The 57,406-nt window shown below is 66.2% G+C and carries 52 protein-coding genes (2 of these 52 only partly in view); 32 read left to right on the top strand and 20 right to left on the bottom strand.

Features of this window, described 5'->3' with window-relative positions:
• Window positions 1-2,558, top strand: the 3' portion of a protein-coding gene (locus BPODLACK_RS07605) for an NAD-dependent epimerase/dehydratase family protein (protein WP_236577625.1). Its footprint begins 127 nt before the window's first position; only the last 2,558 of its 2,685 coding nucleotides appear in the window; the start codon falls outside the window, past its left edge; it ends in the stop codon at window positions 2,556-2,558.
• The gene (locus BPODLACK_RS07600) at window positions 2,555-3,163 is read left to right on the top strand and encodes an HAD family hydrolase (protein WP_159405014.1); all 609 of its coding nucleotides are present in this window, start codon (window positions 2,555-2,557) and stop codon (window positions 3,161-3,163) included. Before BPODLACK_RS07605 ends, BPODLACK_RS07600 begins: the two co-directional genes overlap by 4 nt.
• A gap of 3 nt (window positions 3,164-3,166) precedes the next feature.
• Here BPODLACK_RS07600 and BPODLACK_RS07595 read toward each other — a convergent pair whose 3' ends face one another.
• Window positions 3,167-3,955 (bottom strand): FadR/GntR family transcriptional regulator, encoded by a 789-nt coding sequence (locus tag BPODLACK_RS07595; RefSeq protein ID WP_159405013.1) that lies wholly within the window; start codon window positions 3,953-3,955, stop codon window positions 3,167-3,169.
• A 122-nt stretch (window positions 3,956-4,077) separates the two neighbouring features.
• On the bottom strand, window positions 4,078-5,082 hold the full coding sequence (locus BPODLACK_RS07590) for an LLM class flavin-dependent oxidoreductase (RefSeq protein WP_159405012.1): 1,005 nt from the start codon (window positions 5,080-5,082) through the stop codon (window positions 4,078-4,080).
• 123 nt (window positions 5,083-5,205) lie between these two features.
• On the opposite strand from BPODLACK_RS07590, the gene BPODLACK_RS07585 reads away from it, so the two are divergent.
• Window positions 5,206-6,369 carry an acyl-CoA dehydrogenase family protein gene (locus tag BPODLACK_RS07585; protein WP_159405011.1) on the top strand — a complete coding sequence of 388 codons (1,164 nt, stop codon included), beginning with the start codon at window positions 5,206-5,208 and terminating at the stop codon, window positions 6,367-6,369.
• Window positions 6,370-6,416: 47 nt separating this feature from the next.
• Here BPODLACK_RS07585 and BPODLACK_RS07580 read toward each other — a convergent pair whose 3' ends face one another.
• Window positions 6,417-7,433 (bottom strand): acyl-CoA dehydrogenase family protein, encoded by a 1,017-nt coding sequence (locus BPODLACK_RS07580; RefSeq protein WP_159405010.1) that lies wholly within the window; start codon window positions 7,431-7,433, stop codon window positions 6,417-6,419.
• Between the two features lie 248 nt (window positions 7,434-7,681).
• Here BPODLACK_RS07580 and BPODLACK_RS07575 point away from each other — a divergent pair, with 248 nt between their 5' ends.
• From BPODLACK_RS07575 to BPODLACK_RS07510, 14 genes are all read left to right on the top strand, one after another.
• Window positions 7,682-8,296, top strand: coding sequence for a TetR/AcrR family transcriptional regulator (locus BPODLACK_RS07575; protein ID WP_236577624.1), 615 nt, complete (start codon window positions 7,682-7,684; stop codon window positions 8,294-8,296).
• A 130-nt stretch (window positions 8,297-8,426) separates the two neighbouring features.
• Window positions 8,427-9,323 carry an MlaE family ABC transporter permease gene (locus BPODLACK_RS07570; protein ID WP_159405008.1) on the top strand — a complete coding sequence of 299 codons (897 nt, stop codon included), beginning with the start codon at window positions 8,427-8,429 and terminating at the stop codon, window positions 9,321-9,323.
• Entirely contained in the window at window positions 9,323-10,180 is an 858-nt protein-coding gene (locus tag BPODLACK_RS07565) for an ABC transporter permease (RefSeq protein WP_024499215.1), read from the top strand. The genes BPODLACK_RS07570 and BPODLACK_RS07565 overlap by 1 nt, the downstream gene beginning before the upstream one ends.
• Before the next feature lies 1 nt (window position 10,181).
• Complete coding sequence (locus tag BPODLACK_RS07560) at window positions 10,182-11,558, top strand: MlaD family protein (RefSeq protein ID WP_024499216.1); 1,377 nt, start codon at window positions 10,182-10,184, stop codon at window positions 11,556-11,558.
• Window positions 11,555-12,598: an MlaD family protein gene (locus tag BPODLACK_RS07555; RefSeq protein WP_159405007.1), complete on the top strand. Its 1,044-nt coding sequence runs from the start codon at window positions 11,555-11,557 to the stop codon at window positions 12,596-12,598. The genes BPODLACK_RS07560 and BPODLACK_RS07555 overlap by 4 nt, the downstream gene beginning before the upstream one ends.
• Before the next feature lie 14 nt (window positions 12,599-12,612).
• Window positions 12,613-13,680: an MCE family protein gene (locus tag BPODLACK_RS07550; protein ID WP_232512982.1), complete on the top strand. Its 1,068-nt coding sequence runs from the start codon at window positions 12,613-12,615 to the stop codon at window positions 13,678-13,680.
• A complete protein-coding gene (locus BPODLACK_RS07545) occupies window positions 13,680-14,783 on the top strand; it encodes an MlaD family protein (RefSeq protein ID WP_159405006.1) in 1,104 nt (367 codons plus the stop codon). The genes BPODLACK_RS07550 and BPODLACK_RS07545 overlap by 1 nt, the downstream gene beginning before the upstream one ends.
• Window positions 14,780-15,898, top strand: coding sequence for an MlaD family protein (locus tag BPODLACK_RS07540; protein WP_024499220.1), 1,119 nt, complete (start codon window positions 14,780-14,782; stop codon window positions 15,896-15,898). The genes BPODLACK_RS07545 and BPODLACK_RS07540 overlap by 4 nt, the downstream gene beginning before the upstream one ends.
• Window positions 15,898-17,169 carry an MlaD family protein gene (locus tag BPODLACK_RS07535; RefSeq protein ID WP_159405005.1) on the top strand — a complete coding sequence of 424 codons (1,272 nt, stop codon included), beginning with the start codon at window positions 15,898-15,900 and terminating at the stop codon, window positions 17,167-17,169. Before BPODLACK_RS07540 ends, BPODLACK_RS07535 begins: the two co-directional genes overlap by 1 nt.
• A gap of 54 nt (window positions 17,170-17,223) precedes the next feature.
• On the top strand, window positions 17,224-18,003 hold the full coding sequence (locus BPODLACK_RS07530; RefSeq protein WP_159405004.1) for a hypothetical protein: 780 nt from the start codon (window positions 17,224-17,226) through the stop codon (window positions 18,001-18,003).
• Between the two features lie 100 nt (window positions 18,004-18,103).
• Window positions 18,104-19,252, top strand: coding sequence for a phosphotransferase (locus tag BPODLACK_RS07525; protein ID WP_159405003.1), 1,149 nt, complete (start codon window positions 18,104-18,106; stop codon window positions 19,250-19,252).
• A gap of 260 nt (window positions 19,253-19,512) precedes the next feature.
• On the top strand, window positions 19,513-20,499 hold the full coding sequence (locus BPODLACK_RS07520; protein ID WP_236577623.1) for an oxygenase MpaB family protein: 987 nt from the start codon (window positions 19,513-19,515) through the stop codon (window positions 20,497-20,499).
• A gap of 75 nt (window positions 20,500-20,574) precedes the next feature.
• Window positions 20,575-20,883 carry an ArsR/SmtB family transcription factor gene (locus BPODLACK_RS07515; RefSeq protein WP_201450599.1) on the top strand — a complete coding sequence of 103 codons (309 nt, stop codon included), beginning with the start codon at window positions 20,575-20,577 and terminating at the stop codon, window positions 20,881-20,883.
• A gap of 1 nt (window position 20,884) precedes the next feature.
• A complete protein-coding gene (locus BPODLACK_RS07510) occupies window positions 20,885-21,280 on the top strand; it encodes a VOC family protein (protein ID WP_024499226.1) in 396 nt (131 codons plus the stop codon).
• A 63-nt stretch (window positions 21,281-21,343) separates the two neighbouring features.
• Here the strand turns inward: BPODLACK_RS07510 and BPODLACK_RS07505 are convergent, their stop codons facing one another.
• Entirely contained in the window at window positions 21,344-22,477 is a 1,134-nt protein-coding gene (locus BPODLACK_RS07505; RefSeq protein WP_159405002.1) for a DUF2235 domain-containing protein, read from the bottom strand.
• A 97-nt stretch (window positions 22,478-22,574) separates the two neighbouring features.
• On the opposite strand from BPODLACK_RS07505, the gene BPODLACK_RS07500 reads away from it, so the two are divergent.
• The 5 genes from BPODLACK_RS07500 to fadD5 (BPODLACK_RS07480) all read left to right on the top strand — a co-directional run bounded on the left by BPODLACK_RS07500 (window position 22,575) and on the right by fadD5 (BPODLACK_RS07480) (window position 28,277).
• Window positions 22,575-23,093 (top strand): M15 family metallopeptidase, encoded by a 519-nt coding sequence (locus BPODLACK_RS07500; RefSeq protein ID WP_024499228.1) that lies wholly within the window; start codon window positions 22,575-22,577, stop codon window positions 23,091-23,093.
• A gap of 91 nt (window positions 23,094-23,184) precedes the next feature.
• Window positions 23,185-23,562 (top strand): YciI family protein, encoded by a 378-nt coding sequence (locus tag BPODLACK_RS07495; RefSeq protein WP_024499229.1) that lies wholly within the window; start codon window positions 23,185-23,187, stop codon window positions 23,560-23,562.
• Window positions 23,559-24,806: an RNA polymerase sigma factor gene (locus BPODLACK_RS07490; protein ID WP_024499230.1), complete on the top strand. Its 1,248-nt coding sequence runs from the start codon at window positions 23,559-23,561 to the stop codon at window positions 24,804-24,806. The genes BPODLACK_RS07495 and BPODLACK_RS07490 overlap by 4 nt, the downstream gene beginning before the upstream one ends.
• 165 nt (window positions 24,807-24,971) lie before the next feature.
• Complete coding sequence (gene fadD5, locus BPODLACK_RS07485; protein WP_024499231.1) at window positions 24,972-26,576, top strand: fatty-acid--CoA ligase FadD5; 1,605 nt, start codon at window positions 24,972-24,974, stop codon at window positions 26,574-26,576.
• Window positions 26,577-26,669: 93 nt separating this feature from the next.
• Window positions 26,670-28,277, top strand: coding sequence for a fatty-acid--CoA ligase FadD5 (fadD5, locus tag BPODLACK_RS07480; protein ID WP_024499232.1), 1,608 nt, complete (start codon window positions 26,670-26,672; stop codon window positions 28,275-28,277).
• Between the two features lie 81 nt (window positions 28,278-28,358).
• On the opposite strand, the gene BPODLACK_RS07475 is transcribed toward fadD5 (BPODLACK_RS07480), so the two are convergent.
• From BPODLACK_RS07475 to BPODLACK_RS07450, 6 genes are all read right to left on the bottom strand, one after another.
• Window positions 28,359-29,048 (bottom strand): hypothetical protein, encoded by a 690-nt coding sequence (locus BPODLACK_RS07475; RefSeq protein WP_024499233.1) that lies wholly within the window; start codon window positions 29,046-29,048, stop codon window positions 28,359-28,361.
• Window positions 29,049-29,078: 30 nt separating this feature from the next.
• Entirely contained in the window at window positions 29,079-30,233 is a 1,155-nt protein-coding gene (locus BPODLACK_RS07470) for an FAD-dependent oxidoreductase (protein WP_024499234.1), read from the bottom strand.
• A complete protein-coding gene (locus BPODLACK_RS07465) occupies window positions 30,230-31,138 on the bottom strand; it encodes a DUF1295 domain-containing protein (RefSeq protein WP_024499235.1) in 909 nt (302 codons plus the stop codon). The genes BPODLACK_RS07470 and BPODLACK_RS07465 overlap by 4 nt, the downstream gene beginning before the upstream one ends.
• 25 nt (window positions 31,139-31,163) lie before the next feature.
• Window positions 31,164-31,640, bottom strand: a complete 477-nt coding sequence (locus BPODLACK_RS07460; RefSeq protein WP_024499236.1) for a glutathione peroxidase — start codon at window positions 31,638-31,640, stop codon at window positions 31,164-31,166.
• Between the two features lie 66 nt (window positions 31,641-31,706).
• A complete protein-coding gene (locus BPODLACK_RS07455) occupies window positions 31,707-32,423 on the bottom strand; it encodes a ferredoxin reductase (protein ID WP_024499237.1) in 717 nt (238 codons plus the stop codon).
• Window positions 32,420-33,016: a sulfite oxidase-like oxidoreductase gene (locus BPODLACK_RS07450; protein ID WP_024499238.1), complete on the bottom strand. Its 597-nt coding sequence runs from the start codon at window positions 33,014-33,016 to the stop codon at window positions 32,420-32,422. The genes BPODLACK_RS07455 and BPODLACK_RS07450 overlap by 4 nt, the downstream gene beginning before the upstream one ends.
• Window positions 33,017-33,153: 137 nt before the next feature.
• On the opposite strand from BPODLACK_RS07450, the gene BPODLACK_RS07445 reads away from it, so the two are divergent.
• Both BPODLACK_RS07445 and BPODLACK_RS07440 read left to right on the top strand, forming a co-directional pair.
• Window positions 33,154-34,071 carry an ABC transporter ATP-binding protein gene (locus tag BPODLACK_RS07445; protein WP_024499239.1) on the top strand — a complete coding sequence of 306 codons (918 nt, stop codon included), beginning with the start codon at window positions 33,154-33,156 and terminating at the stop codon, window positions 34,069-34,071.
• 2 nt (window positions 34,072-34,073) lie between these two features.
• Window positions 34,074-35,666, top strand: coding sequence for an ABC transporter permease (locus tag BPODLACK_RS07440; protein WP_024499240.1), 1,593 nt, complete (start codon window positions 34,074-34,076; stop codon window positions 35,664-35,666).
• Window positions 35,667-35,735: 69 nt separating this feature from the next.
• Here BPODLACK_RS07440 and BPODLACK_RS07435 read toward each other — a convergent pair whose 3' ends face one another.
• From BPODLACK_RS07435 to BPODLACK_RS07425, 3 genes are all read right to left on the bottom strand, one after another.
• Window positions 35,736-36,602 carry an LLM class F420-dependent oxidoreductase gene (locus BPODLACK_RS07435; RefSeq protein ID WP_024499241.1) on the bottom strand — a complete coding sequence of 289 codons (867 nt, stop codon included), beginning with the start codon at window positions 36,600-36,602 and terminating at the stop codon, window positions 35,736-35,738.
• Window positions 36,603-36,650: 48 nt separating this feature from the next.
• Window positions 36,651-37,541, bottom strand: coding sequence for a hypothetical protein (locus BPODLACK_RS07430; RefSeq protein WP_159405001.1), 891 nt, complete (start codon window positions 37,539-37,541; stop codon window positions 36,651-36,653).
• A 94-nt stretch (window positions 37,542-37,635) separates the two neighbouring features.
• Window positions 37,636-38,799, bottom strand: coding sequence for a beta-ketoacyl synthase N-terminal-like domain-containing protein (locus tag BPODLACK_RS07425; RefSeq protein WP_159405000.1), 1,164 nt, complete (start codon window positions 38,797-38,799; stop codon window positions 37,636-37,638).
• Window positions 38,800-39,119: 320 nt separating this feature from the next.
• Between BPODLACK_RS07425 and BPODLACK_RS07420 the strand changes: the two genes are divergently transcribed.
• The 4 genes from BPODLACK_RS07420 (at window position 39,120) to BPODLACK_RS07405 (ending at window position 47,818) form a co-directional block, all read left to right on the top strand.
• On the top strand, window positions 39,120-41,516 hold the full coding sequence (locus tag BPODLACK_RS07420) for a sensor domain-containing protein (RefSeq protein WP_407043644.1): 2,397 nt from the start codon (window positions 39,120-39,122) through the stop codon (window positions 41,514-41,516).
• 177 nt (window positions 41,517-41,693) lie between these two features.
• A complete protein-coding gene (locus BPODLACK_RS07415) occupies window positions 41,694-43,160 on the top strand; it encodes a sugar porter family MFS transporter (protein WP_159405094.1) in 1,467 nt (488 codons plus the stop codon).
• Window positions 43,161-43,178: 18 nt separating this feature from the next.
• Window positions 43,179-44,192, top strand: coding sequence for an NAD(P)H-dependent flavin oxidoreductase (locus BPODLACK_RS07410; protein ID WP_159404998.1), 1,014 nt, complete (start codon window positions 43,179-43,181; stop codon window positions 44,190-44,192).
• A gap of 161 nt (window positions 44,193-44,353) precedes the next feature.
• Window positions 44,354-47,818, top strand: coding sequence for a serine/threonine-protein kinase (locus BPODLACK_RS07405; RefSeq protein WP_159404997.1), 3,465 nt, complete (start codon window positions 44,354-44,356; stop codon window positions 47,816-47,818).
• Window positions 47,819-47,877: 59 nt separating this feature from the next.
• Here the strand turns inward: BPODLACK_RS07405 and BPODLACK_RS07400 are convergent, their stop codons facing one another.
• Entirely contained in the window at window positions 47,878-48,351 is a 474-nt protein-coding gene (locus tag BPODLACK_RS07400) for a MarR family winged helix-turn-helix transcriptional regulator (RefSeq protein WP_159404996.1), read from the bottom strand.
• Between the two features lie 115 nt (window positions 48,352-48,466).
• On the opposite strand from BPODLACK_RS07400, the gene BPODLACK_RS07395 reads away from it, so the two are divergent.
• The 4 genes from BPODLACK_RS07395 (at window position 48,467) to BPODLACK_RS07380 (ending at window position 51,363) form a co-directional block, all read left to right on the top strand.
• Complete coding sequence (locus BPODLACK_RS07395) at window positions 48,467-48,931, top strand: DoxX family protein (RefSeq protein WP_024499249.1); 465 nt, start codon at window positions 48,467-48,469, stop codon at window positions 48,929-48,931.
• 102 nt (window positions 48,932-49,033) lie between these two features.
• Window positions 49,034-49,384 carry a DMT family transporter gene (locus tag BPODLACK_RS07390; protein ID WP_024499250.1) on the top strand — a complete coding sequence of 117 codons (351 nt, stop codon included), beginning with the start codon at window positions 49,034-49,036 and terminating at the stop codon, window positions 49,382-49,384.
• Between the two features lie 2 nt (window positions 49,385-49,386).
• Window positions 49,387-49,707, top strand: a complete 321-nt coding sequence (locus tag BPODLACK_RS07385) for a DMT family transporter (protein ID WP_024499251.1) — start codon at window positions 49,387-49,389, stop codon at window positions 49,705-49,707.
• Between the two features lie 141 nt (window positions 49,708-49,848).
• Window positions 49,849-51,363 (top strand): acetyl-CoA hydrolase/transferase family protein, encoded by a 1,515-nt coding sequence (locus BPODLACK_RS07380; protein ID WP_024499252.1) that lies wholly within the window; start codon window positions 49,849-49,851, stop codon window positions 51,361-51,363.
• A gap of 4 nt (window positions 51,364-51,367) precedes the next feature.
• Here BPODLACK_RS07380 and BPODLACK_RS07375 read toward each other — a convergent pair whose 3' ends face one another.
• The 6 genes from BPODLACK_RS07375 to BPODLACK_RS07350 form a co-directional block, all read right to left on the bottom strand.
• Window positions 51,368-52,384, bottom strand: a complete 1,017-nt coding sequence (locus BPODLACK_RS07375; RefSeq protein ID WP_024499253.1) for a YihY/virulence factor BrkB family protein — start codon at window positions 52,382-52,384, stop codon at window positions 51,368-51,370.
• A gap of 131 nt (window positions 52,385-52,515) precedes the next feature.
• Window positions 52,516-53,838, bottom strand: coding sequence for an NAD(P)H-binding protein (locus tag BPODLACK_RS07370; RefSeq protein ID WP_024499254.1), 1,323 nt, complete (start codon window positions 53,836-53,838; stop codon window positions 52,516-52,518).
• Between the two features lie 141 nt (window positions 53,839-53,979).
• On the bottom strand, window positions 53,980-54,414 hold the full coding sequence (locus BPODLACK_RS07365) for a nuclear transport factor 2 family protein (protein WP_024499255.1): 435 nt from the start codon (window positions 54,412-54,414) through the stop codon (window positions 53,980-53,982).
• Between the two features lie 351 nt (window positions 54,415-54,765).
• Window positions 54,766-55,419: a UdgX family uracil-DNA binding protein gene (locus tag BPODLACK_RS07360; RefSeq protein ID WP_024499256.1), complete on the bottom strand. Its 654-nt coding sequence runs from the start codon at window positions 55,417-55,419 to the stop codon at window positions 54,766-54,768.
• 82 nt (window positions 55,420-55,501) lie between these two features.
• On the bottom strand, window positions 55,502-56,707 hold the full coding sequence (locus BPODLACK_RS07355) for a lipase (RefSeq protein WP_024499257.1): 1,206 nt from the start codon (window positions 56,705-56,707) through the stop codon (window positions 55,502-55,504).
• 180 nt (window positions 56,708-56,887) lie between these two features.
• Window positions 56,888-57,406, bottom strand: partial view of a hypothetical protein gene (locus BPODLACK_RS07350; RefSeq protein ID WP_024499258.1) — the 3' portion only. 63 nt of this gene lie beyond the right edge of the window; only the last 519 of its 582 coding nucleotides appear in the window; its start codon lies beyond the right edge, outside the window — the gene reads right to left on this strand; the stop codon is at window positions 56,888-56,890.

The following is a 57,406-nucleotide window of genomic DNA, read 5'->3' as shown; positions in this document are numbered from 1 at the left end:
TGCCTGCGGCGGTGACGCATGTCCGCGGCGACATCAGTGACGACTTCGTCCTCGCAGAGGCCTGTGAAGGGGTTGACGCGGTCATTCACTGCGCGTTCATGCTTGACGCCCGCGAGGGTCTGGAGGCGATGGAACGCACCAACGTCGGCGGTACCCGGAAACTGATTCGCGCAGCCGAGCGAGCGGGAGTCCGGCGCGCCATCTTCCTGTCCTCGGTGACGGTATACGGACCCCGCAACAGTCCGGAGGAGCCGCCGCGCGCGGAATCCAGTGGCGCGACACCGCACCCGGACCAGCCTTACGCGGTACACAAGGCCGAGTGCGAACGGCTCTTCGAACAGTCCTCGTTGTCATCGGTACTCGTCCGAGCCGCCATCATTCTGGGCCGCGGAACCGACAATCGACTGCAGGAGAATCTGGCGGGGTCTCACCACATCGGGGCCAGCGGACCCGAGTTTCCCTGGCAGGTCATCCATCACGACGACGTCGCGAGTTTTCTGGCCTCGGCTCTGACGTCCGATCTCGAAGGTGTGGTCAATCTCGGCGCCGACCAACCGGTCAGCCAGAAGCGCATCGCCGAGATCCTCGACCGCAAACTGCTCGCCCTGCCTCACGGTGCAATGGTCAATGCCGCCAAGGTCGCCGGCGGCGCACTCCACGTCACTGCCGGTGAAGTTGCCGCCGCGCTGCGCATGCCCATGGGCGACTTGACCGAACTGAAGGAGAAATGGGGGTTCGTCCCGGTCTGGAACGGGCCCGAGACGGTACTCGACACCCGTCTCGCGGTCGTCGGTCGAACCACCCGCAAGGGACGCGTCGTCGCAGCCCACGGCCGTATCCCTTATCTCCATCAGATCGTGCCGGCCGACGCGCCCGCGACTGACGGGGCACCGCTGGCGTTTTCGGGACCCGAGGACCTACGCGGCGAGTTCGACACACCGATCGACCGGCGTTTCCCGGTGTACTCCCAGACGAACCTCGCCGAAGCCCTGCCGGGCCCGTCGAGTGTGCTCACCCTCGACGTCCAGGGACGGGCACTACGCGGCACCACGTCGGCAGTGGCCGAGTTGCTCGGACTGTCCGGCGCACTTCGCAACGAGGCGTCGGCACGATTGCAGGCGGTCCATGCCCACCGGATGTACATCAACGCATCAGCCACGTACCACGTGTCTCTGGCGATGCCCGGCACCAGCCCGGAGGAACTCGCCGCACAGTTCACGGGCAATCACGCCGATGAACTACCTGGCGGACAGTCCGCGGTGGAAGGCACCTATGTCCCAGCCGAGACGTCCGCCGCGGCAAAGGCGAAGACCGCCGGCGCCGTCGGCCTGAGAGTGGCGGCACTCGTCCGATCCTCCGACAAGGACGTCGCGGAGGTTCGGGCTCAAACCGCACGGTTGGAAGGTTTCCTGCCCGAGCTCGACGCGATGTCCGACGAGAAGCTCTGCCAGGTGCTGCTTCTCGCCGGCGATCTGCTCGCCTACGCGTGGACCGTCCAGGGCGTGGTCAACCTGGTCAGTGGAGCAGCACTCACGGTCGCGTCCAAGAAGTCCGAGGGCAACCTCGACCTCGGAGACGATCTCGAGAGCGGCGCAACTCTGCGAGGCGTGCGCGAGCTCGCCCGCGCGGCCGCGGGGGACCCTGCGGTCACCGAACTTCTGACAGACCGCTCACCGGGGCTACCGGATCGAGTGCGGGAACAGGCACCGTCTTTCTGGACGAAGGTCGAGTCGGCACTGGAGCGTTTCGGTCACCGAGGACCCGCAGAATCCGAGTTCGACGCAAAGTCGTTCTCGGACGATGTGCAGAGTTTCCTCGTCACGGTCGGCCGCGCGGCAGCGTCCGCAACTCCCGGCAAGACGCACACCGCGGCTCCTCGTCAGTTGTCCCTGCCGGAGAAGCTCGCCGCCCGACTGTTGCGGCAACGGGAACAGAACCGTGATCGATGCGTCCGCCTCGCGTGGATCATGCGCCGCCTGGTCCGGGAGCACGGGCAGCGCCTCGTTCGTCAGGGGCGGATCGATCAGCCTGACGATCTGGTCCACCTGACGCTGCGTGTCCTCATCGATCCACCGGAAGATGCCAGAAAGACCATCGAGGCACGAAAAGCCGAGCGCCACAGGTTGGCTCAGCTCCACATGCCACCGATCTTCGCCGAGAAATGGCAGGCTGCCGAAGTCCTGGCCGCGCTGCGGCCCGGGGAGAGGCTCGACGGGATCGGCATCTGCGGCGGTAAGGTCGTCGGTCGTGCGAGACTGGTGGAACCAGACACCATCGACGACGTCGAACCCGGCGAGATCATGATCGCCCACGTGACGGACATCGGATACACGGCGCTCTTCGGTCACGTCGCGGCCGTCGTCACGGATATCGGAGGCGTGATGTCGCACGCCGCGGTGGTCGCGCGGGAGTTCGGAGTTCCCTGCGTGGTCGACACCCAGGTGGCAGCCTCCCGAATCCAGACCGGTTCCCTCGTCGAGGTCGACGGCACGGCCGGTACTGTCACTGTGCTTGAGCCCGGGTCCGCTGACCACGCTCTCGTGTCGAACCCCAGATGAGTATTCGCGCGATAGTCTTCGACTGGTCTGGCGTGCTCACGGAGTCTCCGCTGTCCGGGTTACGCCGATACAGCGCTGAGCTCGGACTCCCGGAGGAATCGCTCGACGGGTTCGTCCGCGGGGATGCCGAGTTCGCTCGAGTCGAACGCGGCGAGCTGTCCGTACGCGCCTTTCTCAAAGGAGTTTGCGTCCGGGTCAAGGAGAGACACCACATCGACATCGACATCCGGAGACTGGCGGCAGCCATGGCGGAAACCCGCACGCTACGACCCTCGATGCTCGCCCTCGTGGAGGAACTGACACCGAACTATGCGCTCGCGATTCTGACCAACAATGTTGGGGAGAATCGCGAACATCTGGCCGCCACCCTGCCTGTCGACAGTTTCGATCACATCGTCAACTCGGCGGACGTGGGTGTTCGAAAACCGGATCCGGCAATCTACCGGGAGCTGCTGCGCCGCTTGGGCTGCGACGCCGCCGAAGTCGTCTACATCGATGATTTCGACGAGAACCTGCCGGCGGCGGCCGATCTCGGGATCACGACCATTGCCTTCCGCGGCGCCGACGATCTGCGTGCGCGACTCAGTGCCCTCGAGATCCTCTGAACCTCAGTCCATGACATCACGGACACGGGTGTTCTCGTGTCCGGCGAGCAGTGCGCGGTTGGAGTTCTCCATATGTCGCTGCCAGTGGGCGGCAGCGCCTGCTCCATCACCGGCGCGGAGCAGATCCACGAGCTTCTGATACGAGCGGACCAGCTTGTTGTACTGCGACTTGGTCATGGGACCGTCCCCATGAATGGTGCTTGCGATGTGTCGTTCGGCAATTTCGTTGAGCATGCCCGCGATCATCGCCAGCGCCGAGTTGCCCGAGAGCTCGATCATCCGCCGGTGGAAGAACACCGACGCCCTCGCAAGGGTCCCGTCCTCGTAGGCTTCCTTGACGTTCACGTCGATGATGGACTGCAACTCGTCAAAGGCGGCGGTGTTGCCGGTGCCGGCCAGGATCTCGGCCGCCGCCGGCTCGATGACCATGCGCGCCTGCATGACCTCGGAAAGCGAGGTTCCCGACAGCTCCAGTAGTAACCCGGCCGGGCGGGCGACGATCTCCGGACCAGGGATGCGGATCCGCGCACCGGTCCTGGAACCGCGCCGTACCTCCACCAGCCGTTCGGATTCGAGGACACGCACCGCTTCTCTGAGTGTGGGCCTACTGACCTGGAAGTGCGCCATCAGTTCGGCCTCGTGCGGCAGGAAGTCCCCCTCCACGAGCTGGCCGTCGACGATCATGCGGCGGAGAGTGCGGGCCACCAATTCGGCAGTTTTGGGGGAGCGGATGGCACCCGAGGTGGAGGTCTGCGGCGCCATCATCGGGGCCAGATTGACGGGCTTGCTCATGCGCGAGTTCCTCCTGCGGTCGCCAGGGCGCCGGCGACGGATGAATGATCCGTGAGGCTCGGCGATCTGGACGACTCGGCGATGTGGTGAGCTGGTGTTCAACTCAGTGATACTTCTCGATCTTAGCGAACCGACGAGAACTCTTGGGCCGCGAGTGCGATCGCGGCGCCGGCATAGCGGGCTCGGGCCCGTCGGTTGATCAGGAAACCCGGGCACGAAAGAAAGCCCACGTCCGGCAGATTCGTCCGTTTGGCCAACATTTCGACGGCTTGCGCGGAATCGCCGCAGACCGCGATCGACCACAGCATGTCGTCGGTCACATGGTGCCCGATCGCAGACGGATCCTGTCGGAATGTGCGCCGGATGGCCTCGACCTCGTCCTGCCAGCCGTGCAGTTCGACGAGCGGATCATAGGTTTTCACGGTCAGGTAGAACGCGATCTGTCGTCGGGCTGCGGCGATCGCCGACTCGGGGTCGTCGTCGTCGACGGCGGTGATCACCCATCCCCATCGACGGATCTCCCCGATCTCGCGTCCGGCGTCTGCCGCCCCGACCGACAGTTCTGGAAGTACTGCCTCTGACCACCAGCGATCAGTGAAGATGCCGTGTCCCAGGATTCCGTCGGCATCACGACCGACGGTACGGACCATGTACTTGTTGAACGCACCGATCAGGATCGGAACGTCGATCGGCCCGAGAACGGGTGCACGCACGTCGGCGTCGATCGAGTAGAAGCGGCCGTCCATTCGGACACGTTCACCGTTCTGCGCCAGCAGAAACGCCCGGATCGCACGAATGAGCTCGGACATGCGCGGCGCCGCGTGTGAGGAGTCGATGCCGAACCAGTCACGATTCATCCGGAAGCTACCGGCTCCGAGGCCGAGGAAGACCCTGCCGGGGGCCAGCCTGTGCAGGTGGCGCAGCGCGGAGGCATGCACGAACGGGGAGCGGGCAAAGGCGTAGGCGATACCCGGACCCACGGAGGCCGTGGAGGTCCCGAGTGCCATCTCGGTGGAGGTGACGTACGCGTCGATGTCGGCGAATTCGCCGCTGCAGAAGGCCACCGCGCCCGCGTCCTCGGCGGACCGGGCCTGTTCGGCCCCTGGCCATGGAAGCCCCCACTGCATACGATCCTCCGCTCGTCGACGTCCGACGGTAATGTCGGTTCGCAGCAATCTTACTGAGTAAGCTAGGTAAAGTCTCAGGTGTGACCGACTTCGGTCTATCGACTTCACGACACGAGGACGACAATGCCGGCTACGACGCCCGACGACGACTTCCGCGCGGAAGTCCGCGACTTCATCGCTGCGAACGCGCCTGACATTCCTCCTCGAGCCGGGGTGCGGAGTGCCGAGAACGAGGCCGAGCTCGAACTGCTGAAGGCGTGGACCGCAGCTCTCTACGGAGCCGGCCTTGCGGGCGCGGACTGGCCACTGGAGTTCGGCGGCAGGGAGCAATACTCGCCTCGCCATGACATCGTCGTCGGGGAGGAACTCGCACGAGCGGGCGTCCCAGGGGTTCCGAGCGCAGGCACGCTGGTCGCCCATGCCCTCATCGAGCAAGGCTCCGATAGTCAACGCCGGCAACACCTTCCGGCGATCCGTTCCGGACGCGAGCTGTGGTGCCAGCTGTTCAGCGAGCCGGGCGCAGGAAGCGATCTCGCGTCGTTGCGCACGAAGGCAACGAAAGTCGAGGGTGGTTATCGGATCAGCGGCCAGAAGGTGTGGACCACCGACGGCCACTGGGCAGACTACGGATACCTACTCGCGCGCTCGAATCCTGATGCCGCGAAACACAAGGGGATCAGCGCGTTCGTCATGGACATGTCCGCGCCCGGCGTGACCGTGCGTCCCCTGCGTGAACTCACCGGCACCTCGGACTTCAACGAGGTCTTCATCGACGAAGCCTTCGTTCCCGACGAGGCGCTGATCGGCGCGGAGGGTCAGGGATGGCGTATCGCCTCGGAAACGCTGAGTCGCGAGCGAACCAATGTCGGGGCCATCGTGGTCCGGCTGGAGCTGGCACTCGAGGCGATCACCGAACTGGCGCGAACCGTCGACGTCGACGGCGAGCCGGCCATCGCCGACGGCGCCGTGCGCGAGCGTCTGGGATCCTTTGCCGCCTCGGTGACCGCACTGGCCGCGCTGACCACAGACACCATCGACAGGTGGCTGTCCGGCAGTGAACGCGTCCACGATGCAGCGATGGGCAAGCTTATGTTCTCCGAACTCAATCTGGATATGGCCGAGTTCGCCCTCGACCTCTGTGGCGCAGCCGGCGTCGAGCTGACCCCGGACATGCATCGGTGGCAAGACGAGTGGCTCTACGCTCGCGCCTACACCATCGCCGGGGGATCCTCGGAGATCATGCGAACCATGATCGCCGAACGGGGATTGGGTCTACCGCGCAGCTGACCACGCCGCAGACGCGGACGGCCACTCGCACAAGTAGGCGGTGGGCCTCAACGGACGAGCGCGCGGCGCCGGTCTCGGACGGTGCCGTCGATGTTCCCGTTGACCTTGATCCGCCGGAGGTACAGATGGAGGTCGTGTTCCCAGGTGAACCCGATTCCCCCGTGGACCTGCTGTGCAAGGCCCGCAACAGAATTCGACGCCATCGCCGCATAGGCGATCGCCGCGTCCGCGGGCCGACGCCGTTCGGCGTCACCGGCGGCGAGTGCGTCCACCGCCGCAGCGAGGGTCGCTTCAGCAGCTGCGACGAAGACCGCCATCGAGGCGCAGTGGTGCTTGACGGCCTGGAACGACCCGATCACCGCGCCGAACTGTTCTCTCTGGCGGGCGTACTCGACGGTGCGGTCCAGCAATTGCGCTGCGCCCCCAACTGAATCGAAGGCCCGGTGCACAGCGGCAGCATCTCTGTACCGCGCCGCGGTTCCCGGTGGCAGTGGGGCGGATTCCACCGCCGATACCGCCACGTCGAACTGCGCGCGTGCCCAGGGCCGTGTCAGATCGATGGTGCCGATCGGCGATACCGTCACGCCGCCGTCATCTGGGACGACATACAAGACGTCGTCGTCGGTGATGACGCCGACAATCCGATCGGCGGACGGCACTGACACGAAAGGCGCGCTCGCACCGACAATCCTGGGACCGGTGACGCGTTCCCGGTACGCCGCCGTGGTCAACGTCATGTAGTTGCCGGCGACGTGCTCCGCGAGTCGGTCGGCGAGGCCGGCCAACTCGAGGACCCAACCCGCCAATGCCACCTCAGCGACCGGTACCGCGCTTGCTGCACGACCGTGCTCGGAGCTCAGCACCGCCAGATCGGCCTGGGACCCGCCGGCATCGGTGGTGAGGATTTCCGCGATACCTGCTGTCCCGATATGCGCCAGCGCCCGCGGGTCGGCTTCGCTGACCCCGTCGGATGCGCTATGGCGCAAGAACTCGACGGGATCGTGCTTCGCAAGCCATGCGCGTTCTGACTTCGCCAGCTCGCATTGCTCTTCGGTGAACAGCACAGATGCTCCGATCCGGAGGTAACCTAGTGAACTATGTCCGATGCCCGCGCTCAGCTTACGCGGTCGGCTCTCGGTTGCCGCGAAAACGACGCGACAAGCATGCCGAGTCCTCGGGACCAGCGGGGAAATCGCAGGTACTGTATCGATCTCGAGTGCCTCGCCCCAGAGACGGCGTGATCACGACGGCATGGGGTCATCGCGTTCATCTCCGGGGGCATCAATCGGCTGCTCGCGAAGCGGGAGGGAACATGGTTTCACGGCAGATGCCCCGGAAGGTGCCGCGGCAAGAGCGATCGCAGCGCATGGTGGCCAGGATTCTCGACTCGTGTTCGGCTCTGCTCATCGAGCGTGGCTATGACGGGGTGTCGACCCACCGAATCGCAGAGGACGCGGACATAAGCCCGGGCAGCCTCTATCAGTACTTCCCCAACAAGGACGCCATCGTGGCAATGACGGTCGAGAGGATGATAGAGAAGATCTCGACCGAGCTGCTCGCCGCTCTCGAGATCGAGGCCGAGGTGCCCCCGCGGGAACAAATTCGTCCGGTGGTCAACGCGGCCCTCACGGCTGCCGAACTGAATCGCGAACTGGTACGCGTACTCGTCGAGCAGATGCCGCGCCTCGGCGGTTCGACCGCGATCATGCGGGTCGAGGAACGAGCGCGCGAGATGATCGCGCAATACCTCATCGCCGCGCCACCGGCGGATCCTCCGGAGAACTCCGCGACGCTGGTGTGGATGGCATTCCAGGCGGTGCAGCAGCTGAGCGTTCGCTACGTCCTGGACCGACCGGACATCCCGCGCGACGAGTTCGTGGCCGAATTATCCCGCCTCCTCGAGGCACTCATAGATCGGGTGTCCTGACCCGTCCCAGCCCACTCCAGTGGGGCGCTCGTCCAGTTTCGCCAAACTGACAACAGGGGTTATCTAACTAGGTACGCTCCGTTCGTTCGGTGCGATGTGACGCGCAACACCGTGGGGGTAGGGAGTTCGAATGGCCATAGCGTCCGGTCCGCAGCGCGGCTCAGAGCCCGCTGCCGGCGAGATCGGGCCCGCCAAGGACAGCGACGCCGTCGGCGAGATCGGGGACTGGGGAAGCGGCTACGTCCAGCGGCATCCCAAGGCGTCACTCGAGACAGTCGGTGAGCAGTTCGTCCTCGGGGTGCGCTCGATTCAGTGGTTGTTCGCCGACATCGCGACCCGGAGGTTCCCGTACCGGGAGTTCGTCGAGCAGGCCGCGTTCATGGCACGGACCGCGGTGCTCCCGACACTCCTCGTGGCCATCCCGATCGGCGTGACCCTCTCGATCCAGTTCGCGTTGCTCGCCGGCCAGGTCGGCGCGACCTCGCTCGCCGGCGCCGCGAGTGGACTGACCGTGATTCGCCAGGGCGCACCGCTCGTCGCCGCGATCCTCATGGCCGCTGCCGTCGGCTCGGCCATCTGCGCCGACCTCGGTTCACGCCAGATCCGCGAGGAGATCGACGCCATGGAGGTGATGGGCGTCCAGGTGGTGCGCCGTCTGGTCTCGCCTCGCCTCGCCGCCGGGATCGTTGTGTCCCTTGCACTCACCGGTCTCACGTGCTTCGTCGGCTTCTTCGCCGGATACCTCTACAACACCTTCGTCCAGGACGGCACACCCGGGAGTTTCGTCTCGACCTTCGCCTCCTTCGCCACTGTGGGTGACTTCATCCTCACGATGATCAAGGCGGTGGTCTTCGGCGCGATCGTGACCATCGTCGGATGCCAGAAAGGCCTGTCCGCCAAGGGCGGTCCAGCCGGTGTCGCCAACGCGGTCAACGCGTCGGTGGTCGCCTCGATCCTGCTGCTCATGATCGTCAACGTCGTCTTCACCCAGGTCTACGAGCTGGCCTATCCGCGGCAGGGGTTCTGATGACCGTCGCACGGTATTACCCGCCGGGAGTCGGGCCGCTGCTGGCACGCCTGCGCGGCCTCGGTGGTCCGATCACCCAGGTCGGCCACATGATCACCTTCTTCCTGAGGACCGTCGTCTCGATCCCGACGATGCTGCTGCACTACAAGCGCGAGTTCGCGCGCGTGCTCTCGGATGTCACCTGGGGCAACGGATCGATCGTGGTGGGCGGCGGCACCGCCGGCGTGATCATCGTGCTCGGCGCCACCGCAGGTGCGATCGTCGGTATCGAGGGGTACAGCGCCCTGGAGTTGCTCGGCATGGGGCCAGCCACCGGATTCATCTCGTCCTTCGCCTCGACCCGCGAGCTGGCCCCGATCATGGCCGCGCTCGCGTTCGCCGCCCAGGCCGGGTGCCGCTTCACCGCACAGCTCGGCGCCATGCGGATCTCCGAGGAGATCGACGCCATGGAGTCCATCGCGATACGACCCATCCCGTACCTGGTGACGACACGGCTGATGGCGTCCGTGGTCGCCGTCATCCCGCTCTACATCGTGTGCCTCGGGGTGAACTACCTCGTGTGCCAGCTGGTCGTGAGTCTTTCGGGCGCCGGTTCGTCGGGCACCTATCTGCACTACTTCACCCTCGTCCTCAGCGGCACCGACATCGCCTATTCGATCCTCAAAGCGGTTGTCTTCGTGTCGATCACGACGACCATCCAGTGCTACTACGGCTTCTACGCCTCGGGCGGTCCGCAGGGCGTCGGGGTCGCGGCGGGCCGGGCGATGCGCACCGCGATCACCGTGATGATCATCGTCAACATGCTGCTGACCATGGCGTTGTGGGGCGTCAACGCCGGCGCGAGGTTCGGAGGCTGACATGCAGTTCCCCTTCGAAGCCGAACGCCGCCTCGGCAATCAGCACCTCTTCTGGCGCGGGCTGGCCACGATCATCGTGGCCGCGATCGTCGTCGGCGTCCTGATCGCCAAGTCCAACGGCGACCTCGACGAACACGTCGAGGTGAAGGCCATGCTCGAAGAGGTCGGTGACGGCCTGCCCACCCGCTCGGACGTGAAGTACCGCGGCGTTCTCGTGGGAGCGGTCAACGAGGTCACCCCGGCCATCGACGGCGGCACCAACGTCGTCGACATCGACCTGAAGCCCCAGTACGCCACCGGGATCCCGGCAACGGTCACGGCACGAGTCGTGCCGGGCAACGTCTTCGCGGTGTCGTCGATCCAGCTGATCGACAACGGCCCGGCACCGCATATCACCGACGGTGCGGAGATCTTCCAGGACGACAGCGAGGCGACCATCCAGTTCCAGACCGCACTGACCAAACTGCGCGACATCGTCGGCGCCATGAGCCGGTCCCGGTCGGATTCGACGATTGGCGTGATCACCGCTCTCGCCGAGGCCACCGATCGGCGCGGCGACGACCTCGTCACGGCCGGGCGCCAACTCGAACAGATCGCGACCGAGACCAACGCCCTCATGGAACCCGGTGACGGTCCGTCGACGATCCGCGCGTTCAACGAGGCGGTCCGAGGACTCGACCAGTCCGCGCCCGACCTGCTCGACGCCGTGCACAGCTCGGTGGTACCGATGCGCACCGTCGCCGAGAAGGAGATGGCGCTGACCGGCTTCCTGGCCGCCGGCTCGACGACACTCGGCACCGCGACGACGGCGATGGACAACAACACCGCCCGGATGATCACCATCTCGACCAACCTCACCCCGGTCATCGGTGTACTCGCCGACAACGCACCGTCGTTCGTGCCGATCACGACCCGGCTCGCGGTGGTCGCCGACAAGTTCAACGAACACGTCTACAACCCCGAGACCGGTCTGGCCACGTCGAAGATGATCCTGTCGCTGTCGCCGAACCGGACCTACGTCCGTGCGGACTGTCCGCGGTACGGCAACCTCGAGGGTGCGAGCTGCAAGACGGCACCGGTGACCGCCCGTCCCTACGGCTTTCCCAAGAAGCTCGATCCGAAGAACTACCAGCTCCCCGCCGGATACGAGCTCCCGCGCGGTTACCGCCTGCCGCCGGGGCTCATGGGCGGCAACGTCGGACCCGTCGGCAGCAAGGCCGAACTCGAGCAGCTGCGCAAGATCCTGGGCAAGGACGCGACCCCCGCGGCGATGATGCTGCTCGCTCCGCTGCTGCGCGGCAACAAGGTCGAGATCCGTCCCGACACCGGTGACCAGAAGCCCGGTGCACCGCGAGCAGGGGAGGGAGGCCCGCGATGAGCACGTTCCGGAAATCTCTCATCACGCTGTCGTTGTTCCTCGTCGTCTCGCTCGTGCTGTCCTGGTTCGTCTATGTCACGTTGCAGCGCAACGTCAACGGCGCCACGCGCGAGTACAGCGCGGTCTTCACCGACGTCAGTGGTCTGCGTCCCGGCGACGACGTCCGGGTCGCCGGTGTCCGGGTCGGCCGGGTCGACAAGATCCAACTCGAGAAGACCGTCGCCCGGGTCACTTTCGAGGTCCAGGACGACCAGACCCTCTACACCAACACGAGAGCCTCGGTGACGTACCAGAACATCATCGGGCAGCGGTACCTCGGCCTGCTCGCCGGTGACGGCAGTTCGTCGGCGAAGCCGCTCCAGGAGGGTGGGGAGATCCCCGTGCAGCAGACCGAGCCGTCGTTCGACATCGCCGGCCTGCTCAACGGCTTCGAACCGCTCTTCAGTGTCCTCGACCCCGATCGGGTGCAGAACATCACCCAGACGATCATTACCGCACTGCAGGGCGACAAGGGATCGCTGACCTCTCTGATCGCCCAGACGTCCACACTCGCCGAGTCCTTCGCAGGACCGGACAACGTCCTCGGCGACCTGATCGTCGGTCTCGACAAGGTGACCGCGTCGCTGGCCGGCCAGTCGGGGAGTGTCGAGTCGCTGATCTCGAACATGCGCGACGTGTTCACCACGCTCAACTCCCGGCAGGGTGAGCTGGTCAGTTCGATCGACCAGATCACGCAGACGATCGGTCGAACGGCGGTGGTGTTCAACAACATCGAGCCGAGCCTGTCCGCATTGGTGGCGAGGGAGCCCGGATTCACGGGTCACATCGTCAGCAACGCCGAGAAGTTCGCGTACCTGTTCTACAACGTCCCGCTGGCGATGCAGGGCCTCGCCCGCTTCTCGCAGGAGAGCACCGCAGCGAACGCGTACATCTGCAACGTCAACCTCACGATCGTCCCCGGCCTGTCGCACTTGATTCCCGGCATCGTCGCCGGGGTCACACCGGGCGGGAAGATCCAACAATCCCCGATCTGCAGGTGAACATGCTGAACAAGATGAGATCCATCAAGCGCCGGTCACTGCCGAAACCCTCCGCACTGAATCCTTTCCGGGGGCGCCTTGAAGACCAGAGCAGAGTCAAACTCGGTATCAGCGCGATCCTGATCCTGAGTCTGGTTGTGCTCGGCATCGTCGGTATCGGCCGGCTCGGTGTCGGTGACAACACCTATGACGCCGAGTTCCTCCAGGCGGCACAGATTTCCGGCGGTGATCAGGTCACCGCCGCCGGGGTGCCGATCGGCACCGTGACCGGGGTGCGGCTCGCCGGCGACCGTGTGGTCGTGTCGATGAAGATTCATGGTGACGTCGAACTCGGTGCCGACACCAGGGCGGCCATCAAGCTCACCACCCTGCTCGGGTCGCGCTACGTCGAGATCCAGCCCGCGGGCACGGGCGGGATTCCCGACGACGTGATCCCGCTGAAGAACACCTCGGTGCCCTACGACCTGCAAACCGCTCTGGCCAACGCCACGACCACCTTGGAACAGGTCGACGCCAAGCGGATCGCGGATTCGATGACGGTGCTGTCCGACCAGCTCGACGGCGCGCCGTACGTGATGCCGCAGGCGCTGAAGAACATCGAGAACCTCTCGACCATCATCGCCGACCGTCGAACCCAGATCGGCCAGCTCCTCGCGAGCACCAATGAACTGACGACCGCGATCCGCAATCAGCAGGTCGCGTTGGGGCAGATGGTCGTTCGTGGTGAACGACTCGTCACCGAGTTGGTGACCCGCATCAACTCGTTGCAGCAGCTGATCAAATCCACCACCCGACTGATCGGCAGCCTCCACCAGATCGTGGGGGTCCAGGGTCCTCAGGTGACACAGTTGCTCCAGAACATGGAGACCCTCCTCGGTGCGGTGGCACGACGGGAAGACGTGCTGCGCAACACGCTGCAGATCATGCCCGTACCGATCCGCAACTTCGCCAACGCTACCGGCTACGGCAACAATCTCGAGTTCGGCGCCCCCGCAGGAGCTCTCGTTGACGCGTGGATGTGTGCGGTCAGCGGGCAGGCGAAGATGATGTCTCTCGCCGAGTACTTCAAGGAGTGCAAGTGATGTTCAGGTTCATCGCACATCCGCTCCTCATCCTCGCCGCGGCGGCACTTCTGCTGACGGGATGCTCGATCGGCTCCAATCCCTTCGAGGAGAAGATCACCGTCACCGCCGAGTTCGACAACGCCAACGGCCTCTACGTCGGCAACTCGGTGGACGTGCTGGGAATGTCGGTCGGGAAGGTCACCGCCATCGAGGCGAAGGGCGGCTACGCACTCGTCACCATGGAGATCGACAAGGCCATCAAGATCCCCGCGACCGCACAGGCGGTGACGGTCTCGACATCGATTCTCACCGACCGCCACGTCGAACTCACCCCGGTGTACCGGGAGGGACCGACGATGCAGAACGGCGACAAGATCGGACTGGATCGCACCCGCACCCCGGTCGAGTTCGACCGAGTTCTCACCATGGTCGAGCGACTGTCGGCCGAACTCGGCGGCAACGGCAAGGGGGAGGGGCCGGTCGCGAATCTGATGGCGGTCAGCGTTGCGATGACAGAGGGAAACGGTCAGTCGATGCGCAACGCCCTCGGCGACCTCGAGCGCGCACTGCGGCTCAGCGAGGACGGCGGCGCACACTCACGGCGGGACATCACCGCGATCGCATCCAACCTCGCCCGACTCAGTGAGGCCGCAGCGAACAACGATGCCGTGATCCGCGACCTCGGTTCTGGTTTCGCACAGATGTCGTCGTTCCTGGCCTCGGAGGATCTGGGCACCGGGACGACGGGCAAACAGCTCAACGACCTCATGCGAGAGACCCAGGCGCTCCTCATCACCAACCGCGAGACGATCAAGAACACGCTGTCGAGCACCACCACCGTGACCACGGCGATGGTCGACTACCGACGCAATCTGTCCGAGTTCTTCGACATCGCACCGATGCTCATGGACAACGTCTACAACGCGATCGACCAGGAGACCGGTGCACTGCGCGTGCACGGACTGGTCGACAAACTCCTTCTCGACGGTCAGGGGGTCAAGGAGGTGTGCAACCTTCTCGGCCTACGCCAACTCGGTTGCGCCACCGGCACACTGCAGGACTTCGGACCCGACTTCGGGGCCACCTCGATCCTCGCCGCACTCGTGGAGAACGCCAAATGAGCGCCCGGGCACGGCAGGTCGGCAAACCAGCGGCAGCGCTCGCCGTCGGGCTCGCCGCCGTACTGGGCGTGAGCGGTTGCGGAGTGGGACTCGAACAGCTCCCACTGCCGGCACCCGGGGCCTCCGGCGCCACGTACACGCTGACCGCTCGTTTCACGAACGCACTCAATCTCCCGCAGGGCGCGAAGGTGCGCGTTCTGGGGGCGGATGTGGGTTCGGTCGCCTCGATGGACGCCGAGAACTTCACCGCCGTCGTCGACCTCCGGATCCAGTCGTCGACGTCCTTGCCCGTGGGCACGACGGCCGAACTGCGTTCGGCCACCCCACTCGGTGACGTCTTCGTCGCGCTCGAACCGCCGCCCGAAGGTCAGGACAAGAAGGGCGAACTGCAGAACGGCGACGAACTGACGGTCGACGACACGTCGTCGGCGGCGACCGTGGAAGAAGTCCTGGCCACCAGTGCCCTACTGGTCAACGGCGGTGCCGTCCGCAACCTGGTCAAGGTCGTCAACGGACTCGGCGAGGCGGTCGGCCCGGACGGCCGGTCGGTTGCGCATCTGGTCGACCAGTCGACCGATCTCATCTCGACACTGTCGAACCGCACGGGCGAGATCGACCGCGCGATGCGCAACACCAGCAACCTGGCGGCCACTCTCGGTGCACGGCAGAAGGACCTGTCCGATGCGATCAGTGCCGCCGCCCCGGCTGTCGGAGCGCTGTCGGCCAACACCGGCCAGGTACTCGACATGGTCGCCAACGTCGACCGGCTCACCGAACTGATCGGACAGTTCCCCTCGATCAAGGGCACCGACAATCGCAGCACCATCGCCGACATGAACAAGCTGTCGTACTGGTTCAACGCGGCCTCGCTGAATCCGAACGCGAACATGAATGCGGTGAATTCGATTCTCGCGCCGCTGATCAAGGCGGCGAGCTCGACCTCCGCACATGCGAACATCGACATCCAGGGGATCGCACTGGGCGTCGTCGGCGATCCGAATCACAAGGCCGATCCCGGTATGCGAGTCCCGGACGCGACCGACGTGATCAATGTGATCGGTAGCATCTCCTACCTGCTCGACAAGCTGTACAAGCAGTCGACGGGAGGCCGGTGATGGGAATCCGAAGTGCTGCAGAGCCGGTCGCGTCCGGGCTCGTCGGTGTCGTCCGATGGGGTCGCGCACGGCGCCTGACCCTGTCCGCGATCGCGCTCGCGCTGACTCTCGTCCTCGGTGTCGCCTATCTGCTGTTCGGCGCGTTGCGCATCAACCCGGGAGCCTCGCAGATGACGATTCGCGTCAACCTCCTCAACTCGGGGGGTCTGCTTGCGGGACAGGATGTCACGATGCGAGGTGTCTCGGTCGGTCGCGTCTCCGCAGTCGACCTGAGCGAGTCCGGCGTCGTCGCAGTGGTGCGGGTGTCGACCGACGCGAAGATCCCCGCGGATACGACGGTCCGGGTGTCGGGACTCTCGCCGGCGGGCGAGCAGTACCTGGACTTCCGGCCCGCGAACGGCGACGGTCCCTACCTGACCGACAACGCCGTGATCGACGCCAAACGCACCACCACACCCACTCCCATCGCCGAGGTACTCGAAAGCCTCCAGGGGACGCTCGATCAGATCAACCCAGAAGAGTTGGAGATCATCGTCAAGGAACTCGGCGTCTCGCCCCAGGGTGTGAAGAAGCTCGACAACATCGTCAACGGTGGGATCTTCCTGCTGTCGACGCTGCACACCGCGCTGCCGAACACCACGTCCCTGCTCAAGTCGAGCAAGGTCATGCTCGGCACGCTGGGGGAGACCGCACCCAGGATCCGGGCGATGTCGGCCGATCTGCGGCGCGTGTTCACCGGTGTGGAGAAGATGGACGGCGGATTCCGGCGACTCGTCGACCAGGGACCGGCGACCATGGGTGCGGTCGACGCCCTGTTCGCCGACAATTCGCCGACGATGGTCCAGCTGTTGGGCAATCTGGTGACCATCTCCAAGCTCTCATATCTGAGGGTGCCCGCCCTCGAGGCGATCTGGCCCGATCATCGCGGTTCGGTCCTCGAAGCCATCGGATCGACGTTCCGCGACGGCGGGACCTGGGGCATCGTCGACGTCTACGAACGCTATGTCTGCGACTACGACCTGCCCCGCAAACCGCCGTCGATCCCGGACTACCCCGAGCCCTACCTGTACACCTACTGCAACGACCCCGACCCGGCGATTCTCGTCCGAGGCGCGCGCAACGCTCCGCATCCGGCAGGGGAGGAGCACCTCTCTGGTCCGCCTGCGAATGTGGACCCGCGTGCGACCGCCGCCCCGCCCCCGCGTGGGCCGCTGTCCATCCCCACGCCCTATGGAGGACCGAAGGTTCCGCTGCCACCGCCACCGCAGTGACTCGCGGCGTGACCGCACGCCCGGCGAAAACCTTCACCTCGAGAAAGGATTCACATGAAGACCGACACGTCAGCCGAGAACGACGCCGACACAACCGAAACCGGTGTCTCCGCGCAGGACGACACGGCGTCGTCGACGACCGTCGAGAAGGCCACCGACGAGAAGACCACCGACGCGACGGCGTCCGGCTCGGAGTCCGCCGCCGAGGAGTCACCGAAGAAGTCGAAGACGGTGTCGGTCAGCAAGAAGTCGAGGAAGGACGCCGAATCCTCCGCGGACGAGACCGCCCAGGAGGACGCGACCGGGTCATCCGCCGGCGACGGCGGACGTCCGGTGGGCCGCAAGTCCACCAGACTCGGCTGGGGCGCAGCAGGTGTGGGTTTGCTGGCGGTCATCACGATCGCCGCATCCGCGCTGGCGATCGTCTTCGGCGTGCAACTGAAGAACCGCATCGACATCGAGAACGCCGGGCAAGAGGCACTACGGACCGCGGAGAGCTATGCGGTCGCACTCACCAGCATCGACACCCGCAACCTCGACCGGGACTTCGCGCGCGTACTCGAGGGTGCCACCGGCGAATTCAAGGACATGTACTCGAGTTCGAGTTCGCAGCTGCGCCAGCTGCTCGTCGACAACCAGGCGACCGGCAAGGGAACCGTGATCGATGCGGGTATCAGGTCGCAGTCCGAGAACAAGGTCGAGGTGATGCTGTTCGTCGACCAGACGGTGACGAACACGGCGAGCCCGGATCCTCGTCTCGACCGCAGCCGCATCCTGATGACGATGGAGAAGGTCGACGGACGCTGGCTGGCCTCCAAGGTCGAATTGCCGTGATCGTTCCGACGAAACCGGTCCCCGCACATAGGTGACGAAGTAAACTATGTTGCACCGGGGCGTCGGATGTTGACGCCTGCACACAGCGGGAGATCACACCATGCAACAGACCCTGAAGGCCCTGGCCGAGACGTCGCTCGCGATCTCGCCGTGGGCGCCGGCACCCAAACCCTCCAGCGTCGGCGAGGTGGACGCTGCCTTCCTCACCAAGGTCTTCGCCGCGAAGGCACCCGGGGCGGTCGCCGAAGGCGTCACCCGACTCGACGGCACGTCGGGAACCACCGACCGCAACCGGCTCGGCATCCAGTGGAACCGCGTCGGCCTCGACGCCGGACTGCCGGCCAGCGTCTTCATCAAGTCGACGCCTCTGAACGCCAAGAACCGGACGATGGTGGCGGCACTCGACATGGCCGTCAACGAGGTGAAGTTCTACGACCAGATCCGTCCGCAACTCGCCGATTCGATCGCCCCGAAGTCGTACTTCGCACATGCCGGCCACGGTGCCCGGCATCTGCTCGTCCTCGAGGACCTCGAAGCCGCGGGTGCCACCTTCCCGTTCAGCGTCGAGGAGATCACCCTGCCCGGTGTCGAGGCCATCATGCGAACGCTGGCGCGGGTGCACGCGCAGTTCTGGAACAGCCCGCGGCTCGCGTCGGAGCTGCCGTGGATCGCACCCGAATCCGCACGCCCGGGATTCCCGTTGTTGCTCTGGCAATTCCGCAAGGTGCGCAAGACGATCCTGAACGACGAGAACGTCGAGATCCCGGCCGCCGCCCGGCGGATGGCGGAGTTCGCGAACCAGAACGACAAGGCGCTGCACGCGAAGTGGGAAGAGGGCCCGCAGACGATGCTGCACGGCGACTCCCACATCGGTAACACCTACCTGAAGCCAGACGGTACGGCCGGCCTCCTGGACTGGCAGGTCATCCACCGGGGTCCGGGCCTGCGCGAGGTCAGCTACATGCTCACCCACTCGACGCCTGCGGCCATCCGCCGCGGAAACGAGGAAGAACTCCTCCGCGCGTATCTCGACACCCTCGAGGATGAAGGCGTCGAGGACGCGCCGACCTTCGATCAGGCTTGGGAAGCGCTGCGGTTCTTCGCCTTCGACGCCTGGGACTCGATCGCCATCTGCACGGTGTGGCCGGGGCTGCAACCGGCCGACCGCGTCGAACTCGCCTTCGCGGCCGCGAACTCGATGGTCGAGGATCTCGAGGTCGACAAGGCCATCAAGAAGGCGCTCGCCTGACGCCGAACACCGAATGTCGAACGCACCGTCCCGATCGGGACGGTGCGTTCGTCGTTCGGTCCGGCCGCCGGGTCGGCGGCGCGTCCCGTGTTCGGCGTTGACGACCCGAATGCGAACACTTGGATCAGACGCCCTGCCACCGCCCGCTGGCGAAGTCGAATTCCCCTGCAGTGGAGCGATGTTCACGTTTCGGGGGTCGGCCAGACAGCTCGCCGAAAGCGAATAGAATACGAATAGTCTGTCGCGTTATTCTCGGTGGCATGGTGATCCAAGACACAGCACGGCCCGCTGTTGAGCCGACCCCGTCGGTCGCGTCTGTTCCACACAAGCGCAGCGTCTTCGACTGGGCGGTGGACAAGTCCTTCCAGTCGATCCGGGACGAGTTCTTCCGGAACGTCCAGTTCACCGAACCGAAGGGTGATCCCGGGTGGTTCGGACCCGGGAGCGCCGTCTGGTACGTCCACGAGCACCTGCCGACGGTCCAGATCGCCATGGGTGCCGCCGCGATGATGGAGACCCTGCACCCCGACATGGCCTGGATGGCGTACGAGCACACGCGCGCCCTCGAACGGATCGACGGCGTACCGACCGGCCAGTTCGACGAGAAGGCATTTTCCTCACGTTCCGGACACACCCTGTCCTTCTTCTTCGGTGTCGCCTTGGCGTCGACGCCGGTGGCCGAACGGGTGTCGAAGACGGTCCGGGGAATGCACAACCGCATCGATGGTGTGCGTCCCGACGGCCACGCCTACAAGGCCAGCGACCCCGATCTGCTGACCTGGAACTACTGCACCCAGGCGTGGGCTCTCGCAGCGTCGCACAAGGCCTTCCATCCCGACCCGCTGAGCGACGAACGTCTCGAGGAGTTCTTCCACGATTACGCACGGATGGGTCGTGAGCTGGGCGGAGCGAATGTGCCGACCACGAAGGAGGGCGTCGGCAAGTATCTCGCCGACTCGCTGCCGTACCTGGCCGTGACCATGCCGACCGTCGAACTCCTCAATCCGACCGCACCGTGGCGCTACCCGTCGTGGCAGCGTCCAGTGGTGAGCCTCGTCGACTGGGCCATCCAGGATCTCCATCCGGAGTGGGCGCAGAAGCTGATGAACACCAGGCAGTACCCCAAGCCGATCGCCGCGGCTCGCCGCCGCGCGGTGAAGGCACTTCTGGGCTCGTTCCGGGACGGCAAGATGAAAGAGGTCTACGAGTCCTACGAGCGCATGGGCGTACCGTTCCCCAGGGACTGAACTGAACTACTCGACGCGGGTTCGCGGACACTGTCCACGGGCCCGCTTCGTCATCTCTGCAAGTCGGCCGTTGACATGCAAGTGTCTACTTGCCTATCGTCGGGTGTGGCCGACGTGTTCCATGCACTCGATGACGCGACGCGACGTGCGATCCTCGACGAACTCACCGACCGCGACGGTCAGACGCTGTTCGAGATCTGTGGGCGTCTCACCACCCGACAGGGACTGAGCCTGACCCGTCAGGCCATCTCACAGCACCTCGCCGTACTCGAGGCCGCCGGACTGGTTCACACCGAGAGACGCGGACGTGCCAAGTTCCACTACTTCGATCCGGCACCGCTGGCAGAGATCGCCAGGCGGTGGCCCGCGCCACGAAAGGCATGACATGAGAATCGCGTTGACCTCGATCTTCGTCGACGACCAGCGAAAGGCATTGGATTTCTACACCGACGTCCTCGGCTTCACCAAACACCTCGACATACCGCTGGGTGAGGACGCCTGGTGGCTCACCGTCGTGTCGCCGGAGGCGCCCGAAGGAACCGAACTCCTGTTGGAGCCGGCCGGGCATCCCGCGGTGAAGCCCTATCGGGATGCACTCGTCGAGGACGGTATCCCGTTGGCGCAGTTCGCCGTCGACGATGTGGACGCCGAGTACAACCGCCTGCGTGAACACGGTGTCGTCTTCACCCAGGAGCCCACCGACGTCGGAACGGCAATCGTGGCCATCTTCGACGACACCTGCGGCAACCTCATCCAGATCGCCGCGGTCAAGGAGGCCTGACCCGGCCTCCCGGAGGCGTTCGCCCGCGGGTGCTGGTGTTCGGTCTCGATCCGAAGGCTGCTGTCACGCTGTGGCGAGTGGCGCCGAGAGTGGTGGGATCTCGACGACGCGGGCGCGTAACGCAGCGGGGTCGCCGTCGAACATGTCGATCCACCATCCGATGTTGGGCGCCTTCCGCCTGCGCCCGTCCTGGTCGGTCTCCCATCGAGTGAGCGCGGGTTCGGCGATCAACAGCGGCGACGCCGGATCCTTCTCGACCTCGAGCCTGCGTCTCTGGCGCCGATGGCGAATTGTGGTGCCGTGCAGTCGAAATGGTCCGATTGCGAGTTTGATGAGGTTGATGACCTGGTATGCGGCGTTCATCGACTTGTTGGCGGCATACTCGGGGCACGCGGGATCGACCGGCTGTCGGATCGCCGTGAACCGGTCGTAGGAGAACTCGAGACCGCGCAGGCTCGCTTCCCGCACCATCCAGGCCAGGGTGAGTTCGGACGGTTCGACCACTTTCAGACCTCCGCCGATGTCGGAGTGCACGCCCTCGAACCAGACCTGCTTCACATCGGTCTCGGTGTTACCGGCGGTCTCCCAGACACACGGGTCGAACGTCAGCCGACACTCGTCGATCGCCAGCGCCTGACGCGCGACCTCGACCTTGTCGCCGAGCTTCACATTGTGGAAGTTGTGCTTGTACCGGGTGATACCGGGAACGCCGAGGGCTCCCACGGTGTCGAACACGCCGATGAACGCGACCGGCACCTCGCGACCGAGGGCGGATCGTTTGTTCTCGTCCCGATACGACTGCAGGGCCTTCTCGAACAGGTTGCTCGCGGGGTTCTCGGCCAGTTGGCGTGGCGTGACCAGCCCGACCTTGCTGATCATCCCGACCAGACTGCGGGCGGTGTACGCGCCTCGACTGAAACCGAAGACGAAGATCTCGTCATCGGGCTCGTAGTTCAGGACGAGAAAACGGTAGGCGTCAACGAGATTCGCGTTCAACCCGCGTCCGAAGGCGCCTCCGAGGACACGGTCGGACCACGCGGAGCCCGTCCCGACACCGTTCACGTAGTGAACCAGTTGAACGGCACCGTCGGCTGCATCGGTCTTGACGGCCCGAGCGATCTTCTCCACGTTGGAGACCCGCGGATCCTTCGATGATTTCCACGTGCCATCGCAGCAGATGATCAGACGTTTCCTCATGCAGCCCCTCCATTGCGTCGACGGGCCCGACACATTCGACGGTAATGCCGCACACCGGTCCATGCAGTACACGTCAGTCGTACGGTTTACTGGTCTGATGAGCATCTTCGCGTCTGGACTCACGCGGGTCGTCCTCGCGACGGCCGGCGCTGCGTGTGCCGTGACCGGTGCGGTGGTCGGCGTCGGCCCGGCGGTGGCAGCGCCCACCGCCCTGGCCCCCGGGACGGCCGGACTCGTACCGGGACTGGCGGTGTCGTACACGCTCGCCGCGAACGACGGCCGCGCCCAAGGGATTCAGATGTACATCACCTCCGGCAAACGGTCCGACGCCGAACAACGACAGTTGTGGCGGAACGCCATCGCCACCTACGGCAGTCCCGCGGCGGCCCGGCGCTGGGTTCTTCCCGCGGAGGAGTCGCCGCACGTTCGCGGTGAGGCCGTCGACGTCGGCCCGTGGGAGGGCGCTGCCTGGCTGGAACGCAACGGCTATCGCTGGGGGTTGTGCCGGACATTCGTCAACGAGTGGTGGCATTTCGAACTGGCCACGACACCCGGGACAGCGTGCCCGCCGATGTGGCCCGATGCCGCGGTCCGGGCGGATCGCCGCGGAATCTGATCCATCGGCCGTAGGCTGTCGATCGACGGGTCGCACGCTCGTCATCTCCTCACACGGACCGAGAGGCGGTCCGGTGACCAGGAGGTAGACCATGCATTACTCACTTCTGCTGCACTACCCGGAGCAGGACGCCACGACGCTCGGCGAGGACGCCATCCGGTCGGGTCAGGCAGCGTTCTCCGCCTACGCACGGGCATTGCAGGACGCCGGCGTCCTGGTGAGTGCCGAGGTGCTCCAGCATTCGACCGCCACCACCACGCTGCGGAAGGTGGACGGCGAACTCGTCATCCAGGACGGTCCGTTCGCGGACACCAAGGAGCAACTCGGCGGGTCCATCGTCGTCGATGTCGAGGACCTCGACGACGCCATCGAGTGGGCACGTCAGGCGCCCCCCATCGACTGGGGTGTCGTCGAGATCCGACCCGGGGCCACGTACACCGTGAACGGGGCGTGGACACCGAACGGATGAACCTGCCGGGAGCGCACGCCGTCGCGGAACACGCCGCTCGCGAGGCGTATTCGCGGCTGGTGGCGCTCCTTGCCGCATCATCGGGCGACCTCGCGCTCGCCGAGGACGCGTTGTCGACCGCCTTCGAACGTGCGCTCGTCACGTGGCCGGCACGCGGCATACCCGAGAATCCGACCGCGTGGCTGCTCACCGTCGCCCGCAACCACCAGCGCGACGTCTGGAAGTCCGCGTCACACCGGATGTCGGTCGATCTCTACGACCGCGCCGATACCGCCGGGGAGGCCAGCGTGACACCCATCGACGATCTCGACCCCGACGCGATCGGCGACAAGCGACTCGAATTGCTGTTCACCTGCGCTCACCCCGCGATCGACCCGGCCATCCGGACACCCCTGATGTTGCAGGCGGTGCTGGGATTCGAGGCCACTCACATCGCCGCGGCCTTCGCGGTGGCGCCCGCGACGATGGCGCAACGACTCGTCCGCGCCAAGCGACGCATCCGCGACGCCCGCATCCCGTTCGCCGTTCCCGACCGCACGGCGATGCCGGGACGACTGTCCGCGGTGCTCGAGGCCGTCTACGGGTGCTTCGCGATCGCCTGGGACGACGCGACCGGTTGCGGGCCCGACGCCGTCGAATCGATGACGGGGGAGGCGCTGTATCTCGCCGTGACACTCGCATCTCTCCTCGACGTCGAGCCCGAGGCATGGGGACTCGCCGCTCTCATCGCCCTGTCGTTGTCACGTGCGCCGGCCCGGGACGGACCGTTCGTCCCACTCGAGGAGCAGGACCCCGCGCTGTGGGACGGCGAACTGATCCGCGACGGCGAGGCGATGCTCCGACGTGCCGCCGCACTCGGCGCACCGATGGGGCGATTCCAGCTCGAGGCCGCCATGCAGTCGGTCCACGCCGATCGCGCACGCACCGGCGTCGTCGAGTGGGCCGTACTCGAGACCTTGTCGACCGCCCTCCTCACCGTCACCCCGACACTGGGTGCACGGGTCGCGCACGCCGCCATCGTGGGGCGCGCGACGTCGCCCGCCGATGGTCTGGCGCTGCTCGGGCAACTCGAGGAGCAGCACGACCTCGACGACTTCCAACCTTTCCACGCCACACGCGCAGACCTCCTGGCCCGCACCGGCGCACTCGACGAGGCACGTCGGCACTTCGAGCGCGCCGCGACGTTCGCCCGCGACCCTCGCGTCCGAGAGTACTTGCGGTGCCGGGCGGACCGCATGGGGTGACTCCGTCCCGGGGGACACGTGCGCAGACGCCGCCCCGGCGTCGTCCATAGGAGCCGGCTAACCCTTCCATAGGCGCAAATCATCGGCTGCACAGCGTATTCCGTGACAGTCACGACCTAGGGTGGTGAGTCGGACAACGAGTGTCCGACGACACGGGAGACCGCAATGACTGCATCCGCCGAGGCCGTCACCGACGTGACCTCCGAGCCCTACCGCTCGCGCCGCAACCACTGGAACAACCATGTCCGCCGCCACGCTCTGACGACTCCCGACGAACCCGCGATCACCTTCCTCGGCCAGACGCGCACGTGGACGCAGATCGACGACCGCTCCCGGGCTTTCGCCGCGGCGCTGAGCAGACGCGGTGTGGAGTTCGGCGACCGGGTCATGATGGCGCTGCTCAACCGCACCGAGTACGTCGAAGCGATTCTGGGGGCGACCCTCATCGGTGCGATCGCGGTGCCGGTGAACGTTCGCATGAGTCCCGGCGAGATCGCCTATCTCATGACGGACAGCGGCGCCGAGGTCGTGGTCACCGAATCGGCGCTGACCGGCGTCGTGGATGCCGCGCGGGCCCTGGGAGGCACCTCCGATACCGTCGTCGTCGTCGGCGAGAGCGACAACCCCGACCATCTTTCGTTCGAGGACCTCCTCGCCGAGGACCCCTCGGATCTCCCGCCGGTGGACGTCCCCGAGGACGCTGTCGCGATCATCATGTACACCTCGGGCACCACTGGCCGTCCCAAAGGTGCGATGCTGACCCACCAGAACTTTCAGTCGCAGGCCGTCACGTCGATCTCCACGACGAACCCACAGCCCGGTGACGTCGCATCGATCGTCCCGCCGATGTTCCACATCGCGGGCCTCGCGACCTTCGCGATGGTCTTCTACCGAGGAATCCGGGCGGTCATCCATCCGCTGGGATCCTTTGACCCCGACGTCATGCTCGACACGCTGGAGCGAGAGGGCTCGACATCGGTGTTCATGGTGCCCGCACAATGGCAGGCAGTGTGCGCCGCACAGCAGGCACGTCCGCGCGGCCTGCGTCTGCGTCACCTCAGCTGGGGTGGCGCCCCCGCCTCGGACACCGTGCTCAACGCCATCAACGAGACATTCCCGGGCGTTCTCAACATGACGTCGTTCGGGCAGACCGAGATGTCGCCGGTGACCTGCATCCTCGAGGGTAAAGACGCCCTGCGGAAGATCGGGTCGATCGGCAAGGTGATGCCTGCGGTGACGGCGCGCATCGTCGACCCGCTGATGAACGACGTGAAGCCCGGCGAGGTGGGGGAGATCGTCTACCGCGGGCCGACCCTGATGAAGGGCTACTGGAACAAGCCCGAGGAAACCGCGGACGCCTTCCGCGGTGGCTGGTTCCATTCCGGTGACCTCGTCCGGAAGGATGACGAGGGATTCCTCTTCGTGGTCGACCGAGCCAAGGACATGATCATCTCCGGCGGTGAGAACATCTACTGCGCCGAGGTCGAGAACGTCCTCTACGGCCATCCCGCTGTCGCCGAGGCGGCGGTCATCGGCCGGGCGGACCAGAAGTGGGGCGAGGTGCCCGTCGCGGTCGTCGTGCTCGCCGACGGTGTCGAGGACCTGACCCTGGCGGAGCTGGGACCCCACCTGAACGAGAATCTGGCGCGCTTCAAGCACCCGAAGGATCTCGTGATCATCGACGCCCTCCCGCGAAACGCCGGTGGCAAGGTCACGAAACCCATGCTGCGCCAGCGCTTTGGCAGCAAGGACGCCGGTTTGTCCGATTGACCCGGCGAAATCTGACGAGCAACCCGCCCGGTCTGCGTAGGGTGTGACGCAGACAACAACGTCGACCATCGCACGATCGACACGGGAGCAGGGATGACCGCAACCACCGACGCCACCGCCGACCTGACCACCGAGCCCTACCGCTCGCGCCGCAACCACTGGAACAACCAGGTCCACCGGCATGCGCTGATGACGCCGGACAACATGGCAATCACATACCTGGACAAGTCCACGACGTGGAAGCAACTCGATGACAGGTCACGGGCTTTCGGCGCAGCATTGAGCCGGCTCGGAGTCGAGTTCGGCGACCGAATCCTCATGGTGCTGCTCAACCGCACCGAGTACGTCGAAGCCGTGCTGGGCGCAACGCTGATCGGAGCGATCCCGGTTCCGGTGAACATCCGGATGAGCCCCGCCGAGGTCGCTTATCTCGTCGCCGACAGTGGGGCCAAGGTCATACTGACCGAGAAACTCCTCGCGCCGTTGGCCGATGCCGTGAGTGCGTCCACCGGTGGGATCGACACCCTCATCGTCGTCGACGGCAGTGAGAACCCTCAGCATCTCGACTACGAAAGCCTTGTCGCGCAGGGGGACTCGGATCTGCCGGCGGTCGATGTCCCGGAGGACACCGTCGCCGCGATCATGTACACCTCGGGTACCACCGGAAAGCCCAAGGGCGCCATGCTGACCCACCAGAATTTCCACGCGCAGGCCGTCACCACGATGGCGACCACCGCGTCCGCCGATGCCGAGGACGTGGCGTCGGTCGTACCGCCGATGTTCCACATCGCCGGGCTCGCCGCATTCGCCCCGGTCTTCTACCGCGGCATCCGTGCGGTCATCCATCCACTCGGTGCTTTCGACCCGGACGCCATGCTCGACACCCTGGAGAGAGAAGGCACCACCTCGGTGTTCATGGTGCCCGCACAGTGGCAGGCGGTGTGCGCGGCGCAGAAAGCGCGGCCGCGAAAGCTCCGTCTGCGCAACATCAGCTGGGGTGCGGCCCCCGCGTCGGACACCGTGCTCAACGCCATGGGCGAGGCCTTCCCCGAGGCGCTGAACATGACCGCCTTCGGGCAGACCGAGATGTCTCCGGTGACGACGATCCTCGAGGGCAAGGACGCACTGCGCAAGCAGGGTTCGATCGGCAAGGTGGTCCCGGCGGTGACCGCCCGCATCGTCGACCCGCTGATGAACGACGTGAAGCCCGGCGAGGTGGGAGAGATCGTCTATCGCGGACCCAACCTGATGAAGGGCTACTGGAACAAGCCCGCGGAGACCGCGGAAGCGTTCCGCGGCGGGTGGTTCCACTCCGGCGACCTGGTGCGAGAAGACGAGGACGGCTTCCTCTACGTCGTCGACCGAGCCAAGGACATGATCATCTCCGGCGGTGAGAACATCTACTGCGCCGAGGTCGAGAACGTCCTGTATGGCCATCCCGCGATCCTGGAGGCGGCCGTCATCGGTCGCGCGCACGAGAAGTGGGGCGAGGTGCCGGTCGCCGTCGTGGTCCTGGCCGAGGGCGTCATCGATCTGACGCTGGCCGAGCTGGAACCTCATCTGAACGAGAATCTCGCGCGGTTCAAGCACCCCAAGGACCTCGTGATCATCGACGAGCTGCCCCGGAATGCCGGCGGCAAGGTCGTGAAGCCGAAGCTGCGGGAGAGCTACGGCAGCAAGGATGCCGGGCTGGCCGACTGACCGCCCCCGCCCCCTGAACGGGTCAACCCGCCACCTTCGTGAGGTGGCGGGTTGACCCGTTCGGAGTGGTCTATCCGACCATCACTTCTTCTTGTCCTTCTTCTTGTCCTTCTTCTTGTCCTTCTTCGGGCGCGTCGCCTCGAGTTGTCGTCCACGCCGCCGATATCGCCAGATGAACCAGCCGACGAGGATCGCGAGAAGGACACCGATGATCACGCCCCACGCGGTGGCGGCGCGGAAGCCCGGGGCTTCGACGTCGAAGATGCGTTCACCCGCGTGGGCACCGTTGCCGCCGCCGGCGACGACGGAGAGCGTCAACAGGTTGGGGATCGCCACGACGATGCCGGCGACGGCGAACGCGATCGCCGGGACGTTCCGCAACCGGCTGCGGCTCAGGAACGCCAGCGTGAACAACAGGAGCGGAACGAAGGTGCAGAGAACACCCAGGACGAGTCCGGTCCAGACACCGCTGGCCATCGATCCGTCGACCCGGCCGCCGATCTGGCCCGCCCACCAGCGCGGCAGGAATGCCTCGAGGATGAAGTAGGTGATCACCAGGAGGGCGGCGATGATCAGGCCGATGACGACCTTCCTGACGATCGTGTTCGCACGTTCGGCGGCTGTCGGCTTCAGTGATGCATCGGTCGTCGCGGGGGCGCCCGGGGGTGTCGATCCCGCCGGTGCCGACGCGGGCGGGACCGGCGCGGTGTTCGAACCGGGCGGCGGGTCCACCGGGTCTGTCGGATCGGCCGAGAACTGCTCGTTGCTCATGGGCCGAGTGTAAGCGCGGAAGATGACCTTTCAGGTGCGACGCCGCCGACGATCGGTGGCGGCCGGCGAACCCGCGTCGCGAATCCCGCCGTAGATCCCCCGGCGGACGATCCACGGTTGCAGCACCGTGTCGACCGACCAAGCGGGGAAACGGAACGCGCGACCGTTCGGCGCGAACACCTGCAGACCGTCGCGTTGCACACCGAGAACCGATCCCCACCGTCGGCGGGGCGGCACGTAGCGCCGCGCCCGGTCCGGTCGGCCCGCCAGATCGACGCGGATGTTGTGGGCGAGAAGCCGGTCGGCACGGTTACGGGCCGAACCACGGAGGGCGTCGGTGGCGGCGATGTCGCCGACGGCATAGACGAGTTCATGTCCCGGAACCCGGAGCTGCGGTGTCACGTAGACGAATCCGCCCGGATCGAGGATCTGCGGAGGCAACCACTCCGAATTCGGGGTCACCCGACCGATCGCCCACAGCACCGCGTCGGCGTGCACGGCGTCCTGCCCGGTGGTCCAGCGCACGGATCCGCTGGTGATCTCGTCGCAGCCGAAGCCGTCGGGCACCTGGGCGCGGTGTCCGCCGTGCACACCCACACCGAGTGTGCGCAGCCGCGCCGACACGTTCCGCCAGGTCCGCCGATGGTGGCGGGGCAGTGCGCGCTCACCGGGATGGTAGAGATCGATCCGTTTACCCGGCCAGGTCGCTGCCAGGTTCGCCGCCGCGCTCACCGCGGCGGCACCCCCGCCGATCACCGCGATCGAATCCGCGACCGCCAGACGGCGGTGTGCAGCGGCCAGGTCCCGGTCGACATCGGTCGGGGACTGGAGACCGGGACGTCGCCAGAAGCCGTTGCGGACACCGGTGGCGATGACCAGCGCGTCGAACGGTTCGATGACATCGGTTTCGTCGGCGGTGCGTACGGTGACGGTTCGTTCGACTAGGTCGGCTCCGGTCAGCGACCCGTGGACGGTGCGGACGCGGTCGAGCTTCCGGAATCGTTCGAACGGAATCCGGTAGTCGCGGGCCCAGGTGTCGGGCCGACTCACGCGAAGCCCGAGTTCCTGACCGCTGACCAGCCCGGGCTTCGACGAGATCCCGACGACGTCCGCGTGGCGGGACAGATGGATGGCGGTGAGGATGCCGGTGTCACCGAGCCCGGCGACCACGACGCGGCGAGTCATCCGGTGATGCGTTCGGCGGAATGCGGCGGACGGGTTCGGCGAGGTGGGCGGGGTACGAACCGGGACACCCGGTCGACGACCTCGGGATAGCCGGGACGTCGGGACAGGCTGCGCTGCTCCATCATCGGAATGCTGGCGCCGAGGAACATCGCCAGCATCACCACCACACCCACGAGCAGCCACCACCAGTCGGCGGGCGAGGCGGCGATCCCGAACAACGCCATCGCGACCCAGAAACCGAACTCGCCGAAGTAGTTCGGGTGCCGGGACCACGACCACACGCCGGAGTCCAGCACCGACCCAGGCGTGCGGTGTGCGGTGAAGCGACGCAGCTGGGCGTCGGCGACGTACTCGAGGGCGATGGCGGCCGATCCGACGACCGCGGCGAGTGCGGTGAGCCAGCCGATCGTCGAATCATGTCGGGTGACTGCGACATACACCGGGACCATGCCGAGGAACACCTGAATGGTGGGGATGACGTGGATGGCGACCAGGTCCACGACGAAGGCCGCACGGCCGGCACGCTGCTTGAGCAGTCGGTAGCGCCAGTCCTCGTGATCCAGACCCGGCCACCCGATGGCCCAGTTGGCGGTGAGCCGGACGGCCCACACTCCGAGGACGAGAGCGATGACCCAGCAGTGCACCGCTTCGATGCCGACATCACCGGCGGCCCACCAGTACACCAGGAGTGCGGGCGGTATGACGCTCCAGTAGGCGTCATACATGCTCGAGTTCGAGTACAGGCGGCTGGAACCGAAGATCACCAGCGTCGCCCAGAGGTCGGCGATGAGGGTGTCGAGCCACAGGTGGCCGGTGTCGGGACCCAGCCACAACCATGCGGCGGCGACACCGAACGCCACCAGGTAGGCGAGCACCACGCGCACGAACGACGCTGTCCGGCTCACGAGATCTCGTCCTATCGTCGGCGGGTCACAGCTGCTTCTCGATGGCCCCGACCAACTTCTCGGGTTTGGTGGCCGGTGCGAAGCGTTCGACGACGACTCCGTCGCGGTTCACCAGGAACTTGGTGAAGTTCCACTTGATCCGTCCGCCGAACACTCCCGACTTCTGGGTGCGTAACCACTCGAAGAGGGGATGGGCGTCGGGCCCGTTCACCTCGACCTTGGCGAACATCGGGAAGGTGACGTCGTAGGTGAGCGAACAGAAGTTCTTGATCTCTTCTTCGTCGCCGGGTTCCTGATGTGCGAACTGGTCGCACGGGAAACCCAGAACATGCAGTCCCTGCTCCTGGTAGTCGCGATGAAGCGTCTCGAGGCCTTGGTACTGGGGTGTGAAGCCGCACTTCGACGCGGTGTTCACGATCAGCAGCGGGTCGCCCCGGAACTGCGAGAGGTCGACCGGGTTTCCGTCGATCCCGGTCGCGGTGAAGTCGTACGCGGAAGTCATGCCGCCACGCTACTTCCGGTCCGCGCGCGACGAAACGCATTGGCCGGAACCCGCAGGTGCCGCGGATCAGTCGCCGAATCGTTCGGTGCGGATACGGCTCGGGTCGTGGCCGGCGTCGACCATCCACTTCGCACAGTCCTCGACGAACCGATTGGGCCCGCAGATGTACACGGTCGGTGATCGGGACGGATCCATGGTGAGTGCGGCCAGTTCCGCCGAGTCGAGGCGTCCGGCCGGTCGCGCCGATCCGGCTGGTGCGTCACGGGTGTGGACGAGATGGAGATCCAGGCGATGGTGCTCCATGAGTTGCCGGATCTCGTCGCGGTAGTAGACGCGTTCCGGACTGCGCACCGAGTACACCAGGGAGAAGGGCGTGAGCGGTGCGTCGACCTCGCGGCTCCGGACCATCGACATGAGCGGCGCGACCCCGGATCCACCGCCGATCAGTTGCACCGGTCGGTCGTCGCCGGAGGCCCAGGTGAAATACCAGCCATGCGGTCCGCTGATCTCCAGAGGATCACCGACCTCGACGACATCGACCAGGTAAGGGGACACCTCACCGTCCTCGAGGCGTTCGACGGTGACCTCGAGCGATCGGCTCTCCCGGGCGTCCGATACCGAGTAGGTGCGGGCGGTGGAGTAGCCGTCCTCGGCGGTGAGCCGGATGTCGACGTGCTGACCGGGCAGCACGTGGATCGGCTCGGGGAGCGCGAGACGCAGTGTGCGTGCGGTCGGGGTGATGTCGACGACGGACGTCACCGTCGTCAGCAGCCAGTCGGTCACGAGTACCGCTGCTCGCGCCAGGGGTCGCCGTACATGTGGTAACCGCGTTCCTCCCAGAATCCCGGCATGTCCTCGGGCATGAACCGAAGGCGCCGAATCCATTTCGCGCTCTTCCAGAAGTACAGGTGAGGGACGAGGAGCCGGGCGGGACCGCCGTGTTCGGGTGCCAGCGGTTCCCCGTCGAAGGTGTCGGCAATCCAGCCTCGTCCACCGGTCAGGTCGGCGAGCGGGACGTTGGTCGTGTACCCGCCGTAGCAGTGCGCCATGACGTACGGGGCGGGTTCGAAGGGCATCGCATCGATCAGCGTGTCGAAGGAGACACCACGCCAGCGCGTCGCGAACTTCGACCACCTTGTGACGCAGTGGATGTCGGTGGTGACCTCGTCGTGGCGCAGCGCCTGGAACCGCTCCCAGGTGAATGTCGTGACCCGGTGCTCAGCAGACTGGATGGCGAGGGACCATTTGTCCAGGGGGATCGACGGTGTCGGTTCGGCCGACAACACCGGGAAGTCAAGGGTCGTGTACTGCCCGGGCGGCAGCCGGCGAGCATCGCGGTCCCGACGGCCCACGAACCCTCGGTTGACAATCGCCATGGTCGCGGAGTCTACGCCCAGGCGGTCGGGTCGGCCGCGTGGCCGTAGACGGTAGTGTGACCTCTCGGCGCGTTGCACCGGCAGCGCTTCGGGCGTCATGGAACGATCGTGGCGACTCACCGAGCCGGAGGTACGCCATGCCCGTAGACACGTCCGATCTCGTCATCGACGCACGAGGACTACGCAAGTCGTTCGGCCGTTTCGAAGCACTGCGCGGTCTCGACCTGGGGGTCCGGCGGGGGGAGGTCCACGGATTCCTCGGTCCGAACGGAGCAGGCAAGTCGACGACGATCCGCGTGCTGCTGGGATTGTTGCGGGCCAACGCGGGTGAGGTTCGGATACTGGGTGGCGATCCGTGGCGCGACGTCGTGGAACTCCATCGACGGCTGGCCTATGTCCCCGGTGACGTCGCCCTGTGGCCGTCGATGACCGGCGGCGAGATGATTGATCTCCTCGGTTCGATGCGCGGTGGACTCGACGAGGATCGTCGTGCCGATCTGGTCCGGCGTTTCGAACTCGACACCACCAAGCGCGGACGCCAGTACTCGAAGGGCAACCGCCAGAAGGTGGCGATCGTCGCCGCGCTCGCATCGGAGGTGGAGCTGCTCATCCTGGACGAGCCGACGTCGGGTCTGGATCCGTTGATGGAGAACGTCTTCCAGGAGGTGGTCGGAGAGGCCAAGTCCCGGGGTACCACGGTGTTGTTGTCCAGCCACATCCTCGCCGAGGTCGAGACCCTCGCCGATCGTCTCAGCATCATTCGCGACGGCGTGATCGTCGCGGCGGGGACCCTGTCGGACCTACGTGGTCACACCCGCACATCGGTACGTGCCGAGCTCGAGACCATCCCGTCCGAGGATCGGCTCGGTGAACTGCACGAGGTCGACATAGACGGCCAATGGATCAGTGCCACAGTCGATTCCGACCGCATCGGTGCGGCGATGGAGGTGTTGACGTCGTGTGGACTGCGGTCGCTGACCGTCGAACCTCCGTCGCTGGAAAGCCTGTTCCTCCGGCTCTACGGGTCCGAGGATTCGACGTCGGGGAAGAAGTGACCATGGCCGTCGCCTCGATCGCCGGTACGCGACCGCTGTTGACCGCGACGCTGCACCACGAGGCGAGAGCGTTCGCTCCGTGGATCGTGCTGCCCACGGCGTTGTCGGTGTCGTCGGTCCTCGTGTACCCCTGGCTGTTTCCCGACCTCGTGGAAAGGCGGGCCTTCGCGGCCACGGTCGGGGCCAACCCGGCGCTGGGTTTGATCTTCGGCCCGGCCTACGACCTGTCGACTGTCGACGGCTTCAACGCCTGGCGCAGTCTCGCACTCGGTGGGTTCATCGCTGCGCTCGGCGCGATCCTCATCGTCGTCAAGGCCAGTCGCGGGCAGGAGGACTCCGGCCAGGCCGAATTGCTGGCTTCAGGTGTTCTCGGTCGGTCGGCACGCCTGCTGACGGCGCTGGTGATGGCCGTCCTGTGCTCGCTGGCGATCGGTGTCGTGGCCGCAGTGGCCACCGGACTGTGCGGCGGCGCCTGGGGGTCGTCGATGTTGCTCGGTGCCGGATTCGCCGTCACGGGTTGGATGTTCGCCGCCGTCGCGGTTGTCAGCGCCCAGGTGGGCGCCGACGCCCGTGCGGCGACGACGATCTCGGTGTCGCTGCTCGGCGTGCTGTTCGTCCTGAGAGGCTTTCTCTATTCGGTGAGCGCACCGACCTGGACGACGTGGGCCAACCCGCTCGGATGGGTCCAGGAGACGCGGCCGGCAACGGGAGATCACTGGTGGCCGCTGGCACTCGGAGTCGCACTCGCGGTTGTTCTCGCCGGAGTCGGCTTCGTACTTCAGGTCTCACGTGATTTCGGCCAGGGACTCGTCCCGTCCAGGCCCGGACCGCCGCGGGGGCGGAGCAGAACGCCGATGGACCTCGCGGTCCGCCTCAACCGAGCCCCGATCGCCTCGTGGTCGGTGGGGTTCATCGGTCTGGGCGTTGTCTTCGGTTACTTCACCAGGTCGGTGAAAGGCCTGCTGGAGGCGAATCCGGCGATGGCCGGGGTCTTCGCCTCCGGCGCCGCGTCCCCGGCCGATTTGATCTCCGCATTCGTCACGACGATCCTCAGTCTGGTCGGGATCATCGCATCGGTCGCGGGCGTGCAGATCGTCAACCGCGTGCGTACCGAGGAACTCGAGGACCGGGCCGAAGCGGTGCTCGCGACATCGGTTGCCCGAGTGCGCTACATCGCCACCAATGTCGCTGTCGCACTGCTGGCCACGGCGGCGTTCCTGCTGATCGCCGGGATGGTGGTCGGGATCTTCGCGTCCACCGCCGACATCGGGATCACCTTCGGCGACGCGCTGCTCCAAGCCCTTGCGACGATCCCCGCGACCTGGACGGTCATCGCCTTCGCAGTCGCCGTGATCGGCGCCCGACCGGTGGCCCGTCCGGCGATCTGGCTCGGTGTGCTGGTGTCCTTCGTGATGACCATTCTCGGCCCGAGCTTCAAATTGCCTGGGTGGGCACTCGGTTTCAGTCCGTTCCACCACGTACCCGACGTCGTTGCCGCCGGCGCGAACTGGTGGGGCCTTCTGTGGATCGGCATGGTGACCATCGGATTCCTGGCCATCGGTTTCGCCGGATTCCGACGGCGCGACATTCCGTGAGCTCAGCCGAATCCGTATGACATCGAGCCCGGTTTCCGGACTCGATGTCATACGGATCGCGGTTCGCGATCAGTTCTGTCGGAGAGCCGCCGCAAGCCGGCGCCACTGCTCGCGCGGGAAGCCGCGGTGGTCCTTCTGGAGCACCTGGACGCACACGTGATCGGCGCCGGCGGAGCGGTGTTCGTCGATGCGCGACAGGATCGCCGACTCGTCGCCCCAGACGATCAGTGCGTCGAACAACCGGTCGCTGACCGTGGTGAGGTCCTCGTCGGTGAAACCGAGGCGACGAAGGTTGTTGGCGTAGTTGGGCATCGCGAGATAACCCGTGAGCCACTTGGTGCCGACCGCACGCGCCTCGTCGCGGTCCGCGGCGAAGATCGCAGTCTGCTCGGGGGCGAGCAGCGGTCCGTCGCCGAGGGTCTCGCGAGCGGTGGCGGTGTGCTCGGGCGTGACCAGGTACGGGTGGGCCCCGAGTGTCCGGTCCGCCGCGAGACCGAGCATCTTCGGTCCGAGTGCCGCGAGGACCCGGCTGTCCGCTGGGACCGGCTGCGGCGCGGCGTCGAGCCCGTCGAGGAATGCGCGGGTGGTGGCGAGCGGCTTCTGGTAGCGGCCGGCCTCCTGCGCGTCGATGAGCGGAGCGTGGCTGATACCCAGGCCGAGCAGGAAGCGCGGACCGAACTCATCGGCAAAACTCGCGTGCGCGGCCGCGACATCCGCGGGTTCGTGCATCCACATGTTGAGGATTCCGGTGGCGACCACCGCCTTCTCGGTGGCACCGAGCAGGTTGCGCACCGAATCGAGAACCGGACCGCCGACGTCGGGAACCCAGAGGGCGGTGAAGCCCAACTCGTCGAGTTCGGCAGCGGCTTCCGCGGCCTCCCCGGCGTCTCCGTATCGTAGTGGCGAACTCCAGATTCCTACCCCGTCGAGATTCATGGTCACGACACTACCGACGGTCCTCGGCGGGGGGCGCGAGTACCGGGTTCATGGCCCTTCCGACGTTCCCGGCACCGTCCTGGCCAGGCGGGTGTCGAACGCAGCGGTCAGCTGACGGAAGACCTTGATTCCGACCGCCCCGACGACGATGACGCCGATCCCGACAGCTGTGCTCAGTTCTTCGGTCATCAGACCGGCGATCCCGATCGCCAGGACATAGCCGGGCACCCACTCGAACAGGTGGAACATGCTCTGCGGTTCCTCGTCCGTCGGCCACCCCTCACGGACGGCGGCGTGATACGTGGCGTAATCGGGATAGAACTCGGTGAACGCGATGGCGAACACCGTGCCGCCGATCTGGATGATCCAGCCGGTCCAGAAGTTGTTCGGGTCGTCCAACACGATGTCCCCGACGGCGCCCGAGATCGCTGCGACGGCGAAACCGCCGACCCACGCCCAGGTGATGACGTAGTTGATCCGCAGGAACAGCGGACTGGTCCAGTATTCCGGCTCGGTGGTCTCGCGGGCGTACTGGAGGGTGAAGGGTTGCCGCACGAGGATCGAGCCCAGGGCGAAGGCCACCAACGCGACGTTGGTCATCTCGCCGCCCCATTTTTCCAGCCAGTCGATGACATCGTCCGAGGCGAACAGAGCCAGTGCGGCCATCGTCCCGAAGTAGGCCACATCGAACAATTCGAGCAGTTTGAAGCTGCTCCCGCGGCGATGGGTCCCCACGACCAGCAACAACGAAAGTGCGAAGGCCGACGCCGCTGCCTCCTCGAAGCGGCCCGGTCCCGTCACCAGTGCCATCAGGATCCACGGCGACATACCGGCGAAGGGGGAGTCCAACAGCGCGGTCAGAACTCCACGCGCACCCGACCTCGGTCCGTGCTCCGTGGTGGGTCGGTCGGTCGCCGAGTTCTCCGGCACGTTGGACATCTCTGAATTGTGAGTCTTCGCTGGGGTTTTCGCTTGGATCTCGCCGAATAGGTATGGAAAAGGGTCAATTCACGCCGCGTCGGCGTGATTCCGCTCAGCGCTGGGGCGCGATCACCAGCGCCGCGTTGTGGCCACCCATCCCCAGCGAGGTCTTGACGGTGGGTCCCGCATCGAGAGGGGACGGGCCGTCGAGCAGTTGCGGAATACCCTCGGACACCCTCGGCGTCGCCGGGATCTCGCCGCGCTCGTAGCCGAGCAACGACGCGGCGAGCTCTACCGCACCCGCTGCTCCCTGGCAATGCCCGGCAAGTGGTTTGACGGAGAAGACCTCGCTGTTGGGCAGCATCGTCTCCGCGATCGTCGCCTCGGCGCGATCACACTGCGCGGTACCCGGACCGTGCGCGTTGAGATATCGGATCTCCTCGCCCGCGACGCCGGCGGCCGAGAGCGCCTGTTCCACGCAGCCCACGACGTTGGTCAGTTCCGGATCGATCGAGGTGACGTGATAGGCGTCGTGGGACATGGCCCCGCCCAACACATCTGCATAACCGTCGATCGCGCGGTTGGTCATCGTGAAGGCGATGGCGGCCTCGCCGAAGGTGAAACCGCGGCTGCCGGTCTGGAACGGACGGCAGGCGTCGAGTGCGTCGGTGTCGGTGACGGCGACGCCCAGCTGCACGAACATGCCGACCACCTCGGGTTTCGCCGACAGGTCGGTCGCGACGACGAGCACGTCGTCGACGAGATCGGAGTCGAGCCACGACTTCGCGGTCACGATCGCCGCGGACCCCGAGGTGCACATGGCCGACACGTTCATGGCCGGACCGTGAAAGCCATACTCCTGCATGAGGAGCGAGACCGGCGTGGACGGTGTCACGGACAGGTACTGACGTCCCGTGTACTGCCCGACACCGGAGGTGACCATCGGGTACATGTCGAGATCGCCGAGCACACAGGCGTGTACCAGCCCGACGCGAGAGCCCGGACGCCAACCGCGTTCCGACGCATCCTCGATCGCCTCCCGCGCAGCACTTCGCATCGCGCGCGCGAACCGGGTGTTCCCGTCCGCCTGGTCGCCGCCCTCCGGTACTCGCACGATCCAGCCCGGACCCCCGTGGTCGTCGGAACCGAATCCGAAACCTTCGTGCAACGCGGCTGCGGACTTGCCCGAGACGAGGCCGTTCCACAGGGCCTCCCGACCCCATCCGTAGCCGGTCACAGCTCCCACACCGGAAATGGTCGATCTGTTGTTTGTCATTGGTGCACTCCCTTTTCGTGATTTGGAATTGACAGCGATTGTCGAGGTCATCGGACCGAACCCCACCCACAAGAATCCCCCAGAAAGCGGCATTCGACCCATCTCACGGCGCCGGTCGCGACGAGATTTCACGGTGCCGGTCGCGACGAATCTGACTTTGGCACGACTCTGCCGTCGTTTTCGCGCTCCATTTGTCCCCTGTGTGGGGGAATATGAACAGCGGGGGCTCGGAGCAGGGTGGGGGGAGGACTGACGCAGTGCCGGAATCGATGCCGACGGACGGTGGCCACGGTGATCTCGTCGCGCCGCACGCCGAGCCGATGACCCGATCCAGCGACGCGGCGGTGGCGGAACGCTACCGACTCCTCCTCGAACTCAGTCCGGACGCGATCGCCGTACACCAGGACGGTGTCATCGTCTATGTGAACTCCGCGGCGCTCGACTTCGCTCGTGTGACCGACCGGGGTCAGATGCTCGGCCGTCCGATCACCGACTTCGTCCATCCTGACGAACTCGCGCACATGATCGAGCGAATCGTCAGCATGGGCGAGGAGGCCGGAGCGGCGACGTATCCGGAGGAAGTCGTGATGGTCGACGCCCACGGGGTGTCACGTCCGATGGAGGTCACCTCGGTACGCACGGTGTGGCACGACAAGCCCGCCTATCAGGTGATCTTGCGCGACATCACCGCCCAGAAGGCGATCGAGGTGGCTCTACGGCGGCAGGCGGCGTTGCTCGATCACGTCAGCAACGCCGTGATCGCCGTCGACCGGGACATGACCGTGCGGTCGTGGAATCCCGCCGCCGAGCAGATGTACGGAATCAGCGCCGACAAAGCCCTGGGTCGTGAACTGGGTTCGGTCATCGGCGGCACCCTCGACATCAAGGCGGCGATGGCACTGGGTGGCACGGTGGACCAACTCCACCGCCGTGCCGACAACGATCGGACCTTCCTGGCCCACATCTCGGTGACGTCGATGGACGATGGCTTCCTGATCGTCGCCGAAGCCACTCGCAGACCGCTGATCGAACGCCTGGGCACCATCCTGGCCGCCCTGCATCAGGCAGTGATCGTGGTGCGAGAGGACGGCAGAATCGAACTGGCGAATCCGGCCGCCGCGACCATGCTCGGTCCACAAAGCGTGCCCGGTTCGCTCGTCCACGATCTGCCGCTCGACTTCGTCGACGGTGAATCGCCGGTCGTCCGTTGTCTGAGGACCGGGGTCGCGATCACCGATGCGACCGCGACGATCAACACGCCGGGCGGCGAGCGATGGCTGTCGTGCAGCTGCCGGCCGATCGACGACGACACCTCCGACGCGGTCGCACTGGTGTCCTTCGCCGATATCACCGAGCGCTATCGCGAGCGGACCCGGCTGGCGTGGGACGCGGTCCACGATCCACTCACCCAGCTGTACAACCGGGCGGGGATCCTCAAGGAGCTCGAGGCGCATATGGATGCCCTGGCCGAACACGACTCCGGTTGCGTGGCGATCTATTACATCGACCTCGACAATTTCAAACTCGTCAACGATTCGCTCGGTCATGCCGTCGGCGACGAGGTGCTCCACGCCGTCGCCCAGCGGCTCGCGGCGGCGACGCCCCCGGCGGGTGCGGTCGGGCGGATCGGGGGCGACGAGTTCGTCCTGGTCACCACCCACACGAAAGAGAGCACGACCGCCGAGATCGATCGACAGATCGAGTCGGTGCGCGCCGCGATCAGACCTCCCGTGAGGGTGAGCATCCGCAGCGAACCGCTGACGGTGCGGGTGAGCATCGGCGTGGCCACCGTTGCGGCGGGCGAACGGTACACCCCCACGGATCTCCTTCGCGATGCTGATATCGCTCTTTACCAGGCACGCAAGGCATCTCGAGAACCGTACGTCCAGTTTCGGACGCAGCACCGGGAAGAACTCCAGCGCCGCCAGCGGATCGAAGAGGAACTGCGCCGCGCCCTGGACACCGACCGCTCGCAGTTGGAGATCCACTACCAGCCGATCGTCTCCACCGACACTGGAACGCTTGTCGCGCTCGAAGCACTCCTGCGGTGGAATCACCCCGACCTCGGTTCGATCCCGCCGGCCGAGTTCATCCCTCTCGCAGAGCAATCCACGCTCATCGACAAGGTCGGCGCGCACGTCTTGGCAACGGCCTGCGCCGAGGTGGCAGCGACGCCCGAGCTGGCGCAGATCATGTTGTGCGTCAACGCCTCCCGGCGTGAACTCACCAACGGCGAATTCCTCCACCGACTCACGGCGACCTGCGAGCAGACCGGCATGAACCCGCGATCACTCTGCCTGGAGATCACCGAGAGCGCGCTCGCACCGCTCGACGGCGGCCTGCTCAACCTGCTGCGTGAGATCCGGGCACTCGGCATCCACATCGCCCTCGACGACTTCGGCACGGGCGCTTCCTCACTGAGTGAGCTGTATCGACTGCCGGTCAGCATCCTCAAAACGGCCAAGGCGTTTGTCGACGCCCTCGAGGAACGCCCGAGCGCCCGCACGATCCTCACGGGCATCGTCGACGTCGCGCACGCGATGGGCGTCCGGGTGATCGCCGAGGGCGTCGAGACCGCCGAGCAGGCCGCCACCATCGCCGCCGTCCGGTGCGACCTCGCACAGGGCTACCACTACGGACGGCCGAAACCGCTCGCCGAGATCGTGACCGAGGGCGCGGCGAGCTCGGCCCCCCAAGACGTACGGGACGACTTCTGACCCGCCGGTCCAGACCAGATCGAGACCGACGCGTGTTCGGATGTGCGCCGCGTGGTCTCGCTCCGCGAGTAGATTGGGCGCGAAACCGTCGAAAACGACGGCCATGCAACCGGACAGCGAGGTCACGGACATGTCCCAGGATTCGTGCTGCGACACACCGGCGAGCGGGGTCATGTGATGGCCGACGCGCAACAACGCGAGATCGCCGAACAACACACGGCGAAGGTCATCGGCGTCACCGTTGCCGCGGCCGTCGGCGGATTCCTCTTCGGCTTCGACAGTTCCGTGGTCAACGGCGCCGTCGACTCGATCGAATCGAATTTCGGTCTCGGCAAGCTCATGACGGGGTTCGCCGTCGCGATCGCACTGCTCGGTTGCGCCCTCGGCGCATGGTTCGCCGGGCGACTGGCCGACGTGTGGGGCCGCAAGCGGGTGATGCTGCTCGGTTCGGCATTGTTCACCATTTCGGCGATCGGCACCGCGTACACGCAGACGATTCCGGACCTGCTGCTCTGGCGCGTGCTCGGTGGCATCGGCATCGGTATCGCCTCGGTCATCGCCCCGGCCTACATCTCCGAGATCGCGCCCGCTCGTTATCGCGGCGCACTCGCATCGATGCAGCAACTGGCCATCACCATGGGTATCTTCGCCGCCCTGCTGTCGGATGCCGTTCTCGCCGACACTGCCGGCAGTGCGTCAAACGACCTCTGGTGGGGTCTGGAGGCCTGGCGATGGATGTTCCTCGTGGGTGTCGTACCCGCCGTCGTCTACGGCGTGCTCGCTCTGATGATCCCCGAGTCACCGCGATATCTGGTGGGCCGCAACCGCGATGAGGAAGCAGCCCGCATTCTCCAGGAGGTGACCGGAGAGAACAACCCGCTCGATCGGGTGAAGGAGATCAAGCTCACCGTCAAGCGTGAGTCCAAGTCGTCCATCAAGGACATCACCGGCCCGTCGTTCGGACTTCACCCGCTGGTGTGGGTCGGCATCTGGCTCGCGGTGTTCCAGCAGTTCGTCGGCATCAACGCGATCTTCTACTATTCGACGACGCTGTGGCAGTCGGTGGGATTCTCCGAGAGCGACTCGTTCAAGACATCGGTGATCACGGCGGTCATCAACGTGGCCATGACGTTCGTGGCGATCCTGTTCGTCGACCGCATCGGACGCCGGAAACTCCTCCTGGGCGGATCCGTGGGGATGTGCATCGGACTGCTCATGGCGTGTGTCGCGTTCACCCAGCAGATCGGTGAGGGCGAGAACGTCACACTTCCCGACCCGTGGGGTGTGATCGCGCTGATCGGCGCAAACCTGTTCGTCGTCGCCTTCGCCGCCACCTGGGGACCGGTCATGTGGGTGATGCTGGGGGAGATGTTCCCCAATCGGATCCGAGGTGTCGCTCTCGGCGTGTGCACCGCGGTGAACTGGATCGCCAACTTCACGATTTCGATGCTGTTCCCGCCGATGACCGAGGCCGTGGGACTCGGAATCATCTACGGCTTCTTCGCCTTCTGTGCCGCGGCATCGTTCGTCTACGTGTTCAAGAAGGTCGAGGAGACGAAGGGTCTGGAACTCGAGGACATGGACTCGGTCGCGGAATCCAGGCTGTCCCGGATCACCGCCGCCCGAGCCCCCGAACAGGCATGAGCGGAGGAGTACCGGTCCATGGCTGATCTGCGCGACCTCGACGTGCCGGTCGTCGCGGCACCGATGGCCGGCGGTCCGACGACCCCCGAACTGGTCATCGCCGCGAGCATGGCCGGGGGACTGGGCCAGCTGGCCGCGGGATACCTGACTCCCGAGCGCCTCGCGTCGGACATCGCCGCCGTCCGCGACGGGGGCACCGACACCTTCGGGGTGAACATCTTCGTCCCCGAGGCCGAACCGGTGAATCGGGACGCCGTGGCACGCTACCGCGATCGCCTCCTCGACTACGCCGCCTCTCTCGGCGTGGAACTGCCCGCCATCGAGGAACTCGGCGACGACGACGATCGGTTCGACGCCAAGATCGCGCTGATGTGCGACGAACGAATTCCCTTCGTCTCGTTCGCTTTCGGTTGCCCATCGGCCGACACCGTCGGCGAACTGCGACGCCATGGCTGCAACGTGGGCGTCACCGTCACCACCGAGGACGACGCGAGCAGGGCCGCCGAGGCCGGCGCCGACTGGCTGTGTGTGCAGGGACCCGACGCCGGCGGTCATCGGTCGGTGTTCGACCGTCGGACCGAACCGCCCACCCAACCGCTGGACGACCTCGTCCGGGCGGTGATTGCACGCGTCGATCTTCCTCTCGTGGCGGCGGGCGGTGTGTCGACCCGTGATCGAGCCGGCGAGCTGCGATCCCTCGGTCCGGTCGCGGTGCAGGTCGGCACCGTGCTGCTGCGCACCCACGAAGCCGGAACCAAGCCGGCGCACGCGGACGCGCTGGCCGATCCGGCGCGCACCGAAACGGTGGTGACCCGCGCATTCAGCGGACGCCCCGCACGGGCGCTGCGCAACCGCTTCACCGACGAGTTCTCCGACGCCGCGGTGGCCGAGTATCCGGCGGTCAACAAGCTCACCGGTGGCATCCGACGCGCCGCCGCCACCGACCCCGACGGCATCAACCTCTGGGCCGGGAGCGGATTCCGCGACGCCGCCGTCGAGTCCGCGGCCGACACGATCCGCCGTCTCGGCTGACCCATGCCGCGGCAATCGCCGCGCCCCGGCGCCTAGACTCTGAGACGACGAGGGGACGCCATGAATGAGCCTGCGGTGCGTCTGTCGGCCGAACCAGACATTCGGAGTTCGCCCGACCAGCCGCGATCGATGACGACACGAGCCGATCTCTAGGACCTGCGATGGCCCGTCGGACAGTCACGCGACCAACCGATCCCCCGTCCCGGGAGATCGCGGATGATCTGAGCGCGGCGGGCTTCACCAACGCTCGGATCGCGGGGCGTGGCGGGTTCGGGGTCGTCTACCGCTGTCTCCAACCTGCGCTCGACCGTGAGGTGGCGGTCAAGGTGCTGCGGGCCGGCCGCGACGAGACCGATCGCCTCCGGTTCCTTCGCGAACAGCAGGCGATGGGCCGTCTGTCGGGTCACCCCAACATCGTCCACATTCTCGAGGCCGGCGTGACGCGATCGGGATTCCCGTACATCGTCATGCCCTTCCACGCCCGCGGCTCGCTGGACACGCGGCTCCGTCGCCGAGGGCCTTGCGAGGTCGACGAGGTCCTCGACCTCGGGATCAAGATCGCCGGCGCCCTGGAGACCTCCCATCGGGCCAGCGTTCTGCATCGAGATCTGAAACCCTCGAACATCCTTCTCACCGAGTACGGCCAACCACAGCTGACCGACTTCGGCATCGCCCGGCTCGCCGATCGCGACGACACCACCCGCGGACTGGTCCTCGGCACACCGGCCTACACCGCGCCGGAAGTGCTGCGCGGTGAGTCACCATCGGTGCTCTCCGACGTGTACGGGCTCGGCGCCGTACTGTTCGCGGCGCTGGCCGGCCGACCGGCGTACGGGCGTCGCAAGAACGAGGACCTGGTCGCCCAGCTGTTGCGGATCACCACCGAACCGATTCCGGACCTCCGAGCGCAAGGCATACCGGAGCCCCTGTGGACGGTCATCGCGCGGGCGATGGCCCCCACACCCGCAGACCGCTATGCGACGGCACGCGAGTTCGGTGAAGCCCTGCGGCAGGCGGGCCTCGAACTCGGATATCCCGTACCCGAGGTGCCGGTACCGCTGTTCGCCGACATCGACGGTCCCGCGCTGACCGAGTCCGACTCGTCCACGGACACCTCGGAGTACCCACACCTCGACACCCGCGCCGACGGATCGGATTCGGGGCGTCCGCCCGTCATCACCGCCAAGTACCGGCCGCCGGTCCTGGCCCACGCCACGGTTCCACGCACCCGGTTGCTCGCGCGGCTGACCACCGGCAATCGGGCACGGCTGATCCTGATCCACGGACCCGCGGGATACGGGAAGACCGTGCTGGCCGCCCAGTACGTCCAGGCAGCCGAGACCACCGGCGGAAAGACGGCGTGGTTGGCGATCGACGAGGACGACAACACACCCGCATGGTTTCTGTCGCACCTCGTCGACGCGATCAGCGTGACGTTTCCCGGCCTGGGGAATGAGCTCACCCGCACCTTGGAGGAGTACGGCGAAGGCGCCGAGCGCTACGTGCTGACCACGCTGATCAATCGCGCCCACACGACCGACGAGCACATCCGCATCGTCCTCGACGACTGGCATCGGATCACCAACCCGGCGAGCCGGGCGATCGCGCAGTTCCTGATCGACAACGGCTGCCACCACATCCAGCTCGTCGTCACCAGCCGCACACGCCGATATCTGCCGCTCAGCAGTCTTCGAGTGAAGAACGAACTCATCGAAATCGACGCCGCCGCACTGCGTTTCGACATCGACGAGTCTCGCGAGCTACTCACCGGGGGAACCGGGCTGCCGATCGACGACACCGATGTCGCCGAGCTCGAGGAGACCACCGACGGCTGGGTGGCCGCCCTGCAGCTGGCGTCCCTGGCGCTGCGCGAGCACGACGATCCCCGCGCGGCGATCCGTCAGTTCTCGGCGAACCACCGCGAACTGGGGGAGTACCTCGCCGAGAACGTCCTCGACAGCCTCGACCCGGACCTCCTCGACTTCCTCCTGGCGACCTCGGTCAGCGAACGGATCTGTGCGTCGCTGGCGGCCGCGTTGACGGGCCGACGCCACACCCAGAGCATGCTCGAGGACATCGAGGAACGTGACCTGTTCCTCACCCGACTCGACCCCGAAGGACAGTGGTTCCGCTACCACAACCTGTTCGCCCACTTCCTGCGTCGTCGACTCGAACGGCAGGAGTCCGACAGGTGCGACGATCTCCACCGGCGAGCAGCCGCGTGGTTCGCCGAGCGGCGCATGTTCAGCCCGGCCGTCGACCATTTCCTCGCCGCCGGCGATGAGTCCGAGGCGATCGACCTGGTCGAACGCGAAGGCTACGACCTGCTCGAACAGTCCAAGATGAGCACCCTGCTCGGCCTCGCCGCCAAGCTCCCGGTGACAACGCGCAGGCAGCGACCGGATCTCCAGCTGGCGCTCGCCTGGGCGCACGCGCTTCTTCACCACCGGGCACCGGCGAACACGGCGCTCGCCTCCATCGATGCCGCACTCCCGGCCGGCGCCGGCCCCGATGGCGATGTCGCCGACATCCGCGCGGAGACCGGACTCATCCGTGCCTCGATGAATGTTCTCGACGATCAACTCGAGGGCGTCGACGAGGCCGTCGGGGCCTGCATGGTGCGCGCCGAGCGCCTGCGTCCGTGGGTTCTGTCCGGCGTCGCCGCCGTCGCATCGTTCCGCGAGATCCAACGGTTCGCCTACGACGAGGCCCGGGAATGGCAGCGCTGGGCACGTCCGCACCACCGCAGGACGAAAGGACCGTTCAGCGTCATCTACGGATACATCCTCGACGGCGTGGCGGCGCGGGAACAACTGGACTTCGACGCCGCCGAGGCATCGTTCCGGCACGCGATGGGACTCGCTCGTGCCTCCGACGAGGACCGCTCCTACGGCTCCCGGCTCAGTGGCGCGCTCCTCGGGGAGTTGCTGTACGAACGCGGGAATGTGGACGAGGCCCAGCGGCTCCTCGACGACACCTACAACCTCGGCGCCGAGGGGGGCATCGTCGAGATCATGCTCGCCACCTATGTCGTCGGCGCACGCGCGAAACACGCTCTCGGGCAAGATGACCAGGCCGCCGAGCGGCTGGACGAGGGCGAACGGCTGGCACAGGCGCTGAATCTCCCGCGGTTGGCCGCCCACATCACGGCCGAACGCATCCGTTCGGGTATCGGTGCGTCAGCGCTGTCCGCTGATTCGTTCCCGGCCGAGATGCCGCACGACCTTCCGGACGGAATCGTTCAGGTCACCGCCGAAAAGACCGAGGAGGCAGCCATCCGCGCACTCCTGGCCGTCGGTACCACCGACACCCGGAACGCCGCGTGCCGACGGGCACGCGCCCTGGCCGGGTCGATCGACGCGACGACCCGGCCGAGAGCGGAGCTCGACGCCCGGCTGCTCCTGGCCGAATGCCTGGCCGCGAGCGGGTCCCTCGCCGAGGCGGAGGAACTGCTTCTCCCGATCCTCGATCGCTGTGCCCGTCTGGGTCTCGTGCAACCCGTGCTCGATGCGGGATCCGGTGTGCAACACATCGTCCGAAGACTGGGCACGACCGCTCGCGGGGACGTGGACCCGGTGGTCGTCCCGTTCCTGGACAGACTGCACATGTCGCCCCTCACGGAGTGAGGATCGAGTTGCCCGGTGTCGTCGGCACACAGCAGTTGACCGCGAGCAGTGGACGACCGTCAGCGCCTGCCGGGTTCGTCGCTGTCGTTGACGCGTCGCCCGATCGCTGACACCTGACGCAACTGCGCACGGGTCAGGCGGTCGACGACGAGCCGGCGCACATTGGCGACATAACCGGGCGCAGTAGCCACGACCTTCTCCCAACCCGCTTCTGTCAGAACCGCATTCGTGAAGCGACCGTCCTCCGGGCACTGATGGCGGCGCACCCATTCTCGTTTCTCCAGCCGACCCACGACATGGGAGAGACGCGACAGGGAACCATAGGACATCTCGGCGAGCTCACTCATCCGCAACGTACGGTCGGGCGCTTCGGACAACGCGGAGAGGACCTCGTATTCGAAGTGGGTGAGCTGCGCTTCCCGGAGCAGTTGAGCGTCGAGCGCATGGGGGAGCCGAGCCAGCGCCGTGGCCACCTGAATCCAGGCGTCCATCTCCTCGTCGTCGAGCCATCTGGGCTCCTGCTCACCGGACATTCGCGCAGTCTATCCGATCTCCATTACTTGAAGCTTCACTTGACTCATCAACTCATTGGGCCTAGGTTCATCAATTGACACATCAAGTGAATCCTCGAGCTCAAGGCGGTTTTCCATGTCCAGTCCCATCGTCCGGAGCGTGGGAATCCTCCTCGCACGCATCGCATTCGGCGCCGTTTTCCTCGCCCATGGCCTGCAGAAGTTCCAGCAGAACGGGTGGGCCGGCCCCAAAGCCGGGTTCGAGATGATGGACGTTCCACTGCCCGCGATCTCGGCGTTCCTCGTCACCTGGCTCGAGATCCTCGGCGGTATCGCTCTGATCGCCGGTCTGCTCACCCCGGTCGTCGGCCTGCTGTTCTTCCTCGACATGCTGGGCGCGCTGTTCATCGCCCACATCGACAACGGCATCTGGGCCTCCGACGGCGGCTATGAACTCGTGCTGGCACTCGGCGCCGGCGCGCTTCTGCTGGCCGTGGTCGGCGCAGGCCGTCTCAGCATCGACGCGATCCTCGGCACCAAGGCACCCTGGCGCGCCGTCGACGGCAACCGTCCGGCGACGACGGTCGGCTCCGCCAACTGACCGCACACACACCCGTTTTCGGACCCGCAGCCCAGGCTGCGGGTCCGAGCCGTTGGCGGGGTAGATTTCGCGCGAAGTCCCTCAACCGTCGAAGGAACCCCATTGCCCAGGATCCTCCTCATCGGCGCGATCGTGTCCGAGGTCGCCGCGACGTTGTCTCTCAAAGGCTCGGAATCACTCCCGGTCCTCTACCTCGTGGTGGTCGTCGGCTACGCGACGGCCTTCATGCTGCTGGCCGCAGTCCTGAAGCGGGGGATGGGGATCGGCGTCGCGTACGGCGTGTGGTCGGCGGCCGGCGTCGCCCTGACGGCGGTGCTCGCCGCCCTGATCTTCGATGAGGCGTTCAGTCCCGTCATGGCGGTGGGGATCGTGTGCATCATGATCGGGGTCGTGCTCGTCGAATCCGGGTCCTCGTCCCACGCACCGGTCGCCGCGATGATCGACGAGGCCTGAACGTGGGGTACGTATTCGTCATCCTGGCGATCGTGGCGGAGGTCAGTGCCACGCTCGCACTCCGCGTGGCCACCGACGGGAGACCGCGGTTCTACGGGATCGTGGTGGTCGGCTATCTCACCGCCTTCGTCGCACTGACAGTCGCACTTCGTCTGGGAATCCCGCTCGGTGTCGCCTATGGGATCTGGGCGGCGGCCGGTGTGGCGGCGACCGCCATCGCAGCCCACTTCCTGTTCCGGGAAAGACTCACCCCCCGGGTGCTGGCCGGCATCGGAGTCATCGTCGTGGGAGTGCTGCTCGTCGAGCTGGGCGCTGTGCACTGAGACCTACCGGACAGGTCAACCGACCCAACTCACCCGAGGCCTCATACCATGCCGCGATCGACATGCCTCGGTCATCCGTGACCGTGATCATTTCGACCTGCGCTTATCCTGAGGGACGTGACCCCCACCGTAGGTAGTTCCGTGCCGTCGGGACGTATTCGCAGCACCGCATACGCGTCGAAGGTGATGTCCGCCGACGACGCAGTGCAGTTCATCCAGCCCGACGACACCGTGGCGATCAGCGGATTTGCCAGTGCCGGAACACCGAAGGTGATCATCCCCGCCCTCGCGGACAAGATCAGGGGAGCCCGGGCGACAGGTTCGAATTTCACCATCAACCTGCTGACCGGCGCCTCGGTCTCGACCGAGACCGAACGCCTCCTCACCGAGGTCGACGGCATCGCACTGCGGATGCCGTACCAGTCGGAGGCCACCGCCCGTAAACGCATCAACGACGGTCGGATGGACTACGTCGACATACACCTGTCCCACGTGGCCCAGCAGGTGTGGGTGGGCTACTACGGCAAAGTCGACGTCGCCGTCGTCGAGGTTGCCGGAATCACCGAATCGGGGGAGCTGATTCCGTCCGCGTCCATCGGCAACAACAAGACCTGGCTCGACGTGGCCGAGAAGGTCATCCTCGAGGTCAACTCGTGGGTACCCGCGGGCGTCGAGGGAATGCACGACGTGTACTACGGCACGGCACTTCCGCCCAACCGCAAGCCGATCCCGCTGACCCGCGTACAGGACCGGATCGGCCAGCCGACCTTCCGGGTCGACCCGGCCAAGGTCGTCGCCGTCGTGGAGACCGACCACCGCGACAGCGCCAGCCCCGTGACCCCGCCCGACGCCATCAGTGAGGCGATCGCCGGTCACGTCCTCGACTTCTTCGACTACGAGGTCCGCAACGGCCGGCTACCCGCCGACACGCTGCTTCCTCTGCAAGCAGGTATCGGCAACGTCGCCAACGCCGTGCTCGGCGGTCTGGACCGCGGCCCCTACAAGGGACTGACCTGCTATTCCGAGGTCATCCAGGACAGCATGCTGCGGCTGATCAAGGACGGGACCGTCTCACACGCGTCGTCGACCGCACTGGCACTGAGCGAGGCGGGTATCGAGGAACTGACGTCCAACATCGACTTCTACCGGAACCACATCACCCTGCGTCCGCAGGAGATCAGCAACCATCCCGAGGTCGTCCGCCGTCTCGGTGTGATCGCGATGAACGGCATGCTGGAGGCCGACATCTACGGCAACGTGAACTCGACGCACGTGATGGGCACCAGGATCATGAACGGCATCGGCGGGTCGGGTGACTTCGCCCGCAACGGTTATGTGTCGTTGTTCCTGAGTCCGTCGACGGCCCGCGACGGCGCGATCTCGTCGATCGTGCCGATGACGCCACACGTCGACCACACCGAACACGACTGCCAGGTGATCGTCACCGAACACGGGTTGGCCGACCTACGTGGCCTGTCGCCGCGACGCCGCGCGCCCCTGATCATCGAGAAATGTGCGCACCCGGAGTTCCGGCCGATGCTGAACGATTACTTCGTCCGCGCCGAGGCGATGCCGGCCGCCGGCCAGACCCCGCACATCCTCGGTGAGGCGTTCAGCTTCCATCAGCGGTACCTGGAGACCGGCTCCATGCGCTGAGGACTCAGCGCGAATCGTCTCCACCCTGACCACCCGGGGCGTCCTCCCCGTTCGTGCGGTCCTCGCGTGGGTTGTCGAAAGTCACGTCGATCGCCTGAAACCCCTTGTTCCGCTGCGCCCTGACCTGCGCCGAGTAGGCGGCCTCGTCGCCTTCGGTGAGGATGACGTTGTCGGTGAACGGTGTCAGCAGCGATCGCGGATACAGGTGATCCACTCGTACGGAATTGGCTTCGAGGCAGAACACCAGCACGATCGAGGTCACATAGAGAAACGCGAGCAGCCCGAGAACGATGGCGAAGACGCCGTTGGTGGAGCTCGCGTTGGCGATGACGCGTGCGACGTACACCGCGCCGAAGGTCTGGATCGCCTGCCAGCACGCCGCGGCCGCCAGCGCACCGGGTAGGACGTCGCGCACCGACAGGGCTCGAGCGGTACCGAACCGGAACGCCACGATGAAGACGGACGTGCTCAGCACGACAGAGCCGAGAATCGCGAACCAGCGTCCGACGACGCCCAGCTCGATACCGGCGGCGAGGCCGTTGACAACGGTCAGTCCGATGACGGCGAGGCCGACCGTCGACAGCAGCACCAGGCCGCGCAGACGCACGAAGATCGGGTCCGGTCGTTCGTTGCGTGGCACTGCCCAGATCGTGTTCATCGCATTCTGGGCCGCGACGGCGACACCCAGACCGCCGTACAGCGAGACGAGCACACCGATCACGAGGGCCGGGATCCCGCCGCTGAGCTTCTCGGGCTCTCCGAGCTGGCTCCCGATGACCGGGATCTGACTCATCGCCGAGTCCAGGATCCGCTCCTGCAGTTCCGGATTGTCGGCGAGCACGATGCCCAGGATCGTCGAGAACAACAACAGCAGCGGGAACAGGGAGATGAACGCGTAATAGGTGCAGAGTGCTGCCAGGTACGCGCCCTGATCGTCGACGAACTTGTAGATCACCGCCAGGGGGAACCCGGTCGCCGGATGACGTCGCTGGAAGTCGTCGATCCGTTCCGACAGCGACACCCGATCACCTTCTGCTCGTCGTCCGCCCGGTCGTGCTGGCACCGCCCGATCGGCGGGTCCGCTGACTGTATCCCGTGAGACGCCCGATCCCCGGTAGCCCGGTCCGTTGGTCGGCGAATCCGATCTGCGCCTCAGTGAAACGGATCCGCGGACGGCACACCGAGTGCGCGAAACGGACCTCCGAGTCGCCAGTAGGCGAGTCCGACGATCCCGTGGGGAAAGAAGCGGCAGGTGGTGGTCACCTCGGTACGTGGGGAATCGCCACCGAGGTCGCGCAACGCGTATTCGATGAACCCGTTCCCGCGTGAGTCCTCGCTCACCCGAACGCGCAGGAACTCGGGACGCTTCTCGCCGACCACCTGCCCGCGCCGCTCGAGGGAATCCCAGATCTCGTCGGCGGATCCGTTCTCGACGGTCGTCGTACTCGTCTCGAACACCTCTTCTCCGGCCCAGTCGGGGTCGGTCGGGATCGGTTCGGAAGCAGGCACATCCGCGGCGGCCTTCGCCCACGTCGCCGGTGCGGCACCACGTTCGGCCCGGTTCAGTGTCTCGGCGACTGCGCGGCTGTACGGCGTCAACCCGCCCGGTGGGCGGGGGATGATCGAGTCGATGTCGCGGTTTCGGCAGACGGCGTCGCATTCCAGCGACTCGATCAGCGGCCGGGCGATCTTTCCCCGGATAGGTGTCACGAAGCGGACCCAACGACTCGCCACCGACGGTGTGAGGAACGGAAGGACGACCATCGTCCGCGGGCGGAGCCCGGCGACCTGTGCGTAGATCCGCATCATGTCGCCGTACTCCAGCACATCCGGTCCGCCGATGTCCCAGGTTCGAGACGACGGGACCTCCGCGGTCGCGGCCTCGACGAGGTAGTGCATCGCGTCGGAGACGGCAATGGGCTGGATCTTGTTGCTGACCCACCGCGGTGTCGTCATCGCCGGCAACCGCTCGGTGAGGTGGCGGATGAGTTCGAACGACGCCGATCCGGACCCGATGAGGGTTCCGGCCTGCAGCGCGACGGCTTCGACCGGCGACTCGATGAGGATGTCGCCGACCTCGGCCCGCGATGCCAGGTGTTCGGACAGTTCGGTTCCCTCTGGATGCAACCCACCCAGATAGACGATCCGGGACACGCCGCACTCCTGTGCAGCTGCCACCACGTTCTCAGCAGAGCGTCGCTCTTCGGTTGCGAAGTCTGCGTCGGTGCTCATCGAATGAACCAGGTGATAGACGACGTCGACGCCGTCGAAGGCCGCCACCAGTGAGTCACGGTCCGACAGGTCACCCTGGACGACCTCTGCACGCGGGTCGGCCGTCCACGGCGCGTCGGCCAGCTTCGACGGTGTCCGGGCCAGCGCACGGACACGGTGACCGCGGTCGAGCAACCGGGGTGCCAGCCGGGCGCCGACGTAGCCGGTCGCTCCGGTGACCAGACAGGTTCGCGTGTCGTTCACATGACTCCTCTGTGTGCCTTCGGGCGTTACCCCTCAGGCTAGGAGCGGAAACCTCGACGCCGGGCCCGTCGCCAGGTGTTGGTGCCGGATCGTTCCCTCTGGCCACAGGTCGGTAACGCCGGACGGCGTCGCGTCGCGTCGTCAGTCGTCCTGCGCAAGGGGCGAATTGACGAACCAGAGGCTCTCTTCGTGCAGGCGTTCGCTCCGCCAGCCCGTTTCGGTGCGCACCATCGAGTGGTGATAGTTCCCGCCGCACGTGCTGAGTTCGGTCATCCCCACGAACTGCATGGGGTTGTAGAACATCGCGCGGACCTGGGCGCGGTCGCCCTCGAAGGAGTATTCGATGTTGGTGATGAAGTGCTGGCTGACCGTGACGAATGCGAAGCTCTCCTCCAGCCACGCGGCGATCTCGTCGCGGCTTCCCGATCGACCGGCGGGCGCCGAGGAATAGTCGACCGTGGCGTCGGCAGTGAACACCGAGCGCCACAGATCCCAGTCCTTCGTGTCGACGGCACGGGCATATCTGTAGAGCGTGTCGGCGATATCGAACCGGTCGGCGATCTCTGAGGTGTTCACGGCTCTCCGTTTCTGTGCGCACCGCCACGGGCGATGCCGGGTCGTGGTCAGTGGTTCGGACGGAAGCCGATCCGCGGTGGGGCAGAGGCACTTCGGTCGTCGACCAGGCCAATCTGCCACCAGGTCAGACATCTCGAACCAATCGACGGGCGACGGCCGTTCCTCCACGTCATGGCCGCACCCTGCCGACTATAGACACCTCCAGACTCCCGTCAGGGAGTTCGGCGCAACCTACCAGGGACAGGCTTCATGGATTTCGTGACGAGGACCCGAGTTACACAGTGCTGGAGAATGTTTCGCAGTAGGTACGCCGCTTCGCTCGATCGTCACCGCTCGGCCGGGGATGGAAGATCAGGGTTGCAGCAGTTCCCGCACCACCCGTAGGTCGGCGACGAACTCGTCGAAGGCCCGGTCACGTTTGTCCGACGGTCCGCGCAGGATCGACGACGGGTGGACGGTCGCCAGCACGTCCACGGCGTAGTCGGGTCCGACATCACCGTCGGCGGCCAGATCGAATCGTTCGCCCCGGTGCCGGGTCAGCCGGAACGTGCTCCCGAGCAACGCCTGGGCGGCGGTCGCGCCGAGGCATACCACGATTCGGGGTGCGACGGCGTCGAGTTCGGCCAGCAACCACGGTCGGCACGCCACCACTTCGGTACGCGACGGCTTGTCGTGGATTCGACGTTTCTGGCCGGCCGCGCGAGTGAACTTGAAATGCTTCACCGCATTGGTGACGTAGGTGAGTTCGCGATCGATCTCGGCGGCGTCCAAGGCACGATCGAACACCCGTCCCGCCGGACCGACGAACGGTTTGCCCGCCCGATCCTCCTGATCCCCGGGTTGTTCGCCGACGAACATGATCGTCGAACCCGGAGATCCGGCTCCGAAGACGGTCTGATCAGCCGCCTTGTAGAGGTCGCAGCCGCGGCACGTGCGGGCGGCCTCGACCAGGTCGTCGAGATCGTGCGAGTCCGGCAGGAACCGTTCTGCCCCAGGGAATGCCATGACGTTCCTTCCGGCGGCTGTGCGAACGGAAGTGGACATACCCGGAGGCGTAGGACATCACACCTCGGTCATCACACCTCGGTCACCGCGCGGGCAGGGCGGCCGCCTTGCCGTTCAGCCAGGACAGGGCCGCGAGCTCGGAGGTCAATCCGATCCCGTGTCCGAGGAAGGTCCCCGGCAGCACCAGCGGGAGATGCATCGTCTCGACGGTGACGTCCGCACCCTGTGCACGCCAGGACCGCACCATCCGATCGGTACCGCGCGCATCGACCACGTCGTCGCCACGGTTCTGACTCACCAGGATCGGCATCCGCGGCGCGACACGGCCCAGACGCTGGTCGTTCACCACCGTCCGCCACGGCTCCTTGCGCAGATGGGCGGCGATGGGACGGCCATCCCTGGTGTAGAAGGTCGTGGGCACGAACGGATTCATCCGGAGCACATCGAACACACAGTACGAGTTGACCTGTCGCAGAACGTTCCGGCCGAGGGGGTTGAACACGGAGAGGAACTCCGCACGTCGTTCGGGGTAGGCGGCCATGAAGCCGTTGACCACCCAGCCGACACCACCCCCGAGAAGGCTCCCGTCCCCGAGTCGTGCCAGATCTGCCAGATCCGGTGCCGGGGCACCGGCGAAGGCGCCGAAGATCGGGAGTTCGGGAGCGTACGACCCGGCGAGTTCGGCGGCGGAGCCGGCCGCGAAGCCTCCCTCTGAGTAGCCCCACAACGCGACCGGGGCCTGGGCGCTCACCCCGAACTTCGGGTTGCGTGCCACACGCGCCATGTCCAGCATCGACGTCCCCAGCGACCTGCGGTTGAGGTAGGGGTGATCACCGGGCGTGCCGAGTCCCTCGTAGTCGGTCAGCGCCACCGCGTAACCGTTCGCGAGGAGCGCCCCGATCGCGAGCTCCTCGTACGCCTGCCCGTATCGCAACAGTCGCGAGGGCGCGCATTGATCGCCGGCACCGATGGTCCCGGACCCCACCACCACGACCGGACGCTCGCCGCGTCCGGTCCAGGGCGATCGGGGGACGAGGACACTGCCGGTCACGGCAGTCGGACGGTTCCGCGCGCCGGTACTCGCGTACATCACCGTGGTGGTCCGGGCGTCGATGTTCGCGCCGGTGAACGGGATGATCGCCGCGTACGACGGCGCCGACCGGATCAGCGATCCGGGGCGGGTGTCGAAGGCCGGTGGCGGGTCGTAGAAGCCGGGGTAGGGGTCGGCGGCCACCTGGCCGGCACCGCCGAATGCCAACGCGGAGGCCGCCGTGCACGCTGTCAGCACGGAGCGCAAGCGTCGACGTCGCGTCGGGAAACGCCTGTGATCGCGCGTCAGGACGCGGATGTGAGTGCGCGAGAAACTGCGTGGTCGACCCCCGATGGACATGAGTCCATTAGTCCGGTCTCGGCGCCTCGTGTCCGGGGTTTGGGGAAATCCGTGTCGCTCCGGTGCCCGAGGGCCTGCTCAGCGACTCCGTGACCGCTCGCCCCGCAGGATCGCGCGCGACACCAGTCCGGCCGCTGCCGCGGCGGCGACCCACGGCCCGCCGACCAGGATCGGATCGAGCCAGGCATGGTTGTTGTCGACGCGTTCACGCCCCACCCGCGAACTCCAGCCGTGTTGGCTGACCTCCGTCCGGATGCCGGTCTCGGTAATCGGATTGTCGGGCCGGCCGGCCGCGACCGAGCGGAGTCGCGCCTCGACCGCGCCGACACGATCGGCCCCGATCAGGATCAGCCAGTGCGCCGCACGACCCTCGCTGAACCGATAAGCGGATCGCCGGATCACTCCCGACAGACCGCTGGGCGGGGTCGACGTACCGAAAACCGGTGTCAGGAAGGCATGTTCGTTAGATCGTTCCCTCGCCTCACGGTGAGGCTGATCCTCCGGTACGTCCCAGTGCACACCGGGAGCGGGCCCGACCGGCAGTTCCTCCGGGACCGCGGGCCGGGAGGCCGGATCGGCATCGACGCCCCAACCCGG

The sequence above is a fragment of the Gordonia sp. YY1 genome (genome assembly GCF_009872315.1).
Classification (GTDB): domain Bacteria; phylum Actinomycetota; class Actinomycetes; order Mycobacteriales; family Mycobacteriaceae; genus Gordonia; species Gordonia amicalis.
This window is presented reverse-complemented; position numbering and strand designations above follow the sequence as displayed.

What these genes read in the sequence shown, in the direction of transcription:
- BPODLACK_RS07555 (WP_159405007.1), top strand. Translation starts at nt 11,555, where the DNA reads ATGAGCACGTTCCGGAAATCTCTCATCACGCTGTCGTTGTTCCTCGTC.
- BPODLACK_RS07440 (WP_024499240.1), top strand. Translation starts at nt 34,074, where the DNA reads ATGGCCGTCGCCTCGATCGCCGGTACGCGACCGCTGTTGACCGCGACG.
- BPODLACK_RS07500 (WP_024499228.1), top strand. Translation starts at nt 22,575, where the DNA reads ATGAGCATCTTCGCGTCTGGACTCACGCGGGTCGTCCTCGCGACGGCC.
- BPODLACK_RS07490 (WP_024499230.1), top strand. Translation starts at nt 23,559, where the DNA reads ATGAACCTGCCGGGAGCGCACGCCGTCGCGGAACACGCCGCTCGCGAG.
- BPODLACK_RS07530 (WP_159405004.1), top strand. Translation starts at nt 17,224, where the DNA reads ATGAAGACCGACACGTCAGCCGAGAACGACGCCGACACAACCGAAACC.
- BPODLACK_RS07395 (WP_024499249.1), top strand. Translation starts at nt 48,467, where the DNA reads ATGTCCAGTCCCATCGTCCGGAGCGTGGGAATCCTCCTCGCACGCATC.
- BPODLACK_RS07410 (WP_159404998.1), top strand. Translation starts at nt 43,179, where the DNA reads ATGGCTGATCTGCGCGACCTCGACGTGCCGGTCGTCGCGGCACCGATG.
- BPODLACK_RS07460 (WP_024499236.1), bottom strand. Translation starts at nt 31,640, where the DNA reads ATGACTTCCGCGTACGACTTCACCGCGACCGGGATCGACGGAAACCCG.
- BPODLACK_RS07475 (WP_024499233.1), bottom strand. Translation starts at nt 29,048, where the DNA reads ATGAGCAACGAGCAGTTCTCGGCCGATCCGACAGACCCGGTGGACCCG.
- BPODLACK_RS07565 (WP_024499215.1), top strand. Translation starts at nt 9,323, where the DNA reads ATGACCGTCGCACGGTATTACCCGCCGGGAGTCGGGCCGCTGCTGGCA.
- BPODLACK_RS07520 (WP_236577623.1), top strand. Translation starts at nt 19,513, where the DNA reads ATGGTGATCCAAGACACAGCACGGCCCGCTGTTGAGCCGACCCCGTCG.
- BPODLACK_RS07505 (WP_159405002.1), bottom strand. Translation starts at nt 22,477, where the DNA reads ATGAGGAAACGTCTGATCATCTGCTGCGATGGCACGTGGAAATCATCG.
- BPODLACK_RS07550 (WP_232512982.1), top strand. Translation starts at nt 12,613, where the DNA reads ATGAGATCCATCAAGCGCCGGTCACTGCCGAAACCCTCCGCACTGAAT.
- BPODLACK_RS07590 (WP_159405012.1), bottom strand. Translation starts at nt 5,082, where the DNA reads ATGCAGTGGGGGCTTCCATGGCCAGGGGCCGAACAGGCCCGGTCCGCC.
- BPODLACK_RS07525 (WP_159405003.1), top strand. Translation starts at nt 18,104, where the DNA reads ATGCAACAGACCCTGAAGGCCCTGGCCGAGACGTCGCTCGCGATCTCG.
- BPODLACK_RS07445 (WP_024499239.1), top strand. Translation starts at nt 33,154, where the DNA reads ATGCCCGTAGACACGTCCGATCTCGTCATCGACGCACGAGGACTACGC.
- fadD5 (WP_024499231.1), top strand. Translation starts at nt 24,972, where the DNA reads ATGACTGCATCCGCCGAGGCCGTCACCGACGTGACCTCCGAGCCCTAC.
- BPODLACK_RS07585 (WP_159405011.1), top strand. Translation starts at nt 5,206, where the DNA reads ATGCCGGCTACGACGCCCGACGACGACTTCCGCGCGGAAGTCCGCGAC.
- BPODLACK_RS07415 (WP_159405094.1), top strand. Translation starts at nt 41,694, where the DNA reads ATGGCCGACGCGCAACAACGCGAGATCGCCGAACAACACACGGCGAAG.
- BPODLACK_RS07470 (WP_024499234.1), bottom strand. Translation starts at nt 30,233, where the DNA reads ATGACTCGCCGCGTCGTGGTCGCCGGGCTCGGTGACACCGGCATCCTC.
- BPODLACK_RS07435 (WP_024499241.1), bottom strand. Translation starts at nt 36,602, where the DNA reads ATGAATCTCGACGGGGTAGGAATCTGGAGTTCGCCACTACGATACGGA.
- BPODLACK_RS07360 (WP_024499256.1), bottom strand. Translation starts at nt 55,419, where the DNA reads ATGGCATTCCCTGGGGCAGAACGGTTCCTGCCGGACTCGCACGATCTC.
- BPODLACK_RS07420 (WP_407043644.1), top strand. Translation starts at nt 39,120, where the DNA reads ATGACCCGATCCAGCGACGCGGCGGTGGCGGAACGCTACCGACTCCTC.
- BPODLACK_RS07600 (WP_159405014.1), top strand. Translation starts at nt 2,555, where the DNA reads ATGAGTATTCGCGCGATAGTCTTCGACTGGTCTGGCGTGCTCACGGAG.
- BPODLACK_RS07545 (WP_159405006.1), top strand. Translation starts at nt 13,680, where the DNA reads ATGTTCAGGTTCATCGCACATCCGCTCCTCATCCTCGCCGCGGCGGCA.
- BPODLACK_RS07595 (WP_159405013.1), bottom strand. Translation starts at nt 3,955, where the DNA reads ATGAGCAAGCCCGTCAATCTGGCCCCGATGATGGCGCCGCAGACCTCC.
- BPODLACK_RS07570 (WP_159405008.1), top strand. Translation starts at nt 8,427, where the DNA reads ATGGCCATAGCGTCCGGTCCGCAGCGCGGCTCAGAGCCCGCTGCCGGC.
- BPODLACK_RS07400 (WP_159404996.1), bottom strand. Translation starts at nt 48,351, where the DNA reads ATGTCCGGTGAGCAGGAGCCCAGATGGCTCGACGACGAGGAGATGGAC.
- BPODLACK_RS07560 (WP_024499216.1), top strand. Translation starts at nt 10,182, where the DNA reads ATGCAGTTCCCCTTCGAAGCCGAACGCCGCCTCGGCAATCAGCACCTC.
- BPODLACK_RS07425 (WP_159405000.1), bottom strand. Translation starts at nt 38,799, where the DNA reads ATGACAAACAACAGATCGACCATTTCCGGTGTGGGAGCTGTGACCGGC.
- fadD5 (WP_024499232.1), top strand. Translation starts at nt 26,670, where the DNA reads ATGACCGCAACCACCGACGCCACCGCCGACCTGACCACCGAGCCCTAC.
- BPODLACK_RS07430 (WP_159405001.1), bottom strand. Translation starts at nt 37,541, where the DNA reads ATGTCCAACGTGCCGGAGAACTCGGCGACCGACCGACCCACCACGGAG.
- BPODLACK_RS07510 (WP_024499226.1), top strand. Translation starts at nt 20,885, where the DNA reads ATGAGAATCGCGTTGACCTCGATCTTCGTCGACGACCAGCGAAAGGCA.
- BPODLACK_RS07495 (WP_024499229.1), top strand. Translation starts at nt 23,185, where the DNA reads ATGCATTACTCACTTCTGCTGCACTACCCGGAGCAGGACGCCACGACG.
- BPODLACK_RS07515 (WP_201450599.1), top strand. Translation starts at nt 20,575, where the DNA reads ATGCAAGTGTCTACTTGCCTATCGTCGGGTGTGGCCGACGTGTTCCAT.
- BPODLACK_RS07540 (WP_024499220.1), top strand. Translation starts at nt 14,780, where the DNA reads ATGAGCGCCCGGGCACGGCAGGTCGGCAAACCAGCGGCAGCGCTCGCC.
- BPODLACK_RS07575 (WP_236577624.1), top strand. Translation starts at nt 7,682, where the DNA reads ATGGTTTCACGGCAGATGCCCCGGAAGGTGCCGCGGCAAGAGCGATCG.
- BPODLACK_RS07535 (WP_159405005.1), top strand. Translation starts at nt 15,898, where the DNA reads ATGGGAATCCGAAGTGCTGCAGAGCCGGTCGCGTCCGGGCTCGTCGGT.
- BPODLACK_RS07405 (WP_159404997.1), top strand. Translation starts at nt 44,354, where the DNA reads ATGGCCCGTCGGACAGTCACGCGACCAACCGATCCCCCGTCCCGGGAG.
- BPODLACK_RS07450 (WP_024499238.1), bottom strand. Translation starts at nt 33,016, where the DNA reads ATGGCGATTGTCAACCGAGGGTTCGTGGGCCGTCGGGACCGCGATGCT.